Annotated in this window: 56 protein-coding genes and 3 pseudogenes; 22 read left to right on the top strand and 37 right to left on the bottom strand. The window is 67.2% G+C overall.

From position 1 onward, the window contains the following. A pseudogene (locus A5624_RS22575) lies at positions 1 to 235 on the bottom strand (molecular chaperone HtpG); the annotation flags it as partial. Here A5624_RS22575 and htpG point away from each other — a divergent pair. The 3 genes and pseudogenes from htpG to A5624_RS22590 all read left to right on the top strand — a co-directional run. Then, positions 228 to 1385 (top strand): annotated as a pseudogene (gene htpG, locus A5624_RS22580) (molecular chaperone HtpG); the annotation flags it as partial. The pseudogenes A5624_RS22575 and htpG sit on opposite strands and share 8 nt — an antisense overlap. A gap of 84 nt (positions 1386 to 1469) precedes the next feature. Continuing rightward, positions 1470 to 1685, top strand: a complete 216-nt coding sequence (locus A5624_RS22585; protein WP_066871339.1) for a hypothetical protein — start codon at positions 1470 to 1472, stop codon at positions 1683 to 1685. A 64-nt stretch (positions 1686 to 1749) separates the two neighbouring features. Continuing rightward, positions 1750 to 2787 carry a TIGR03617 family F420-dependent LLM class oxidoreductase gene (locus A5624_RS22590; protein ID WP_066871342.1) on the top strand — a complete coding sequence of 346 codons (1038 nt, stop codon included), beginning with the start codon at positions 1750 to 1752 and terminating at the stop codon, positions 2785 to 2787. Here the strand turns inward: A5624_RS22590 and A5624_RS22595 are convergent. The 3 genes from A5624_RS22595 to A5624_RS22605 form a co-directional block, all read right to left on the bottom strand. Then, positions 2762 to 4357, bottom strand: coding sequence for an NRAMP family divalent metal transporter (locus A5624_RS22595; RefSeq protein WP_156749146.1), 1596 nt, complete (start codon positions 4355 to 4357; stop codon positions 2762 to 2764). The genes A5624_RS22590 and A5624_RS22595 overlap by 26 nt on opposite strands. A gap of 80 nt (positions 4358 to 4437) precedes the next feature. After that, positions 4438 to 5772 (bottom strand): magnesium transporter MgtE N-terminal domain-containing protein, encoded by a 1335-nt coding sequence (locus tag A5624_RS22600; protein WP_066871348.1) that lies wholly within the window; start codon positions 5770 to 5772, stop codon positions 4438 to 4440. 219 nt (positions 5773 to 5991) lie between these two features. After that, positions 5992 to 6744, bottom strand: coding sequence for a sensor domain-containing protein (locus A5624_RS22605; RefSeq protein WP_066871535.1), 753 nt, complete (start codon positions 6742 to 6744; stop codon positions 5992 to 5994). 127 nt (positions 6745 to 6871) lie between these two features. Between A5624_RS22605 and A5624_RS22610 the strand changes: the two genes are divergently transcribed. Continuing rightward, on the top strand, positions 6872 to 7294 hold the full coding sequence (locus A5624_RS22610; RefSeq protein WP_066871351.1) for a VOC family protein: 423 nt from the start codon (positions 6872 to 6874) through the stop codon (positions 7292 to 7294). On the opposite strand, the gene A5624_RS22615 is transcribed toward A5624_RS22610, so the two are convergent. The 3 genes from A5624_RS22615 to A5624_RS22625 all read right to left on the bottom strand — a co-directional run bounded on the left by A5624_RS22615 (position 7243) and on the right by A5624_RS22625 (position 9785). Then, positions 7243 to 8139, bottom strand: coding sequence for a DMT family transporter (locus A5624_RS22615; RefSeq protein ID WP_066871354.1), 897 nt, complete (start codon positions 8137 to 8139; stop codon positions 7243 to 7245). The two genes, A5624_RS22610 and A5624_RS22615, sit on opposite strands and share 52 nt — an antisense overlap. Positions 8140 to 8220: 81 nt before the next feature. Further along, positions 8221 to 8613, bottom strand: coding sequence for a hypothetical protein (locus A5624_RS22620; protein WP_066871357.1), 393 nt, complete (start codon positions 8611 to 8613; stop codon positions 8221 to 8223). A 29-nt stretch (positions 8614 to 8642) separates the two neighbouring features. Further along, positions 8643 to 9785 (bottom strand): NDMA-dependent alcohol dehydrogenase, encoded by a 1143-nt coding sequence (locus tag A5624_RS22625; RefSeq protein ID WP_066871360.1) that lies wholly within the window; start codon positions 9783 to 9785, stop codon positions 8643 to 8645. A gap of 147 nt (positions 9786 to 9932) precedes the next feature. Here A5624_RS22625 and A5624_RS22630 point away from each other — a divergent pair, with 147 nt between their 5' ends. Further along, entirely contained in the window at positions 9933 to 11108 is a 1176-nt protein-coding gene (locus A5624_RS22630) for a thiolase family protein (protein ID WP_066871363.1), read from the top strand. 57 nt (positions 11109 to 11165) lie between these two features. Here the strand turns inward: A5624_RS22630 and A5624_RS22635 are convergent, their stop codons facing one another. Then, positions 11166 to 11795 (bottom strand): hypothetical protein, encoded by a 630-nt coding sequence (locus A5624_RS22635; RefSeq protein ID WP_369827512.1) that lies wholly within the window; start codon positions 11793 to 11795, stop codon positions 11166 to 11168. Between the two features lie 106 nt (positions 11796 to 11901). On the opposite strand from A5624_RS22635, the gene A5624_RS22640 reads away from it, so the two are divergent. Then, positions 11902 to 12630, top strand: a complete 729-nt coding sequence (locus A5624_RS22640) for a 3'(2'),5'-bisphosphate nucleotidase CysQ (protein WP_066871366.1) — start codon at positions 11902 to 11904, stop codon at positions 12628 to 12630. A 31-nt stretch (positions 12631 to 12661) separates the two neighbouring features. Here the strand turns inward: A5624_RS22640 and A5624_RS22645 are convergent, their stop codons facing one another. Further along, on the bottom strand, positions 12662 to 13621 hold the full coding sequence (locus A5624_RS22645) for a GlxA family transcriptional regulator (RefSeq protein WP_369827513.1): 960 nt from the start codon (positions 13619 to 13621) through the stop codon (positions 12662 to 12664). A gap of 107 nt (positions 13622 to 13728) precedes the next feature. On the opposite strand from A5624_RS22645, the gene A5624_RS22650 reads away from it, so the two are divergent. Then, positions 13729 to 14679, top strand: coding sequence for an NAD-dependent epimerase/dehydratase family protein (locus A5624_RS22650; RefSeq protein ID WP_066871369.1), 951 nt, complete (start codon positions 13729 to 13731; stop codon positions 14677 to 14679). Then, positions 14676 to 15101: an SRPBCC family protein gene (locus tag A5624_RS22655; protein WP_066871372.1), complete on the top strand. Its 426-nt coding sequence runs from the start codon at positions 14676 to 14678 to the stop codon at positions 15099 to 15101. Before A5624_RS22650 ends, A5624_RS22655 begins: the two co-directional genes overlap by 4 nt. 48 nt (positions 15102 to 15149) lie before the next feature. Here A5624_RS22655 and A5624_RS29190 read toward each other — a convergent pair. The 4 genes and pseudogenes from A5624_RS29190 to A5624_RS22670 form a co-directional block, all read right to left on the bottom strand. After that, positions 15150 to 15275 (bottom strand): annotated as a pseudogene (locus tag A5624_RS29190) (multicopper oxidase domain-containing protein); the annotation flags it as partial. 120 nt (positions 15276 to 15395) lie between these two features. After that, complete coding sequence (locus tag A5624_RS22660; RefSeq protein ID WP_066871375.1) at positions 15396 to 16301, bottom strand: haloalkane dehalogenase; 906 nt, start codon at positions 16299 to 16301, stop codon at positions 15396 to 15398. Positions 16302 to 16409: 108 nt separating this feature from the next. Next, the gene (locus A5624_RS22665) at positions 16410 to 17615 is read right to left on the bottom strand and encodes a MalY/PatB family protein (protein ID WP_066871379.1); all 1206 of its coding nucleotides are present in this window, start codon (positions 17613 to 17615) and stop codon (positions 16410 to 16412) included. A gap of 23 nt (positions 17616 to 17638) precedes the next feature. Then, a complete protein-coding gene (locus A5624_RS22670; protein ID WP_066871382.1) occupies positions 17639 to 18736 on the bottom strand; it encodes a dihydrodipicolinate reductase in 1098 nt (365 codons plus the stop codon). 241 nt (positions 18737 to 18977) lie between these two features. Here A5624_RS22670 and A5624_RS22675 point away from each other — a divergent pair, with 241 nt between their 5' ends. Genes A5624_RS22675 through A5624_RS22685 form a run of 3 tightly spaced genes read left to right on the top strand, consistent with a single transcriptional unit; the run spans position 18978 to position 22049 of the window. Beyond that, the gene (locus A5624_RS22675; protein WP_066871544.1) at positions 18978 to 19955 is read left to right on the top strand and encodes an LLM class flavin-dependent oxidoreductase; all 978 of its coding nucleotides are present in this window, start codon (positions 18978 to 18980) and stop codon (positions 19953 to 19955) included. 12 nt (positions 19956 to 19967) lie between these two features. Next, positions 19968 to 21029: a dihydrodipicolinate reductase gene (locus A5624_RS22680; protein WP_066871385.1), complete on the top strand. Its 1062-nt coding sequence runs from the start codon at positions 19968 to 19970 to the stop codon at positions 21027 to 21029. 45 nt (positions 21030 to 21074) lie between these two features. Beyond that, positions 21075 to 22049, top strand: a complete 975-nt coding sequence (locus tag A5624_RS22685; protein ID WP_066871388.1) for an LLM class flavin-dependent oxidoreductase — start codon at positions 21075 to 21077, stop codon at positions 22047 to 22049. 3 nt (positions 22050 to 22052) lie between these two features. Here the strand turns inward: A5624_RS22685 and A5624_RS22690 are convergent, their stop codons facing one another. Together A5624_RS22690 and A5624_RS22695 are read right to left on the bottom strand one after the other, a co-directional pair. Then, positions 22053 to 23165, bottom strand: a complete 1113-nt coding sequence (locus A5624_RS22690; protein ID WP_066871391.1) for an ABC transporter substrate-binding protein — start codon at positions 23163 to 23165, stop codon at positions 22053 to 22055. Positions 23166 to 23177: 12 nt separating this feature from the next. Further along, entirely contained in the window at positions 23178 to 23963 is a 786-nt protein-coding gene (locus A5624_RS22695) for a spirocyclase AveC family protein (RefSeq protein WP_066871394.1), read from the bottom strand. A 210-nt stretch (positions 23964 to 24173) separates the two neighbouring features. On the opposite strand from A5624_RS22695, the gene A5624_RS22700 reads away from it, so the two are divergent. Continuing rightward, positions 24174 to 24824, top strand: a complete 651-nt coding sequence (locus A5624_RS22700; RefSeq protein WP_066871397.1) for a TetR/AcrR family transcriptional regulator — start codon at positions 24174 to 24176, stop codon at positions 24822 to 24824. 15 nt (positions 24825 to 24839) lie between these two features. Next, the gene (locus A5624_RS22705; RefSeq protein WP_066871400.1) at positions 24840 to 26042 is read left to right on the top strand and encodes a cytochrome P450; all 1203 of its coding nucleotides are present in this window, start codon (positions 24840 to 24842) and stop codon (positions 26040 to 26042) included. 80 nt (positions 26043 to 26122) lie between these two features. Here A5624_RS22705 and A5624_RS22710 read toward each other — a convergent pair whose 3' ends face one another. From A5624_RS22710 to A5624_RS22770, 13 genes are all read right to left on the bottom strand, one after another. Continuing rightward, the gene (locus A5624_RS22710) at positions 26123 to 27112 is read right to left on the bottom strand and encodes an alpha/beta fold hydrolase (RefSeq protein ID WP_066871403.1); all 990 of its coding nucleotides are present in this window, start codon (positions 27110 to 27112) and stop codon (positions 26123 to 26125) included. Positions 27113 to 27155: 43 nt separating this feature from the next. Next, positions 27156 to 27674 (bottom strand): lipoprotein LpqH, encoded by a 519-nt coding sequence (locus A5624_RS22715; RefSeq protein ID WP_066871405.1) that lies wholly within the window; start codon positions 27672 to 27674, stop codon positions 27156 to 27158. Between the two features lie 45 nt (positions 27675 to 27719). Beyond that, on the bottom strand, positions 27720 to 28445 hold the full coding sequence (locus tag A5624_RS22720; protein WP_066871408.1) for a hypothetical protein: 726 nt from the start codon (positions 28443 to 28445) through the stop codon (positions 27720 to 27722). Between the two features lie 55 nt (positions 28446 to 28500). Continuing rightward, entirely contained in the window at positions 28501 to 29283 is a 783-nt protein-coding gene (locus A5624_RS22725; protein WP_066871411.1) for an SDR family NAD(P)-dependent oxidoreductase, read from the bottom strand. A gap of 55 nt (positions 29284 to 29338) precedes the next feature. After that, positions 29339 to 30067 (bottom strand): sulfite exporter TauE/SafE family protein, encoded by a 729-nt coding sequence (locus tag A5624_RS22730; protein WP_066871414.1) that lies wholly within the window; start codon positions 30065 to 30067, stop codon positions 29339 to 29341. 302 nt (positions 30068 to 30369) lie between these two features. After that, positions 30370 to 31224: a sulfurtransferase gene (locus A5624_RS22735; protein WP_066871417.1), complete on the bottom strand. Its 855-nt coding sequence runs from the start codon at positions 31222 to 31224 to the stop codon at positions 30370 to 30372. 85 nt (positions 31225 to 31309) lie between these two features. Beyond that, positions 31310 to 32455 carry a glycosyltransferase gene (locus A5624_RS22740; RefSeq protein WP_066871420.1) on the bottom strand — a complete coding sequence of 382 codons (1146 nt, stop codon included), beginning with the start codon at positions 32453 to 32455 and terminating at the stop codon, positions 31310 to 31312. Positions 32456 to 32585: 130 nt separating this feature from the next. Further along, on the bottom strand, positions 32586 to 33374 hold the full coding sequence (budA, locus tag A5624_RS22745) for an acetolactate decarboxylase (protein WP_066871423.1): 789 nt from the start codon (positions 33372 to 33374) through the stop codon (positions 32586 to 32588). Positions 33375 to 33379: 5 nt separating this feature from the next. Then, positions 33380 to 35062 (bottom strand): acetolactate synthase AlsS, encoded by a 1683-nt coding sequence (gene alsS, locus A5624_RS22750; protein ID WP_066871426.1) that lies wholly within the window; start codon positions 35060 to 35062, stop codon positions 33380 to 33382. A 26-nt stretch (positions 35063 to 35088) separates the two neighbouring features. After that, on the bottom strand, positions 35089 to 36612 hold the full coding sequence (locus A5624_RS22755) for an FAD-dependent monooxygenase (RefSeq protein ID WP_066871429.1): 1524 nt from the start codon (positions 36610 to 36612) through the stop codon (positions 35089 to 35091). Beyond that, on the bottom strand, positions 36605 to 37237 hold the full coding sequence (locus tag A5624_RS22760; RefSeq protein WP_066871432.1) for a TetR/AcrR family transcriptional regulator: 633 nt from the start codon (positions 37235 to 37237) through the stop codon (positions 36605 to 36607). Before A5624_RS22760 ends, A5624_RS22755 begins: the two co-directional genes overlap by 8 nt. A gap of 60 nt (positions 37238 to 37297) precedes the next feature. Continuing rightward, positions 37298 to 38479, bottom strand: coding sequence for an AAA family ATPase (locus A5624_RS22765; RefSeq protein ID WP_066871435.1), 1182 nt, complete (start codon positions 38477 to 38479; stop codon positions 37298 to 37300). A gap of 33 nt (positions 38480 to 38512) precedes the next feature. Next, positions 38513 to 40120 (bottom strand): Na+/H+ antiporter, encoded by a 1608-nt coding sequence (locus tag A5624_RS22770; RefSeq protein WP_066871547.1) that lies wholly within the window; start codon positions 40118 to 40120, stop codon positions 38513 to 38515. Positions 40121 to 40219: 99 nt separating this feature from the next. On the opposite strand from A5624_RS22770, the gene A5624_RS22775 reads away from it, so the two are divergent. Next, positions 40220 to 40654 carry a protease inhibitor I42 family protein gene (locus A5624_RS22775; protein WP_066871438.1) on the top strand — a complete coding sequence of 145 codons (435 nt, stop codon included), beginning with the start codon at positions 40220 to 40222 and terminating at the stop codon, positions 40652 to 40654. A 38-nt stretch (positions 40655 to 40692) separates the two neighbouring features. Then, positions 40693 to 41172, top strand: a complete 480-nt coding sequence (locus tag A5624_RS22780; RefSeq protein ID WP_066871441.1) for a hypothetical protein — start codon at positions 40693 to 40695, stop codon at positions 41170 to 41172. A 3-nt stretch (positions 41173 to 41175) separates the two neighbouring features. On the opposite strand, the gene A5624_RS22785 is transcribed toward A5624_RS22780, so the two are convergent. Next, complete coding sequence (locus tag A5624_RS22785) at positions 41176 to 42468, bottom strand: alpha/beta hydrolase (protein ID WP_066871444.1); 1293 nt, start codon at positions 42466 to 42468, stop codon at positions 41176 to 41178. A 189-nt stretch (positions 42469 to 42657) separates the two neighbouring features. Between A5624_RS22785 and A5624_RS22790 the strand changes: the two genes are divergently transcribed. Continuing rightward, complete coding sequence (locus A5624_RS22790) at positions 42658 to 43014, top strand: type II toxin-antitoxin system HicB family antitoxin (protein WP_066871448.1); 357 nt, start codon at positions 42658 to 42660, stop codon at positions 43012 to 43014. A gap of 13 nt (positions 43015 to 43027) precedes the next feature. Here the strand turns inward: A5624_RS22790 and fdxA are convergent, their stop codons facing one another. Further along, entirely contained in the window at positions 43028 to 43354 is a 327-nt protein-coding gene (fdxA, locus tag A5624_RS22795) for a ferredoxin (RefSeq protein ID WP_066871453.1), read from the bottom strand. Between the two features lie 164 nt (positions 43355 to 43518). On the opposite strand from fdxA, the gene A5624_RS22800 reads away from it, so the two are divergent. Continuing rightward, on the top strand, positions 43519 to 44469 hold the full coding sequence (locus A5624_RS22800) for a LysR family transcriptional regulator (RefSeq protein WP_066871455.1): 951 nt from the start codon (positions 43519 to 43521) through the stop codon (positions 44467 to 44469). On the opposite strand, the gene A5624_RS22805 is transcribed toward A5624_RS22800, so the two are convergent. Beyond that, entirely contained in the window at positions 44466 to 45182 is a 717-nt protein-coding gene (locus tag A5624_RS22805; protein ID WP_066871457.1) for a sirohydrochlorin chelatase, read from the bottom strand. The two genes, A5624_RS22800 and A5624_RS22805, sit on opposite strands and share 4 nt — an antisense overlap. Before the next feature lie 7 nt (positions 45183 to 45189). Continuing rightward, complete coding sequence (locus A5624_RS22810) at positions 45190 to 46857, bottom strand: nitrite/sulfite reductase (protein WP_066871460.1); 1668 nt, start codon at positions 46855 to 46857, stop codon at positions 45190 to 45192. A 285-nt stretch (positions 46858 to 47142) separates the two neighbouring features. On the opposite strand from A5624_RS22810, the gene trxB reads away from it, so the two are divergent. Beyond that, positions 47143 to 48135, top strand: a complete 993-nt coding sequence (gene trxB, locus A5624_RS22815) for a thioredoxin-disulfide reductase (RefSeq protein ID WP_066871464.1) — start codon at positions 47143 to 47145, stop codon at positions 48133 to 48135. Between the two features lie 20 nt (positions 48136 to 48155). On the opposite strand, the gene A5624_RS22820 is transcribed toward trxB, so the two are convergent. Further along, on the bottom strand, positions 48156 to 48740 hold the full coding sequence (locus tag A5624_RS22820) for a TetR/AcrR family transcriptional regulator (protein WP_066871467.1): 585 nt from the start codon (positions 48738 to 48740) through the stop codon (positions 48156 to 48158). Between the two features lie 85 nt (positions 48741 to 48825). Between A5624_RS22820 and A5624_RS22825 the strand changes: the two genes are divergently transcribed. Beyond that, positions 48826 to 49227 carry a nitroreductase family deazaflavin-dependent oxidoreductase gene (locus A5624_RS22825; protein ID WP_066871470.1) on the top strand — a complete coding sequence of 134 codons (402 nt, stop codon included), beginning with the start codon at positions 48826 to 48828 and terminating at the stop codon, positions 49225 to 49227. Here the strand turns inward: A5624_RS22825 and A5624_RS22830 are convergent, their stop codons facing one another. Further along, positions 49228 to 50613, bottom strand: coding sequence for an FAD-binding oxidoreductase (locus A5624_RS22830; RefSeq protein WP_066871472.1), 1386 nt, complete (start codon positions 50611 to 50613; stop codon positions 49228 to 49230). Between the two features lie 248 nt (positions 50614 to 50861). Between A5624_RS22830 and A5624_RS22835 the strand changes: the two genes are divergently transcribed. After that, positions 50862 to 52346: a serine/threonine-protein kinase gene (locus tag A5624_RS22835; RefSeq protein WP_066871476.1), complete on the top strand. Its 1485-nt coding sequence runs from the start codon at positions 50862 to 50864 to the stop codon at positions 52344 to 52346. 132 nt (positions 52347 to 52478) lie between these two features. Here the strand turns inward: A5624_RS22835 and A5624_RS22840 are convergent, their stop codons facing one another. Both A5624_RS22840 and A5624_RS22845 read right to left on the bottom strand, forming a co-directional pair. Beyond that, complete coding sequence (locus tag A5624_RS22840) at positions 52479 to 53267, bottom strand: SDR family oxidoreductase (protein WP_066871479.1); 789 nt, start codon at positions 53265 to 53267, stop codon at positions 52479 to 52481. A gap of 28 nt (positions 53268 to 53295) precedes the next feature. Further along, on the bottom strand, positions 53296 to 53724 hold the full coding sequence (locus tag A5624_RS22845) for a DUF1707 domain-containing protein (RefSeq protein WP_066871482.1): 429 nt from the start codon (positions 53722 to 53724) through the stop codon (positions 53296 to 53298). Positions 53725 to 53793: 69 nt separating this feature from the next. Between A5624_RS22845 and A5624_RS22850 the strand changes: the two genes are divergently transcribed. Further along, on the top strand, positions 53794 to 54396 hold the full coding sequence (locus A5624_RS22850) for a TetR/AcrR family transcriptional regulator (protein WP_066871486.1): 603 nt from the start codon (positions 53794 to 53796) through the stop codon (positions 54394 to 54396). 4 nt (positions 54397 to 54400) lie between these two features. Here the strand turns inward: A5624_RS22850 and A5624_RS22855 are convergent, their stop codons facing one another. Then, the gene (locus tag A5624_RS22855) at positions 54401 to 55669 is read right to left on the bottom strand and encodes a cytochrome P450 (protein WP_066871489.1); all 1269 of its coding nucleotides are present in this window, start codon (positions 55667 to 55669) and stop codon (positions 54401 to 54403) included. Between the two features lie 151 nt (positions 55670 to 55820). On the opposite strand from A5624_RS22855, the gene A5624_RS22860 reads away from it, so the two are divergent. Beyond that, entirely contained in the window at positions 55821 to 56273 is a 453-nt protein-coding gene (locus A5624_RS22860; RefSeq protein WP_066871492.1) for a VOC family protein, read from the top strand. Positions 56274 to 56321: the final 48 nt, after the last annotated feature.

Consider the following 56321-nt stretch of genomic DNA (forward strand, 5'->3'; position numbering starts at 1 on the left):
CTTCGGCGCGCATCGCGATGACCTCGAGCGGGTCGTCCCAGGCGTGCGCGATGTGCTTGTAGAACTCCTTGTACTCCTCTTCGGAGACCTCTTCTTTGGGCCTGGCCCACAGGGCCTTCATCGAGTTGAGGGTTGTTTCGGTCTCGATGGTGACGGTCTCCTCGCCGCCCTCCTCGCCGGCCGGTTCTCGCCGCTCGACCTGCATGCGGATGGGCCAGGCGATGAAGTCGGAGTACAAGGAGTTCTACAAGCACATCGCGCACGCCTGGGACGACCCGCTCGAGGTCATCGCGATGCGCGCCGAAGGCACCTTCGAGTACCAGGCATTGCTGTTCATCCCGTCGCACGCCCCGTTCGACCTGTTCAACCGCGACGCCCAGACCGGGATCCAGCTCTACGTCAAGCGGGTGTTCATCATGGGCGACTGCGACGAGCTCATGCCCGAATACCTGCGCTTCGTCAAGGGTGTCGTTGACGCCCAGGACATGTCGCTGAACGTGTCCCGCGAAATCCTGCAACAGGATCGGCAGATCAAGGCCATCCGGCGCCGACTGACCAAGAAGGTCCTCGCCACGATCAAGGATCTGCAGTCCGAGCGCCCCGATGACTACCGCACCTTCTGGACCCAATTCGGCAGGGTCGTCAAGGAGGGCCTGCTGTCGGACTTCGACAACCAGGAGACGCTGCTGCAGGTCTCCTCATTCGCCTCGACGCACAGCGAGGAGGAAGCCACCACGCTCGCCCAGTACGTGGAGCGCATGAAGGACGGCCAGACGCAGATCTTCTACGCCACGGGGGAGTCGCGCCAGCAGATCCTGAAGTCGCCGCACCTCGAGGCGTTCAAGGCCAAGGGCTACGAGGTGCTCCTGCTCACCGACCCGGTCGACGAGGTCTGGGTGGGAACCGTGACCGAATTCGACGGCAAGCCGCTGCAGTCGATCGCCAAGGGCGAGGTGGACCTCAGCTCCGACGGCGAGCAGAGCGAGGCCGAGCGCGAAGAGCAGCAAAAGGAGTTCGCCGACCTGCTGACCTGGCTCAAGGACACGCTGTCCGACCACGTCAAGGAAGTTCGGCTGTCGAACCGACTGACGGACTCGCCGGCCTGCCTGATCACCGACGCCTTCGGGATCACACCGGCGCTCGCGCGCATCTACCGCGCGTCCGGACAGGACATTCCGGTGGGCAAGCGGATCCTCGAACTCAATGCCAACCACCCCCTCGTCACCGGCCTGCGCCAAGCGCACCAGGACCGCAGCGACGACCCCTCGGTGGCGGAGACCGCGGAATTGCTCTATGGCACAGCACTTCTCGCCGAGGGTGGTGCGCTCGACGATCCGGCGAGGTTTGCCGAGATCCTCGCCAACCGGCTGGCCCGCACGCTGTAGCCCCGCGCCGGCCGGCCCCAGCGTGCCGGGCCGAATAGGCGATTTCCGGGATTGAAAACCGCCTGGCAGGGATACTTAGATCCCATGCCCGAGTTTCGCGTCATCGACCCGCGTGGCCGGGTCGTCGCGACGAAGAACTTTGCCGACGCGGAGGCCGCGCACGCCTGGTTCGTCGGCTCCGTGGGCGGCGACACCGAGCTGGGTTGGCGCATGGAGGTCAACGACGACGGGCAATGGGCATTCTTCGACGACACCGAAGGGTTCACCGCCCCGGTGAGCCGGCGGCCGACGAAACGCTGACCCCGCGCGGCCGAGGCTGACGAGCCCGCGCGGCGCGGCCCGCGGCGCGACGTACGCTCCCACCATGCACGTCGACGCGATGACGATTCCCCAGCCGCTCGGCCAAATCGGTGAGCTCGCCCGGCGGACCCAAGCCGTCGGGTTCTCCGGTTTGTTGTTCACCGAGACGGGCCGCACCGCGTACCTGAACGCCGCCGTGGCGTCGCAGGCCGCGCCGGACCTGGAGTTGTCGACGGGCGTCGCGGTGGCCTTCCCGCGCAGTCCCTTCGTGACCGCCGCCGCGGCCTGGGAACTGCAGGAAGCCACCAAGGGACGGTTCCGGCTGGGCCTCGGAACGCAGGTGCGCACCCACGTGGTGCGGCGCTATGGCACCGCCTTCGAACGGCCCGGGCCCCGGCTGCGCGACTACCTGCTGGCCGTCAAGGCGTGTTTCAAGGCGTTTCGTTCCGGGACGCTCGACCACCACGGCGACTTCTACGATCTCGACTTCATCACCCCGCAGTGGAGCCCGGGGCCCATCGACGCTCCCGACCCCAAAGTCGATATCGCAGCGGTCAATCCGTGGATGCTGCGGATGGCGGGAGAAGTGGCCGACGGGGTGCACGTCCACCCGATCGGCGAACCGGGTTACCTGGCCCGCCACGTTCTGCCGACGGTCGGCGAAGGCGCGCAGAAAGCGGGCCGTTCACCGTCGGACATCGCGATCATCGTGCCCGTCATGACGATCGTCGGGGATACCGACGAGGAGCGGGACCGGCAGCGCGAAGTCGTGCGTGCCAGCATGGCCTTCTACGGGAGCACGCCCAACTACGCATTCATCTGGGACGAGGCGGGTTTCGATGGCACGACCGCCCGGATCCGGGAAAAGCAGAAGGCCGGCGACTTCGCCGGCATGGCGGCCCAGGTCAGCGATGATCACATCGCTGTCTTCGCCACCGAGTCGACCTGGGACGGGTTGGCCGACGCGTTGACGGCGAAGTACGCAGGAACCGCAACGCGATTGGTGATGTACAACTCCGTCGCTGACCAGGAGCGCTTCGAGCGCTACGGCGAGGTGGCCCGCCGGATCCAAGCGGTCAGCGACCGAGCTGGATCGCTTTGACCACCAGAAGCAACGCCCCGACGACCAGATAGGCCCGCAGGGCGATCATCGCAAGCCGGGTTCCGGGGGACCAGGTGACAGGTTCGAGCAGGGCCAGCGGCGGCATGCGCCAGGTGTTGCGATCGACGCCGCGGCCCGGAAGTTGTGGCCGGGGCCGTGCGGGCTGACGGCGGGCCAGCCAGCGCAGCACCGGTGCCGCGGCCGCCGCGAGGATGACCAGCCCAAGGGTCAGATAGCCCGCGACGGCGACGACATCGAGGCCGGGAAACAGCGTGGTGGCCATCAGGATTCCGGACAACAGCAGCAGAACGCCGACGATCAGCCCGGCGACCCAGTTCAGCCAAGCGCGATTGACCCACGGCCCCAACACTTCTCGGTCATTGCACAACAACAGCAGAAACACGCTGGCGCTGGGCAGCAGCAAGCCCGCGAGGGCCTGGACGGCGGTGGTGATCAACCCGAGCGGGGCACCCGGAATCAGCACGATGGCCGCGGCCAGGACCACCATCGCGGTATAGGACAGGTAGAACTGCTTGGCATCGGCGAAGCCGCGGTGCAGCGAGTGCTTCAGCCCGAACACGTCGCCGAAGGCATAGCTGGTGGCCAGGGTCACCGCGGCGGCCCCGATGATCGAGGCGTCCATCAGAACGATGGCAAAGATCGACCCGAGGACCGGGCGGTGCTCGCCCAGCAGATGCGCCGTCGCACCGGCGTCGGTGAAACCGCCAAAGGTGTTGGTAGAGCGGGCCGCCCACTCGCCGGTCATCATCAGAGCGGCGGCGCCGACCACCACCACGAAGGCGCCCAGCACGGTGTCCGCGCGTTCGTAGCCCATGAACCGGGGCGTGATGCGCTTGTCGACGACGTTGGACTGCTGAAAGAACAACTGCCACGGCGCCACAGTGGTGCCGACGATGGCGATGATCAGCAGCACGGCATCCGAGCTGATTCCGCCCGCAATGCCGGGCACGACAAACGACTTCGCCGCGTGTCCCCACTGCGGATGTGACATCAGCAGCATCGGGATCTGCAGCAGCGTGACCGCGATGAAAATGAACATGGCCCGCTCCCATCGACGGAAGCTGCCGCTGGCCATGATCGCCACCAACGCCACCGCCGAGATCGGGACCACAATGTATTTGGAGACGCCGATGTACTCGGCGGCCAGGCTGACGCCGATGAACTCCGTGACGATCGTCAGGAAGTTGAGCAAGAACAGGTCGCCGACGGAAAACCAGCCCCAGCCGCGGCCGAAGCGTTCGTTGATCAGCCGGGCGTGCCCGACCCCGGTGACCGCGCCGAGCCGGACCACCATTTCCTGGTTGACGATGAGCACGGGGATCAGCAGCAGCAATACCCACAGCAGTGAGTAGCCGTAGTCCTGGCCGGCCTGGGCGTAGGTGGCCACCCCGCCCGCGTCGTTGTCGCCGACCATCACGATGATTCCGGGCCCGACGATCGCGAGCAGGGTCAGCAGCCGCGTTTTCCAGGTGCGGGCGTGCTCGGTTTCCCCCACGCTGATGCGCCCGAACGCACCCTCGATGTCACCCAGATGCGCGCTGTCCAGCACCGCGGTGCGCCGGGCATGCGCGGGCTCGGGGCGTTGCGCTGCCTGCGCGTCGGCCCGGGTGGCGTCCTGTTCGCCGGAGCTCACTGCGCGCTTCCTCCCCTCGGCGGCGTGTCACGGTCGTCGGCGGTGGTCTCGCGGATCGGGCGCGGCGCGGGCTCGCGGCGGCGCCAGTCTTCGGGGATGGTCGCCTCCAGCACGTCGTCAACGGTCACCACCCCGAGCAGCCGATCCTGCTCGTCGACGACGGGGATGGAGTAGAGATTGAAATCCGCCATCAGCAGCGCGATGTCGGTCAGGTCGGCGTCGGCGTTGACCCGCACCGGATCGGAATCCATCAGGGCCGCAAGGGATTCGGCGGGATCGACCTGCAACAGGTTGATGACCGAGACGACACCGTCGAGTCGTTTGTCCTCATCGAGCACATGCACCTTGATGAGCGCTTCCGGTTGGATGCTGCGCGACGCGGCGATCAACGCCAACGCCTCGCCCGCGGTGGCGGTGGCCGAACAGGTCACCGAGTCGACATTCATCAGCCCGCCCGCGCTTTCGGGGTTGAACCCCATCAGCGTGATGACCTTGGTGCGCTGCGGGCCGGGCATCAACTCGAGCACACGCCGGCGCCGCGACTGGCGCAGGTCGGCGATCGCGTCGGCGGCATCGTCGGCGCGCATCCGGCCCAGCAGCGCGGCGACCTCGTTGTCCGGCATGCCGTCGAGCAGCCGACTGGCCTTTTCCGGATCCAGCTCCTCGAAGACGTCTGCCTCCAGCTCCGGGTCGCTGTGCACCCGATCGAGGATCTCGCCGCCCTCGGCCTTGTCCGCTTCCTCGAGAAGATCGGCGATCTCGGCGGCCTTGAGGTCGCCGAACCGGTCCGACAGTCGCCGCACGGCATCCGAGCGTGCGTGGCCGATCAGCGGCTCGAACGCCTTCCAATCGCGAGACGCGTGCCCGCCCGAGTGCTTGATCAGCCCGAACAACCGCGGCGGACGGCGGGTGTCCAGGCGGGTGACCATCCAGCCCTGGCCGGCCTGCTCCAGCTCGATGTCGTAGGCACGCACCAACTCGACGGTGGCCACGTCGATCAGCCGGTGGCCCAACACATCGGTGCGCAACAGCACCTCACCCTCGCGGCGTTCGAACCCGCGAAGGTCAACCTTGTTCTTGGTCAACAGAACTCGATCCGTGGAGTATGCGTCGATGGATTTGTCACCGATGAAGACGCGGCGCCCGCCGACCCCGGCCACGATCCCCGCCACCAGCGGATACTCCTCGGCTCCCCGCAGCCGCACGATCACGTCCTCGACCCGGCCCACCGTTTCCCCGGAGCGGGCCAGCACGGGGGCGCGCAACAGCTGAGAGAGGTGGATGACTGGCTGCCCGGCGCGTGGCTTGGACGCCTTTTCCGATGTGCCCACGTATCCCTCCTCAAGGCGGTACGACCTAACCCGCGGACAACCTACCTCGGGAACCACTCAGTGCGGTGCCATGTACGGCTTCAGATCGGATCACTGGCGCGCAAGCATTATCGGGTGACCGATTCGGCCGCCAGAGCGTACGCCCTCGTCATCGCGGGCTACTACCGCCAATAGGTAAACAGCAGAAGGCCATTCGGATTCGGCGACCCTTACTGGCGGCTATTGCTTGTCGACTTTTTCCGCGATTTGATTGGCGATGCTGACGCCCGCGTCCCCGACGTCCTTGCGGCACGCATCGACGTCGATGACGACGTTGTTGCGAACGGTCAGCGCCCGCTGGCAGGGCATGGTCACGCTGTTGCCGTTCGAGGAGATGGTGATGGTCACCGGAGCGCTCAACACTCCGTTGGCGTTGGACACCTGGCCCACCTTCCACTGAAGTTCCGGCTTACCGTCCGCGGCCGGAACGGTGTCCTGGCGGTTGGCGCAGGCGGGCCAGCGCTGAGTCGACGTCGTGAAGAACGCGCTCGCCTGCTCGGGCGACGCAAACAGCACCACAAATTGGTATACGTCAGGGCTTTCCAGCTGATCGGCCCCCGCGGGAGCCGGCGCCTGGTCGTGGTAGCCGTACACCGCGGTGCTTCCGCTGTCGGCGTAGACCGACGCCAACGCCGCGTGAGTGCTGTATCGGCATTCGGCGGGAAATGTGTAGTCCGAGCGCTGCACCGGGTCTTCCACCAACTTGGTGACCGGTGGGTCGCTCGTCGTCCCGGTGACGCCCAGCACGGTACCGATATCGTTCGGCGAGAGCATCAGGTCGGGCAGTCCGGCCTGCGCCAGGGGAGTCTTCGGCGCAGCCGTCGTGCTGGTGGTCGACGACGAAGCGGCGCCTCCGGCGTTGTCGCCACCGCACCCGGCGATCAGTATTGCGGCGGCGGCAATGGCAACTGCAGCGGTCAGCTGGCTCCTCATGCGCATGGAGCCTACGACAGCGGGGCGGCGTCGCATGTGGATTTGCCGCATATGCGCTCGCGTGCAGGCTCTTACGGCAGCGACGGCCGTTGCGCGCGAAGTCGGCGTCAGAGGCTATGTTCGCTGAATGTCCGCAGTCGAATTCACCTCGGTATCGCCAATCGTCCCCGTCCGAGACCTGGACGTCGCGCTCGACCGGTACCGCCGGCTCGGTTTCGACGCCCGCGCGTACAAGGGCCCGGACCGCTACGGATTCGCCGATCGCGGGTCGGTGTCGATCCACCTGACCGAGTGGGCCGAGCACGACCCCTTGCGCACCGCCGCCAGCGTGTACTTCTACGTCAGCGACGCCGATGCCCTCTACGCCCAGTGGGCAGCACTGGAGAACCTCGGCGGTCGCCTGATCGCCCCGCAGGACACACCGTACGGCCTGCGCGAATTCGCCTACGTCGATCCCGACGGCACCGCCCACCGGGTCGGTTCACCCCTGAGCCGACCTCAGGCTGATTCTGTTGCGCGAGAGGGCGTTTCGTCAGGCGACGGGGTGTAGCTGGCCTGGCTGCGGGCCAGCGCCACCGTCGCTGCCCCCATCAGCGCAACCGATAAACCCAAGGCCACCCAGCCGACGTCGTTGGTGCGCAGCGTCTCACCCAGCACGGTGACACCCAGCGCCGATCCGACGATCGGCTCGGCGACGGTGACCGCCGGCAGCGACGCGGTGAGCGGGCCGGCCCGAAACGCCGACTGCTCCCAAGCGGTGGCGGCGATCGCCAGCACCACCCACACGTACAACTCGGGCGTCCGCAACAGCGCCGGGATACCGCGGTCGAGCTGGTCGACCACGCCCTTGGTCAACACCGAAAACAGCCCCCACAGCGCGCCGGACATCAGGCCCAGCAACAGTGCGCCGACCGAACCCGGGAACACGCGCGCGCCGATCACGCACAGGGCCAGCGCCGGACCCATGACCAACGCCACGACGGTCCACGTGTGAACCGACCCGCGCGGGGTGCCCTGCTGAGGGTCGCCGACCGTCACCACCACCGCGACGGCGACGGCGAGCAGAACCGCCCAAATCCCTTGCCGCCGTGTGATTCGGCGATGTGCCACCCGTGCGCTGATGAGCAACGCGAACAACAGCGAGGTCACCAACAGCGCCTGCACCAGCACCACCGAACCCAGGCCCAGGGCGGCGGCCTGGAAGCCGAACCCGGCCGCGGCCACCAGGCTGCCCGTCCACCACTGCCGGTCGCGCAGCAGCCGGCGAAACAGGGCGACGGTGCCGACCGGTTTGTCGGTGACTTGCTGTGCGGAGCGCTGCTGGACGACATCCCCGGCGCCGACCATCAGGGCGGCCGCGACCGCGAGCAATGCCGCGATGCCCGTCTTGCTCACGCCGGCCTCCTAACCACTATGGCGGGCCATCCCACTTGTCGCACAATCAAATTCGCATGCAGGGCTGGCCTACGCGGTGCGTCAGCTGTCGCGCCGGATCTTGAGCGCGGTGGTGATCATCGGAATCTGCATCGGCAGCCGGGCCAGGGCGACCAGGCGCATCGGCCACGGCTTGCCCCACCACAGCCGGCACATGTTGACGTTGCCCGGAAAGACCCCGACGAACAACGCCACGGCGGCCAGCGCTGCGGACCGCCGGGTGCTCCGCGGCACCAGCAGCGCCCCGATCGCCAGCTCGGCCACGCCCGACGCGTAGGTATAGAGCCGCGGGCTACCCGGCAGCTCGACCGGAATGATGGAGTCGAAGGGTTTTGGCGCGACGAAGTGCAGGGTGCCGATGCCGAGCAGCATCGCCGCGACACGGTAGGCGAGTTGCTGGGTGGCGTCGCGACCGGCGTGGGGGAGGGTTGTCATGGAGCCATTGTGCCCATAGCGGCGGTGGCTTACCCGCGGTCGGCGTCGGTGAAGCGGATGACGCCACGGATGTTGCGGCCCTCGAGCATGTCGCGATAGCCGTCGTTGATCTGCTCGAGGGTGTATTCCCGCGTCACCATGTCGTCGAGATTGAGCTGCCCCAACTTGTACAGCTCGAGGATCGCGGGGATGTCGTACTGCGGGTTTCCGCCACCAAAGATGCTGCCCTGCAAGCTTTTCTGCAGCAGCGAGAGTCCGGCGAGGTTGAGCGTGACATCGTTGGCCAGCACGCTGGCCATGCCGGTGAGGCAGCACACCCCACCCTTGGCCGTCAGCCCCATCCACGACTCGACGTCTTTGCCCTCCACGTGGCCCACGGTGACGATCACCTTGTGGCACATCAGGCCTCGCGTGGCCTCGGCGATGCAGGCCGCGGCGCTACCCACGTCCGCGAACGCCGCGGTGGCCCCGAACTTGAGCGCCTGTTCGCGCTTCCACTCGTAAGGGTCGACGGCGAATATGCGCCGGGCCCCGGCGATGCGGGCGCCCTGCAGCGCGGCGACGCCGACGCCGCCGATGCCGATGACCGCGACGTCCTCGCCCGGCGAGACCGCCGCGCTGCGCACCGCCGAGCCGTAGCCGGTGGTCACCCCGCAGCCCACCAGGCAGGCCACGTCGAACGGGATCGTCGGATCGATCTTGACTACCGACGTCTGGTGCACCACCACATACGGCGCGAAGGTGCCCAGCAACGACATCGGGATGACTGGGACGACTTGGTGGCCTCTTGCCACTGTGACACGAAACGATCCGTCGGAGACCGACCGCCCCGACAGCAGGCCCATGCCGAGGTCACAGAGGTTGCGCAGTCCGGTCTGGCACGGCGTGCACTTCCCACACGACGGGATGAACGACATGACGACGTGGTCGCCCACGGCCAGGTGTTCGACGCCCTCGCCGATCCCGGTGATGATGCCGGCGCCCTCGTGGCCCCCGAGCACCGGATAGCTCGGGATCGGGAAGTCGCCCGTCATCAAATGGTGGTCGGAGTGGCACAGACCGGCCGTCTCCAACTGGACGGTCACCTCGCCGCGGCGGGGATCGCCGATTTCGATCTCTTCGACCGACCATGGCTCGTTCAGTTCCCAGACCAGCGCACCTTTGGTCTTCAACGGTTGGCCTCCGTTTTTACCCGAACCGCTTAATTGTTAGCGCCGTCACACGAGCCCGGCCCACTGAACTTAGACCATTACTATTGTCTATACAGTATTTGATACGATTCGCGGCGTCTGACCGCCCACAACAACGAGGTTGAGAACATGGGAACACCCGTCATTGTCGGAGCCGTCCGGACCGCTATCGGCCGATCGTTCAAGGGGACGCTGGTTAACACCCCGCCCGAGACACTGATCACCGCCGTGCTGCCCGAGGTGGTCCGCAGATCGGGCGTCGATCCCGCCGACATCGACGACATCATCTTCGCCGAATCCCATTACGGCGGTGGCGATCTCGCCCGTTACGCGGCGACCGCGACGGGCCTAGACCACGTTCCCGGGCAATCGGTCAACCGGCACTGCGCGGGCAGCCTTACCGCCATCGGCAACGCCGCGGCGCAGATCGGCTCGGGCATGGAACGGGCGCTCATCGCCGGCGGGGTGCAGTCGCTGTCGATGACGCCGCTGACCAACTGGCGGATCCCCGGCCCCGAGCTGAAGTTCGAGGAGCGCTGGATGCCTCCTACGCACGTGGAGACGCCCGACGCGCCCGCCAAGGACATGTCCATCACGGTCGGCTGGAACACCGCGCAGGCGGTCGGCATCACGCGCGAGGAGATGGACGCCTGGGCGGCCCGCTCGCATCAGCGCGCCGTTGCCGCCCAGGACGCCGGCAAGTTCGCCGACGAGATCCTGCCGCTGAAGATCACCCAGTTCGATGGCTCGGTCACCGAGTTCGCCGTCGACGAGCACCCGCGCCGCGACACCACCATCGAGAAGCTCGCCGGCCTGAAGGTGCTGCACCCCGAGATCGAGGGTTTCTCGATCACGGCGGGCAACAGCAGCGGCACCAACGACGCCGCGGCCGCGGTCGCGCTCGTCGACAGCGACTACGCCAAAGCCAACAAGCTCAACGTGATGGGCACCGTCAAGGCCTGGGCCGCCGCGGGCGTGGCACCCCGGGACTGCGGCCTGGGTGCGGTGAAGGTCATCGGGAAGGCGCTGCAGCGGGCCGGCCTGTCGCCGGGCGACGTCGCCCTGTGGGAGATCAACGAGGCGTTCGCTTCCGTCCCGATCGCGGCCTGCCGCGAATACGGCCTCGACGAGGAGAAGGTGAACTTCTCCGGTAGCGGCTGCAGCCTCGGCCACCCGATCGCGGCCTCAGGTGCGCGCATGGTGACCACGTTGGCCTACGAGCTGGCCCGCCGCGGCGGCGGCATCGGCGTCGCGGCGATGTGCGCCGGCGGCGGCCAGGGCGGCGCGGTCGTCATCGAGGTCTAGCGGCGATCGCGAGGTCAGCGAAGCTGGTCGCCACCCATCGATCTGAGCCGTCAGCGGCTAATTGCAGAACGTGTAGCCGATGAATTGGGTGCCGCGCGTGTCGCCGCTCGAGTAATTGGCGAAGTGCACGGCCGGCTCGCCGTTGTACTGGGTGTTCATCTTCTGCACGGTCGGTGGTGGAACGCCCTTGGGGAAAGCCAGGATCATGTCGGCGTAAATCTCCAAGCCGGACTGGCAGATCGCCTCGCGGCGCGGCGGCTGCGGATTCCAGGCGTGCACGACGACCGGTTCGGTCAGCTGAGACCCCGTTGCGCAATTCGGGTCGCAGAGCTTGAACACCGCCGTGCCGGTCCCGTCGGCGCCCTGCGGTCCCCAGGACGTCCACGACATGTCCTGCAGCGCAACGGCCACACTGGCGCAGCCCAGAACGTTGAGCTTCTTCGGGCGCGCGACCGGGGGGACGGACGGGTTATAGCAGCCCGGGATGGCGAAGCTCTCCGGCGCTGGCGGCGGCTGGGTGCTGGGCGCCGTCGCGCTCTGATGGCCCTGGCTCAGCTGCACGCCCACCACGGCGAGGACCCCGACCAGCACTGCGGCCGCGACAATCCCGGCCCCGATCAGTCGCCCCCGCGAGGTGTGCCGCAACCGCCTCGATAATGGGACGTTGGCGTTGCCGCTCACGCTCATTAGATTACGGGTGAAACTTTGCCGGTGGGCTGCTGCCCGTTTTCGCGTCTGACAGGGTAAAGTTGGTCATCGCTACCAAGATATTGAGGATTCCGCGGGGTTGCCGATGAATGACCATGATCTGGCCGCACGGTTGGCCACCGAGGCCGGTCGGTTGTTGCTCGGCGTTCGAGACGAATTCGCGCACGCGGAAGCCGCTGAACGGAAAGCCGCGGGGGACAAGCGATCCCACGATTTTCTGATGGAAGCGCTCACCGCGGAGCGGCCCGGTGACGCCGTGCTCTCCGAAGAGGGCGCCGATGACCCGGTGCGATTGCGCTCGGACCGGGTCTGGATCGTCGATCCGCTGGACGGCACCCGGGAATTCTCCGAGCTGGGACGCGACGACTGGGCCGTGCACGTCGCGCTCTGGGAGGCCGGTGAGTTGGTCGCCGGCGCCGTGGCGCTGCCGGCGCAAGGCATCACGCTGGCGACTCCCGACGTCGCCTCGCCTCCCGCCGTACCGGGCAAGCCGCGCATCGTGGTGTCGCGCACCCGCCCTCCCGCCATCGCCCTGAACGTGAAGGATGCGCTGGACGGGGTGCTGGTGGAAATGGGCTCCGCGGGAGCCAAAGTCGCTTCGATAGTGCAAGGGCTCTCCGATGTGTACGTGCACGCCGGCGGCCAGTTCGAATGGGACTCCGCCGCGCCGGTGGCGGTGGCACGGGCCGCCGGATTGCACACCTCTCGCATCGACGGCTCCGCCCTGGCCTACAACCAACCCGATCCGAAGTTGCCGGATCTGGTGGTCTGCCGGCCCGAACTCGCGGAAGCGGTGCTCGCGGTTACCCGTTGAGCGTCGACGTTGGGAAATGCGCTTTAGTCGGTCACTTTGGCGACGTGACGTTACCTGTTTGCTTGGGGGAGTGGGTGAAAGCAGCACGATAGGCGCTTGGGGTCAGACCGGTCTTGCGAATGAAATGGTCGCGTAGCGAATCAATGGAACCGAGCCCGCTGCGGTGGGCGATGACCCCGACCGGCAGATCGGTAGTCTCCAAGAGTTCACGTGCGCGGTCGATCCGCAGCTGCAGCAGCCATTGCAGTGGGCTGAGTCCAGTTTCATCCCGGAAGCGTCGATTAAGCGTGCGAATACTGACCTTTGCGTGATCAGCCAAATCGGCGAGTGTGAGCTTGTCCTGAATCTTTGTCAGGGCCCAAGCCCGGGTCTGACTCAAGCTGGCAGGGGCCGCCGTAGGGACCGCCGCGGCGACGAACTGCGCTTGCCCGCCGGGGCGCACAGGTGCAACAACGGCCAGGCGTGCGATCGTATTTGCAACTGCCGCACCGTGATCGGTGCGAATGAGGTGCAGGCATAGGTCGATTCCGGCGGCCAATCCGGCCGACGTTACGACGGGCCCGTCTTCGACGAACAGCACTTCGGGTCGGACTTGCACGTGTGGATAGCGTTGCGCCAACTCCGCGGCGTAACGCCAGTGCGTCGTCGCGCACCGCCCGTCCAGCAAGCCCGCAGCAGCCAGGACGAACGCGCCGGTGCAGATCGACGCGATCCGCGCACCGCGACTTGCGGCCTCCTGCAACACCGAAACCAGTTCGGGTGCGACCTCGTCGCGGGCGCCGGTACCGGTAACGAGAACGGTATCGGCGCCGCCGATCACCTCCAGTGAGCCGGTGACGATTACGTCGAACCCACCTCGCGTGGCCAACGGTCCGGGCACCGGTGTGCAGGCGCGGACTGCGTAAGCTTCGCGGCCATCGATCTGCACGCCGCCGAACAGCAGGTCGGGGATCGATAGCTCGAACGCACCGACCGGCGGGACGGCGACCACCGCAATGTGATGAATGGCCAGAACCTCCCTAAGCGTGGCATTTATGCCACTAGCGCAGTGTAGCCGGCCGCACGAATAGTGGGACTTCAATGCCCTGAAGGAGAAACATGTCCGTGAAAGTTGTTGTCGGAGCCGGTGGTGCGGGTGTAGCGACCGCTGAGCTGCTCGCCGACTCTGGCCATGAGGTACGGCTGATCACGCGGCGCGGCAGCGGTCCGAGCCATCCGCAGATCCGGCGGATCGCGGTTGATGCGTCGAAAACCGACGAGTTGGTGGGTGCGCTCAAGGGGGTCACTACCCTCTACAACTGCGCCGCCCCGCCGTATCACCTGTGGCGCACGCGCCTTCCCGCCCTCGCTTCCGGCATGCTCAACGCCGCGATCGCGGCTGGGGCGGATTACGTGATGTTGGGCAATCTGTACGGCTACGGCCCCGTGACCGGCTCGATCACCGAACACTCGCCGCTGAAACCGAACTCGATAAAAGGCGAACTGCGCGCAGAAGTCTGGATGCAGGCAAAGGCCGCGCATGACGCCGGCCGGGTCCGCGCAACCGAGGTCCGCGCCAGCGATTTCATCGGCCGTGGCGCCATCTCGGTGTTCACGATCATGGTCGCGCCCAAGGTGCTTGCCGGCAAAACAGCACTATTCCCGGCCGATCTCGATGCGCCACACAGCTGGACCGGAACCGTCGATGCCGCGCGCGCTCTGGTCGCTGCGGGCGCCGACGAGCGTAGTTGGGGACGACCGTGGCACGTTCCGACCAACCCCGCGGTGTCGCCGCGCCAGTTGGCGACGGTATTGGCCGACTGCGCTCGAGTCGGCGCACCCAAGCTCCGCCGCATGCCGGGCTGGTTGCTGGCTGCGGCGGCGTTGGGCTCCAAAGTGGTCCGCGAGTTGCCCGAGATGCAGTATCAGCTCCAAAAGCCGTTCGTGATGGATTCCTCGGAGACTGTGCACACGTTCGGCCTGACCCCGACTGCGCTTGACGAGATCCTGCATGACGGCCTTTCCCACGGGCGCGGCCCTATCGCGACAGCTCGCGGAACGCGATCATGACGCAAGTCCACGAATGCTGCGAACTGGGTGCGTCGGTGCACCAGGTGTGGAGGCTAGTCGCCGATTTCGGCGGATTCGTCGAGATGCTGGTCGCCTCGCGTGACGGCACGGTCAGGACCCGCGGGGCCGGTATCGGGATGCTTCGCACCGTCACGGTCGATGGCGAGTGCATGGTCGAACGGCTCGACGAGATCGACGAGGAGCAATGGCGAACCCGTTACTCCATGATTATGACCGGACCGTTTCCCGTGGCCGATTACCGGGCAACCATCACCTTGCATCCGCTCGGCGAGAACAGGTGCGCGCTGAGTTGGGTGGGCTCCTTCATCCCCGTCGGTGCCAACGAATCCGATGCCGCAGCGGCGGTGCGCTCGGTCTACAGCGAGGGAATGGCATTGATGCGCGGCCGGTTTGGGAGCTGACACGGTCTGCCCGCACGGGACCCACTCAGACCGTGACGAAGTCGGCCATCATCGCCATGTCCTCGTGCTCGAGGTGTGGCAATGGACCAGATACGTTCCGCGATAGTCGGTGAACCGCACGATCACTTCCACCGCTTCAGCCGGTGCAACGTCGATGGTGTCCTTCCAACCATGATCGAAGCGCCGGGGGGTCTGTTGTTGCGCGAAGACTTGAAAGTGGTTGAGATGGACATGATCGGATCACGTCGAGCGCCATCCGACCCGTGGGTTGTCGAAGGTCATGGTCTGGCGGCTTCAGCGCCAGGCCTGCTGCCAAGACTGGATGCGTTCGGCCAGTTCGGGCCCGCGGTCCTCCTGGATGAAGTGGCTGGCGTTGATGCGGGCGTGTGGCTGGCCCGCGGCCCCGGGAATGTGCTTGATCAGTGCGCTGTCCGCCCGCCCGAGGATCGGATCGCGGGCCCCGAAGATGGCGAGGAACGGCTTTTCCCAGCGGCCGAGGGCGTCCCAGGCCTTCCTGTTGGCCGGGATCGCCGGATCGGTGGGCGAGGTGGGGACCAGCCGAGGGAACGCCCGCGCCCCGGCCTGATACGACTTGTCGGGGAAGGGCGCGTCGTACCCGGCGCGGACCTTCGACGGCACCCGGCGAACGGTCCCGGCGCTGACGATGCGGCCCGCGGGCAGCACGGGGGAGTAGCGGGCGAAGGCGCGCCAGGCATAGAAGGCGGGCGGGGTGCGCCGTTGCGCCGTGGGCAGGAAACCGTTGGCCACCACCAGCCGCCCGATGCGGTCGGACTGCTCGGCGGCGATGCGCAGCCCGATCAACGATCCCCAGTCCTGCACGAACAACGTGACGTCCCTGAGGTTGAGGTGCTCGAACCAGGAGGTCACCCATTCGACGTGCCGCTGGTAGGTGTAGTCCTCGACCCGGCTGGGCTTGTCCGAACGGCCGAAACCGATCAGATCGGGTGCCAGCACACGGTTCCCGGCGTCGGTCAGGGGAGGGATCATCGTGCGGTAGAGGTAGCTCCACGTGGGCTCGCCGTGCAAAAGCACGATCGGCGGCCCTTCGATCGTCCCCTCGTCGAGGTAGTGCATGCGCAGCGGGCGAGTGTCACTTGCGGTTACGTCCAGGTAGTGCCCAACGAACGGGTAGTCCTCCAGGTTTTCGAATCGGGAGTCCGGGGTTCGCAGCACATGCATATTCAGCTCCTCCGGTGAACCGGCACCTCTGCTAGCCTCTCTCGCCGGCGCGAGTTCGTCTAGTAGCAGATTCATTGAGGTGAGCCCAAAGGGCTACAACGCCATTGCCTAGCGCGCGTCGGCCAAGGCCCGGCCCATGCGCGACAGGGCCTCGCGCAGAATGACTTGCGAGGTGGCGAAGTTCAATCGCACGTGTCCGTTTCCGCCGGTTCCGAACACGTGGCCGGAACTGAGCGCTACCCGCGCGTGATCGAGGAACCAGCGGGCGGGCCCGGACAGGTCGGCGACCACCGCAAGGCCGTCGGCGGCCTCCTCGACGAAACCGAGTTCCCGGCAATCCAGCCACGCGAGGTAGGTGCCTTGCGGCCATTGGTATTTCACTCCGGGAAGGTGTTCGGCGACCAGCTCGCCCAGCAATGTCCGGTTCTCGTCGAGGCCCCGCAAGGTCGCGTCGAGCCAGTCGGCGCCGCTGCGAAATGCCTCGGCGTGGGCGATGACGCCGAGATGGCTGGGCCCGTGGCTGACCTCCTCGGGCATCCTGTCCAGGTCGGCGGCCGCCTCCGGTCCGGCGATGGCCAGGGCCGCTTTCAAACCGGACAGATTCCAAGCCTTCGACGCCGAGGTCAAAGCGAAGGCGTTCTCGGCGCCGCGGACGGTGAGAAAGGGCGTGAAGCGCGATCCGGGCAGGATGACGGGCGCGTGGATCTCGTCGGACACCACCCGCACGCCGAACCGCCGGGCGAGCTCGGCGACCCCGCGCAGTTCGTCGGCGGTGTGTACCGATCCGGTCGGGTTGTGGGGATTGCACAACAGATAGGCGACCTTCGCGTCGCTGGGAGCCCCCGCACGGGCCCGAACAAAGGCATTCTCCAAGGCGCCCAAGTCAATTCGCCCATCGCGCAGCGGCGCCTCGATCACCTGACGGCCGTCGTGGGTGACGAAAGCGTAGAACGGCGCGTAGACCGGCGGGTTGACGACGACCGCGTCGCCGCGATCGGTCAGCAGGCGCAACACCTCGACGACACCGAGCATGACGTCGGGAACCAGCGCTGTGCGGCTCACGTCGAGATCGTTCCACTGCCAATGCCGCGCCGCGAATTCGCTGACCGCTTCGGCCAGCGCGGTGCCGCAGGGATATCCGGTGTCGCCGCCGTCGATGGCCTCGCGTAGCGCCTGCGCTACCGTCGGCGCCAATTTCACGTCCATCTCGGCGACCCACAGCGGCAGGACGTCGGCGGGATGCGCGCGCCATTTCATGCTGGTGCGCAGCCGCAGCTGGGCCAGGGTGAGTTCCTCGAGCGGATTAACCGTCACGCCCGCAGAGTAACCGGCGTGACCTACCCGCCGACAAACGCTTTTTGCGGGATCGTCAACGGCAGGTCCACCGAACTGAGCAATCCCGGTTGGGCGGCAACGACATACGGCACGGCGTTGACGACGCGCATCGCGGTGGCGACCATGGCGCCCGCCCCGGACGTCATCCCACCGATGCCCGCCTTCGCGGGATCTTTCAGCGTCGCCGCCAGCGTGCAGTCGATGTCCGGATCGCCGGAAATCATCACGCGATAGGACAGATCGCCAATCCCTTTGGGCCACTCGGGGGCGACGTCGTGCGCCAGCCGGGTCACGTGCTCGATGACGATGGCCTCCCGGCCGTCGACCACGCCGATCGCCTGCATCCGCAGCGCGCCGCAGGTCCCGGCCTCGACCGTGCCCATCGCCACCTCCAGCGTCCGGTCGGTGACCGCGCGATCGAAACCCTCGCGGACTTCCTGCACCTCGACCCCCAACGCGTCGGCGATCAGGCGGATCTGCCCCTGCCATTCGCCCGCGATGGCGCCGGGGTAGCCGATCCAGGGCTGGTAGTCGAGCGGGCGGCCGAAACCCAGCGCGTCGCTCATGATGTCGGGCACCCCGTAGTCGTCGTACAGGCCGATCTCGAAGGAGTGGATCTTGTCGATCGTCGACGACTGCGTGGACAGCACCAGCGGCAGATAGTCAGCGGCGAAACCCGGCTCGATTCCCGACGCGTACAGCGACACCTGGCCCTGCTTGGCCGCGGCGACCAGCTGGTCGCGCCATTCGGCGGGCTCGTAGGCATGCGGGTTGACCAACCGCGTGGTACTCGTGGTCACGACGTTGATCCCGGCTTCGAGCAGCTTGACGTAATCGGGGATGGCCAACGCGTCGCGCTCCGGCCCGCTGGCCGCATAGATGACGCAGTCGGGTTTGGCCGCGATCAGCGCGTCGGCGTCGTTGGTGGCCCTCAGCCCGATCGGCTCACCGCCGGCCAGTTCACCGGCATCCTTGCCGACCTTGTCCGGCGAGTGCACCCACACGCCGACCAAGTCCAGATTGGGGCGCCGCGAAATGGCGCGGATGGCGATCGAGCCGATGCCTCCTGTTGCCCACACCACCACGCGATGAGCCGTCATCTTGTTCCTCCTCAGGTGCGTGCGCGCCGCGCGAACGCGAAAGCCGGGGCGGCCGTTGCCTTTACGCCGACGGCGGGTGGCCGGTGTCACCGAGCATTCGACTTGGAAACTACAACCGCGAATCGACGCGGTCAAGGGTTTAAGAAAGCGGGCACTATCTTAATGAACAAATTTTAGGTTAGTCTGCATCGGTGAGGCCCGACGAGCGTTTGGCATGTCGTCACATGGGCGACGCCTGCTGATGTTCACGCTTCGGTTCGACATGCGCGCCCCGCATTGGGGCGCACCGGCCGCCGATCTGTACGCCGCGGCCATCGACATGTGCGCATGGTCGGAGACGCGCGGCGCCGTGTTGGCGGTGCTCTCCGAGCACCACGGCACCGACGACGGTCATCTTCCCGTGCCGTTGCTGCTGGCGTCGGCGGTCGCGGCCCGAACACAAACCTTGGCCATCCTGCTGGCCGCGGTGCCGATACCGCTGTGGGATCCCGTCCGGCTCGCCGAGGAAATCGCCGTGTTGGACCTGATCAGCAAGGGGCGGGTGTCCTATGCGTTCGGGGTCGGGCACCGAATCCAGGAGTACGACCACTTCGGCATCGACATGGCCGGCCGCGGCCGGGCAGCGGATGAAATCCTTGCCGTGCTCGGCCCGCTGGTGCGCGGTGAACCCGTCGAATATCGCGGCCGCACGGTCCGCGTCACCCCGGCATGTGGATCGGCCAACGGACCGATGGTGCTCATCGCCGGCGGCAGCAAGGCCGCCGCACGACGCGCCGGTGCCCTCGGACTCGGCTTCATTTCCCAGACCGAGTCGCCCGGCTTGAAAGAGTTCTACGAAGAGCAATGCCGCGCCCACGGGCACGAACCGGGAATCATCCAGTTTCCCGTGCCGGGGCTTCCCACAACGGTTTTCGTTGCCGACGACGTCGATCAGGCCTGGGATGACTTGGGCCCGCACCTGTTGCACGACGCGCTCATGGCGGCGTCCTATCGCCCCGACGACGATTCGGTCGTCAGCATCACCCGCGCCGACAGCGTCGACGCGCTGCGCGAAGACGGCGGCCCGTACCGCATTTTCACCCCCGAGGAGGCGATCGATTACATGCGCGGCGGGCGACTGTTGCCGTTGCATCCGCTGTGTGGCGGCGTCGCACCGGAGGTGGCCTGGCCCTATCTCGAGCGCGCCGCAGCCGCGTCCGCGCGGGCGCACGACCAGTGAGGAGAGCTGCTGATGCGGGTTGTCGTGTGGTCGACGGGGGGAGTCGGGTCGAACGCGATCGATGCCATCCGGCGCCGCCCCGACCTGAAACTGGTTGGCGTGTGGGTACATTCGCCCGACAAGGTCGGTAAGGACGCCGGCGAGCTGGCCGGCGGGGCGCCGCTGGGAGTGTTCGCCACCGACGACGCCGACGCGCTGATCGCGTGCCGGCCCCACTGTGTGGTGTATGCGGCCAGCGGTCCCGAACGCGACGGCGCGGCGGTGCCCGACTATGTGCGCCTGCTGTCGGCCGGCATCAACGTGGTGTCGACGTCGTCGACCAGCCTGGTATACCCGCCGTCCTACTTCGCGCCCAACTGGCGCCGTGAATTGGACGGCGCGGCCAAAGCGGGTCGGGCGTCGTTCTACGCGTCGGGCATCTTTCCCGGCTTCGCCTCCGATCAGCTCGCGTTGCTGTTGACCACGCAGTCCAAGAGCATCCGCCGGATCACGGCCAGCGAGGTCGCGCTGAACGACCACTACCCGGTCGCCGACGTGATGATGGACGGGATGGGCTTTGGCCGGCCGCTCGAGTTCGAGCCGATGCTCAAGACCCCCGGCTTCATCGAATTAGCTTGGCAAGCACCGATTTACCTCATGGCGGCGGGACTCGGTGTCGAGGTGGAGGAGATACGCGGTTCGCTCGACCGTGAGCTGACGGACCGGGACATCGAGGTCGCCTTCGGCACGATAAGAGCGGGCACCTGCGGCGCGGTGCGCACGCGCGCCGCGGGGGTGGTCAACGGCCGCGAGGCCATCGTGATCGAGCACGTCATCCGGATGGCCCGCGACGTCGCCCCCGCCTGGCCGGCGTCGGCCTGCGACGCCACCTATCGGGTCGACATCGAGGGAGATCCCGACATCCACTGCGAGCTGACGCTGGGCGATACCGAAGGACACGGGGCCGGGCGGGCCGCCATGGCGGCCACGGCCATGCGCGTGGTCAACGCGATCCCGTATGTCGTCGAGGCGCCGCCGGGGCTGCTGAGCTCGCTGGACATTCCCATGGCGCTGCCGCTTTACGCCTTCGAGTGAAGGTGTAACGTGCATCACCAAGATTAGGCCACCTAGGAGTTTGCCGTGTACACACTGCGCTTCGACATGCGCGATCCCGAATGGGCTGCGCCCCCAACCGATCTGTACGCCGCGGCTCCCGAGATGTCCGCGTGGGCCGAGGAGCACGGTGGTCTGGCGGCCGTCCTGTGTGAGCATCACGGGTCCGACGACGGCTACCTGCCGTCACCGTTCCTGCTGGCCTCGGCGGTGGCGGCGCGAACCCAGCGCCTGGCGCTGAGCCTCATCCTGATCCTTCCGTTCTACGAAACGGTCCGCCTCGCCGAGGACATGGCGGTGCTCGACATCATCAGCAACGGGCGGGCGTCGTACATCCTGGCCCTGGGCTACCGGCCCGAGGAGTTCGAGCACTTCGGCGTGCCGATCAAGAAGCGCGGCCGCCTCTGCGACGAGAAACTCGCGCTGCTGCGGCGACTGCTCGCCGGTGAAACCGTCGTCGAGGACGGGCGGTCGATCACCGTGACGCCCCGGCCGCTGACGCCCGGCGGGCCGGGAATGATGTGGGGTGGCGGAACGGTCGCGGCGGCCCGCCGGGCCGGCAGATACGGACTGGGCATGCTGGGCAACGCCAACGCGCCGGGCATGCGCGAGGCCTACGAGGAGGCCTGCCGCGAGCACGGTCATCAGCCCGGACCGACGATGTTTCCCGACCGCAACACGCCTTCGGTGGTGTTCGTCGCCGACGACGTCGATCAGGCATGGAAAGAGATCGGCGAGCATCTGCTGCACGACGTGCGAACGTATGCCGCGTGGAATCCCGGAGACGAGACGACGGCCGGCTTTTCGCACGTCAACACCATCGACGAGTTGCGTGAGACACCGACGTCGCACGTGATCATCTCTGTGCCCGAAGCGATTTCGCGCGTCAAGGCCGGTCAGGTGCTCAACCTGTCGCCATTGTGCGGCGGGCTGCCGCCGGACATCGCGTGGCCGTATCTGAAGCGGGTGGGCGAAGTCGTGCTGCCCGAGGCCCTCGGCTGACCCCTACTCCTCGCCGAACCGGTCGACGAGGTGTGAGTTGACTCCGTCTGGGTCGAGCCGCCGCGCCACCAGGTAACCCGCGCCCACCCAGGCGCGGCGCGACCAGTTACCGAACGACACCCGCGTTCCCGGGGCGCCGGATGCGGCCGGCATCATCTTGACCCGTTCGAGCGCCTCCTTCACGCCGCGCGGGCTCAACGGGTGGGCGTCGGCCAGCGCCCGTAACAACGTGTGCGCGACGTCCCGATTGACCACGGGCACACACCATTCCGGTCGCCGGCCGTAGGCCTCGTGGTACTCGTCGAGGAAGTTCTGCCCGACCGTGTTGCCCTCGTCGTACTGGTCGACGCCGGTCCAGCCCATGAACGCATTCCACATGATGGGGTTGAGCCAGGCGTTCTGGAAGGCGGTACCGCAAAACCGGGGCGGATCCCAGCCCAGCGCCTCGAGCGCCGGGTTGACGAACACGATCCCGAAGCCGAATCCGCAGTGCACGATCGCCTGCGCCTTCGCGTCGTGCAGCGCCTGGACCGCGGCCGTCACGTCCCCGGCGGTCTGGGCGATCGACGCCTCGGCCACGATGCGAATGTTCTTGCGCTTGCACGCATCCCGGAAGTTCTTCAGATACGCCTCGCCGACCAGGGACTGCTCCACGAGCACGCCGACCTCGGTGTGACCGCCCTTGGCGAGCAGGTCGGACCAGAAGATCGGCTCGTCGGTGTGCGAGCCCATCGGGTAGGCGAAGAACCACTCGCCGAGCGCGGCGTCGGACCCGGTCACGCTGATGCAGGGGACCTTGAAGCGCTCCTCGATGGCCTCTCGGGTCGGGATCGCGTTGTCCCCGATATTGGGCCCGAAGATCGCCAGGCAACCCGCGTCGCACAACTCGCCGTAGGCGTCGATGACCGCTTTGACCGATCCCTTGGGTAGACCCTCCACCTCGCGGTAGATGATCTCGATCGGTCGATCGATCAGCCCTTGCTCGACGCCCTTCTTGAAGACCAGATCGAACGGTTGCGTCAGGTCCTCGAAATAGGTCTTCGGAAAGCCCTCGGGCAAGCGGAAGTCCATCAAATAGCCGATTTTGATCGGCTCCGCGGTGCTCTCGTAACCCATGTGATCGCTGCCTTATTTGGGTTGGTTGGGGACGCCCGGATACAGCTGCTCGGTCGGCCCAGCGGTGACGTAGCCGCCCAGCTTCGTAATGAGGTGCGGCGCGAACACCGCGCCGTAGACCAGGTGTCCGACGACGATGACGGCCAGGATCGAGAGCACCGCGGACTGGCCGCGGCTCTTCGCCCTCTTATCCGCCCACATGTCGATGACGTTGCGTCCTTGCGCATCGGTGCGCCCGAGCAGATACGTGAACAGCATCATCTGGATGCCCATGGCCAGCGAGTCGTAAAGCGGGTACTGGTGCTTGGTCCCCTCGAAGATCGCGAGGCCGGGAATCACGTACCCGTAGTAGAAGTTGCCGAGGTGCGCGCCGGTGAAGGCGTTGAAAAACAATGCCCAGCAGATACCGACGACCAGGCCGACCACGAGCAAGGTAATCGGCCTGCGCCAGTTGAACTTTGCGCTCAGCCACCGTCCGAGGGCGGCCCCGGTCACCGCAGGGATGATGAAGTAGGAGACGTAACCGATCGGCACCGCTAACGGCAACCCGCCCCACGTCACGTTCAACGGCCACCAGGACGGCATGCGCGGCAGCGCGGGCGGAAACTGTGCATACATCGCCCAGTCGTAGGGTGACTCGATCCAGGAGAACGAGATCGCCGAAATGCCGAGAAGCAACAGCGGGTGGATGCGCCGGCGCCGGTAGCTCAGGTAGATCCCCGTGATCAGGAACGCGATGCTCGCGACGTAGGAAAAGTACTGGGCCCCGGCCATCGCGGGCGTCATCTGGGTGTTCACCGGCGACCCTCGTCGCTCGGCGCGCGCCGCGCCTCGGGGTCGAAGCGCAGCACCAGGCCGAATATCAAAACGATCAGTCCGAACAGCGTGCCGAGCATGATGACAGCGCCCATGGTGTCACCCTTCCGATGGTTTCGCTTTAAGGTAGTGGATACTATCCTATCGAGATAGTGGATACTATCCCGAAGGCCCTTCGAGGAGTGGACATCGGTGCCCCAGCGAGCAATTAAGCACCCGTCGCCGGCCACGGTGGCGCGTCGCCCCCGTGGCGAGCCGCGCCGGCTACTGCTCGACGCCGCTCGGGAGCTCTTCGCCGGCCAGGACTATCGCAGCACCACGACACGTGAGATCGCCCAGGCCGCCGGCGTCACCGAACACCTGCTGTTCCGCAACTTCGGTTCGAAGGCCGCGTTGTTCCGCGAGGCGCTCGTCGTCCCCTTCGTGAGCTTCGTCGACGAATTCGGCCAGACCTGGCAATCGGTGGTTCCCGAGGAGACCGACGAGCAGGAGCTGACCCGGCTGTTCGTCTCGAAGCTCTACGACGTGTTCGTCGAACATCAGGGTTTGCTGTTGACGCTGATGGCCGCCGACAGTCTCAGCGACGACGAGAAGGTCGACGCCGGCATCGCCGAGATCCGCCGGGCGGTCACGGTGCTGGGCCAAATCAGCGTAGAGGGCATGCAATTACGGGGATTGCGGTCCGATCACCCCGACCTGCCGGCGCACTCGACCGTGTCGATGATCGCCGGCATGGCTGCTTTGCGTTCGACCTACTTCGGAAACAATCCACCGCCGCGGGAGGTGATCGTTGAGGAACTCGTCCAAGCACTCCTACACGGCTTCTTGCACCGCAACGACTGAGATAGGGATCCGACAATGACAAGCCCCAGCGCCGTCGAGTTGTACTACGACCCGTTCGATGTCGAGATCGACGACAACCCGTACCCGGTGTGGAAGCGGATGCGCGAAGAAGCCCCGCTGTACTACAACGAGAAGTACAACTTCTATGCGCTGAGCCGGTACGACGACGTGGTGCGTGAACTGCCGAACTGGGAGACCTACCGGTCCGGCCGCGGCACCACCGCCGACATCCTGTTCGCGAATATCGAAGTGCCGCCGGGCATTCTGCTGTTCGAAGATCCTCCGCTGCACGATCTGCACCGCAAACTGCTGTCTCGCGTCTTCACGCCCCGGCGCATGCTGGCCGTAGAGGATCTGGTGCGCGGCTTCTGTGTCCGCGAACTGGACCCGCTGGTCGGACAGGGCGGTTTCGATTTCATCGCCGATCTCGGTGCGATGATGCCGATGCGGACCATCGGATATCTCTTGGGCATTCCCGAGGCCGATCAGGAAAAGATCCGCGACCGCAGCGTCGCCAACATCGAACTGTCCAGGGATAGCGACCCGGCCGCGGTCGATGCCAATGTGTTCGCGAATTCCATTGCCTTGTTTGCCGAATACATCGAGTGGCGGGCCGATCATCCCTCCGACGACCTGATGACGGAGTTGCTGCGGGCCGAGATCGACGAGCCGGACGGGACGCGGCGCCCGCTGTCGCGGACGGAGGTGCTGTCCTACACCGCGATGATCGCCGGTGCCGGCAACGAAACCACCGCCCGCCTCATCGGTTTCATGGGCCAACTGTTGTCGGATCACCCGGATCAACGCCGCGAACTCGTTGCGGACCCGTCGCTGATCCCCGGGGCGATCGAGGAGACGCTGCGGTACGAGCCGCCGTCACCGGTGCAGGCCCGTTACGTGGCGCGGGATGCCGAGCACTATGGGCGCGTGGTTCCCGAGGGGTCGTTCATGCTGCTGCTGAACGCGTCGGCCAACCGCGACGAAAGTCACTTCCCGGATGCGGATCGCTACGACATCCACCGCCGCGGAAGCCATCTCAGCTTCGGGCAGGGCCTGCACTTCTGCCTGGGTTCGGCGCTGGCGCGTCTTGAGGCGCGGGTGGCCTTCGAGGAAGTGCTGAAGCGTTGGCCGGACTGGGAAGTCGACTACGCGAACGCCCAGCGGGCGCACACCGCGAGCGTGCGTGGCTGGGCGCGCCTGCCCGTCGTCACGCCATAGGTTTGGGGCTTTTCGTCGCCGAGTGTGAAGTTAGTTTCACCCTCGGCGACGAGAGTGAAGTTAGTTTCACGTTCGGCGAGCTAGGAGCCGCTCTGGTCCACCAAGACCGCGCCGTCGGGCTGGTTTCCCAAGGTCTGCAACGAAATATCGTCGCCTTGGGCGGTGAGGCGCACGATCTCGGCCAGTTGCCCCGGTGCGTCGCACTGCAGATAGTGGTCGGCGCCCGGAATCACCCAGTAGCGGTTGCGGCCCGGCTTGTTCCTTAGATACGTCTGCCAGACGTGGTTGGGGACCCGCAACGGTGCCACGTTGTCGTGGACGCCCCAAATCACCGTCGTGTTGACGTCGCTCGTGGAAAGCGCTTCCAGCCAACCCGTTTCGTCGGCGGCGCGCTCGTGCAGATACTGGATGGTGTCGGGCAGCACCCGGATTCCGTCATTGTGCGCAAAGCTTTTCGCCAGGGCGGCGATCTCCGGGTCTTCCAGCGTGCGTCGCGGCATGAACGTGCTCGCGCCCATGCCGGCCGCCAGCATCTCGGGCGTCGTCGCCGCCGCTGTGGCGCGCGCGGTCGCGGGGTCGAGCAGCGCGGTCTGAAATGCGGTGAGGTTGGCCAGCGGAAGGTAGATGTTGGCGTTGGTCAAGATCAGGTCGACGGGTGCGGCCGACGGGTCCAGGGCGGCCAGCATGCTCACCGCGATCATGCCGACGCTGGTACCGCGGTCATGGGTCAGCATGCGGTATTCGGTGAGTCTCCACACTTGCGTGATCGCATGTACGAGCAGGCGCGCGTCGTCGTAGAGCGAGTACGTGTAGGGCTCGGGTGGTTTGTCGGAAAGTCCGTAGCCGGGAAAGTCCAGCAGGTAGATGTCGAACTCCGCGCTCAGTTCACCCGCCAGTGCGAAATAGTCGATGCTGCTGGTCGGAAAGCCGTGCACCAACACCAATGCGGGCGCGCCGACGGTGCCGCACCGGCGCGTGAACACCGCGACCTCTGCGCCGTCGTTGGCCGCGGTCGTCGAGCGCCATCGCAGCTCGGTGCCGCCGTCTTGCCACTGCGCAAAGATGTCCAAGCTGTCAGCATCGCAGAGGCCGTCGCGGCAGACAACTATCTGCCTACGGGCACGTCACGTGAATGCCGAAGGTGACGTCCCGCAAACCACTTTGGCCGGGTGTGGTCGCCTGGCCGGTCCCGGTCACCGTATAACTCTTGCCGTCCTTGGTCGCTTGCACCTGAGTCGGCGATTTCGTTCCCTGGTAAGGCAATTGGTACTGGCCGTTGTCCAACTTGAGCGAAATGGCGAAGCCGTCGACGGTGGGTGGTTGCTCGTCGGACACGGCCAGCGACACCGATGCGGCATCGTCGTGCACGCTGATCCGGGTGGTCAGGTCGCCCGATTCCGGGGGAGACGCACTCGGTTGGGCCGCCGACCGGGTGCAGTCCACGGCGGCGATCATCGTGTGCTTGTTCCCGTCGATCATGACGGTGGTGCTCGCCAACGCCGGGCCCGAACTCGGGGCGGCGGCCGGGTGATCCCCCTTGGATAAGCACGCCGGCAGGCCGACCGCCAACGCCACCAGGCCGAGGGCGACAGCCGTGTGCGCGACGCACCGCCGATTGTTCCGATTCGTCATCCGTGTCCTCCGCTAGACGCTCAAGAGGACTATAAAGCCTGTTCGTTACGGCCAGGCGTCCCAGCTGATCATGCTGCGCAGCGGCCCGGCGAACACCGGCCGCACCGCCGTTGAACGCCAACGCTCTTCGATGATCGGGGCCAACGCCCCGGTCGTGGTCAGCGGATCCTGGTCGAGGTAGATCACGGTGATGTACTGGTGGTCGGTTCGCCAGCCCCGGGGCAGGTGGCTCCAGCCGGTGCTGGAACTGAACGTCCACGCGCCGGCCGTGCCCGGCGTCGCCAGCAGCGCCGGATAGTGCTCGGCATGCAACCACTGCAGCCAGTCGTCCGCCCGGCCGTCGGTGGGTTCCTCAACGATCAGCACGACGCCGCGGTGCGGGCGGAACGGCACCAGCTCGGGCGAAACGAGCGCGTGTGGCGAGGATCGCCACTGCAGCAGCCGCAGCCCGGCCACTTGCAGGGATGGCCTGACGACGGGGAAGCGGCCGTTGTCGCGCAGGGTGCGTCCGAGGGTCACGAAGTCGTCGAAGGTCTTCTCGACGGGGTCGGTGACGAGATACTGCACGGCGTTGCCGATCTCGCCCAGGGGTCCCTCGGACGCGAGGCGGCGGTTGGGGTAGTCGCCGTCGGCGATCCAGCGCAACCCGTGCACGATGCCGGGCAGCTGGTATTGCTCGGGCATGTGGTCCAGCAGGTGCCAACGCAGATAACTGTCGTCGTCGGCCGGTGCGGCGGCGGTGAGGCTGAATATGCCTGCCCTGACCCGCATCACGTGGAGCCTCCGGCGGGCGGATGCAGTTCGACCGACAGCTTGGCGGGCCCGCTCATCCCTGCATGTACCCTCCGGCGTCGACGGGGATCGATTGGCCCGTGATGGTTCGGCTGTCGTCGCTGGCGAGGAACAACGCCAGGTTGGCGACGTCGTCGGGGGAGGAGATGTCCTGCAAGGCAACGCCTTTGAGTTGCTTCGCGCGAACCGTGTCGACGTCGACGCCTTGCTCGGTCGCGGTGCGTTGCAACCAGTTGCGCCACAGCTCGGTGTCGATGGCCCCGGGGACGATGCAGTTGCACCGGATGCCGTGCGGGCCGACCTCGAGCGCGACGGCCTTGGTGAACGCGCGCAGGGACGCCTTGGCGGTGACATAGTGCGTCTTGCGGACCATGCCGGAATAACTGACCGTGGACGAGAAGTTCAGGATCGCGCCGCTGCGGCGCTGCAGCATCGAGCGGTTGAGGACCTCGCGGGTGCACAGCATCGCGGCCGTGACGTCGATGGCGAAGGTGGCGTTCCAGTTGTCCAGCGTCTGCTCCCAGATCCAGCGGTCCTGGCCGGGCGCGGCGGCGTTGTTGCACAGGATGTCGACGTGGCCGAACTCGTCGACCGCCCGCGCCACCATGGCCGCGACGTCATTCTCATCGGTCACGTCGGCGCGCATGGCGATGGCACCGGGGCCGGCCGCACGGGCGGCGGCGTGGACCAGCTCTTCACGTCGGGCGGCCAGCAATACCTTGGCGCCCTCACGGACGAACCGCGAGCCCAGCACCGGGCCCAGGCCGGTGCTGGCACCAGTGACGATCGCGACCTTGCCGTCGAGCCGGCCGGTCATTGCGTGGACTTACCAAGCGGATTCATGCCGGGGCAGATTCTAGCGCCCACATGATTCAGCAGGTCGCCGTCGCGATGAACATGCCGACGGCGGCGACCACGAGCACCAGATCGATCAGCATCGCGTAATGACGGGGATGGGCTCGGCGCACGATGGAACGCGTGACGAAGGGTCCGATCATCAAGGCGGCGCCGATGACCAGTCCACGGGCTGCGACGGTGAGGTTGAGCGCACCCAACTGACCGAAGGTGCTGATCTTGCCGGCGTAGAGCACCAGGGCGCTGGCGGCCTCGGACCCGAGAAAGGCGCCGCCGGTGAGCCCGTAACCGGTGAAGATGGGAACGCTCAGCGGCCCCGTGGACAGGACCATACCGGTGAGGAAGCCGACGACGGCGCCGGCGATGGCCAGGTGGCGCAGCCGCACCCGCCATTGCCGAGCCGCCGCGACCCTGCGCACCGGAATCATCGCGAGGAAAAACACGCCGAGCAGGCCGTCGACCACCGCCTGCGGGATGCTCAGCAAGGTGTTGGCGCCGAGCACGGCGGCCGGAGTTCCCGGCAACGCATAGGCGAGCACTGGTCGCCATCGAATCTGCCGCCACCAGGCGGCAACTCGGGCGACATTGGCCATGACCGCCGCAATGCCCATGACGGGCACCGCGATTCGCGGGCCGTACATCATGACCAGCGCGGGCAGCAGCACCAGCGACGATCCGGTGCCTACCAGTCCACCGAGCGCACCGGCGCCCAGGGCGATGAGAAAGAGAACGCAAAGAGCCAGCATGAAAGGACCTTCTCGGCGGCGCGCGGCGCACCGGCCGGGGTCCTCCAGGCTTTTGTCCGTTCAGATGACCGCGTCCCGTCCGGGGGCGCGGTGGCGCCGCTCGGACCAGGCACTCGAAAGTCGGAACCCTAGGCGCTATCGACCACAGGCTACCAAAGATCAATGCCCGCAGCGTCCGTCGGAGGTGAGGCCGCTCGGGTGAACGAGTACTTCGACCATTAGGTCCTTCTCAAATCCGCTAGCGCCCGTGCTAGGGCGTTCCAGAACCGCCCTATGGTCGGTCGCCGCACGACCAGACGCGGCTATTCGTCGCCGCGTTCCACCGGCCTGTCAGGATCCGAGCTCCACTCCGACCACGACCCCGGATACAACGCAGCCTCCCGGCCTGCCGCGGCCAGCGCCGCGATGGTGACCGCCGCGGTGACGCCCGACCCGCAGTAGGCGGCCACCGCGTCGTGACGCTCGATTGCGCGATCGGACAACAGTTGTGCGAGTGCGTCGTCGTCGAGGAAAGTGCCATCGGCGGCGAGGACCGACGTGCTGGGCAGATTCTTCGCGCCGGGAATGTGGCCGGCGACCGGATCGAGGGGCTCCACGTCGCCGCGGTAGCGCTCCGGTGCGCGCGCATCAAGCAGCGTCACGGTGCCTTCGGCGACCCGCTCGGCCATCAGCGTGGGGCGGGCTCCGGCATACAGATCATCTTGGGGCACAGTTACATTCCCGGGCGCCGGATCGACCGGCCCGGTCTCGAGGCGTTGCCCGGCCGAGCGCCACGCGGCCAGGCCGCCGTCCAGAATGCGGACGTTGTCGATGCCGGCCGCGGTGAGCACCCACCAGGCCCGCGCGGAACCGGCGCGATTCCAGTCGTCGTAGACCACCACCAGGCCGCCCTGCCGAATCCCCCAGCGGCGCGCGGCGGCCTCCAGGGCACGACCAGACGGCAGTGGGTGACGGCCTCGGCCGAACACCGTGTGGTCGCTGAGCTCGTCGTCGAGCGACACGTACACCGCGCCCGGAATGTGCCCGTCCAGGTAGGCTGCCCGCCCGTCGGGAGCGTCGACCCGCCAGCGCACGTCCAGGATGGTCACCGGGTCGCCTGCCGAAATGATGTCCGCCAACTCGGCGGCGGTGATCAATACCTGAGTGCGTGCTCCCACCGGATCCTCCTCATCGGTCTCCAGCGAGCCTAGCCAGCACCCCGGGCATACCGGGGGACGTGGGCGGCGTCGGACTTCTGAAACGCTAGGCGGTCTGTTCGGAACGACCGGTCGGGTCGTCGAAGGCCGGCGCCCCGAGCGACGCCAGCATGCCGGCCGCGGCGCGGTGCCAGGTGAAGTCCTCGGCGCGGCGTCGCGCGGAGATGCGTCGCTCCCGCTCGGGCCGACTGGCGATGGCGCTGACCGCTTTTGCGATGGCGGCCGGGTCATTGTCGGCCGACGCCCCGCTGTCCGGCGTGATGATCTCCGTAAGCGCCGACGTTCGCGAAACCACGGCGGGCGTTCCGCACGCCAGCGACTCCAACGCGGCCAGCCCGAACGTCTCGTGCGGCCCCGGCGCCAGCGTCACATCGGCCGAGGCCAACAACTGCGCCACCGCGGTGCGATCGGAGACGAAACCGGTGAAGTCGATCGGCAGGCGCGCGGCCTGTCGCTCCAGCCTGGACCGCAACGGCCCCTCGCCGACGACCACCAGCCGCGCGTCGATACCGGCGTGGCGCAGCGCACCGAGTGCATCGATGCTGCGGTCGACCCGCTTTTCCACCGACAGCCGCCCGCAGTGCACCAGCAACAGCTGCGTCGGTGCGGCCCACCGTTCGCGCACCAGATAGGAGTGGCGGCGCGGATGAAACGTCTGCAGGTCCACACCGAGCGGGACGGTAACGGTGTTGTCGGCGCCGATCCGGTCGAATTCCTCGCGGGCGAAACCGGTGGTGCACACCACGGTGTCGTAGTTCGCCGCGGTGCGCGCGTTGGCGATGTCGGCGAACTTCTGCGCGGCTCTCCGCGGAAGAACCTGTCCGACAAGGCGATCCAAGCGCTCATGAGAGATCATCACCGTCGTGGCGCCGTGATCGCGTCCCCACCGGCCGAGCGACCGCAGGGTGAGGCGGTCCGAAACCTCCAATGCGTCGGGTCGCAGGGCTGCCAGTAGCGCCTTCACCCGTCCCGGCAGCACCGCCCGATAGCCGCCGGTGAAAGGAATCAGGCGGGCCGGCAACGTGATTCGCACCACGCCGGTGTACAGCTGGGCGCGCTCGGCGCATTGACCGGGAACGATCAAGAACACCTCGTGGCCGCTGGCGCAATATTCCGCGCCCAACCGGTCGATCGCGGTGCGGAGGCCGCCGGAGCGAGGGCCATAGAAATTGGCGACCTGTACAACGCGCATAACGTGAGGACACGCGGTGCGCGTGTGCACTCATCAATGCGGGACCGACGGGTGCCTTAACACTGCGTGAACTTCGCTTGCACGGTTGCCCGCGTCGTCCGCAATCGGCATGCTGACGGCCGCGTTCGGGTCAGTCGCCTTTAGGGCCTTCGGCTTTGCTGATCCGCTCGGCGAGGTCGGCGCCCGACAGCTGTGCGTCGAGGAACGCACCGGACCGGGGCAGGCTCAGATGCAGCTGTGATGCCCCGCTGCTCGCCACGGTGCCGCGATCGAGAGTGAAGTCGAGGATGTGGCCGCCGGCGCTGCGTTCGTTGTTGAGGAAGTGCAGGTGGTAGCCGGCCACGGAGATGCCCTGTTCGAAGTCGGGAGTGCGGAATCCGACCACGGTGCCCGACACGTCGGTGAAGACGGTCTCGGACTGCTCTTCGGTGGCCTGGGTCAACGGGGGATAGGGCGGCTGCTGCGCCATCACGGTGCGGGTGTGCAGTTCGCGGAACTGCCCGTCGACCCGGATGGCGTAGATCAGGTTGGGGCTTTCGATCTGGCGGTCGATCTCACTCGTCAAATCCATTCGGCGGGTGAGGGTTTGGATTGCGATCTCGAAGTCGGTGTGAAACCTGGTGACCGCCGCGAACGGTGTGCGGTCGGTCGCCGCCGCCCGGCTCGCGGATCCGTCCGCACGCAGCCGATAGCACACCCCGTCCAGCACCACCATCTCGCCGTCGAGATGGTTGAAGGTGCCCAGGCCGAAGTCACCGTGCCGCAGCAGATCGGCCACGGTGACGTCGCCGTCGTATACACCCTCGAGCAATGCGCTGATCGTGGAGAACTGATAGACCTCGTTGTCGGCGTCTTGATGCGCGAGAAGCCCTGTCGCCCAATTGCGGAATCGCTCGTACGCGCCGGAATGCTTGTCCATGATCCCTACTCGAACGGGTCGTCGTGTAATTGTTCGGCCAGGTCGACGTTGTGGCTGTAATCCACCGGAACGTCTATCAGCGAGGGTCCGTCCTCGGCCAACGCCTGGCGTAACGTGGCGCTGAACTCGTCCAGGCTGGTCACCCGATACCCATTGGCGCCGAAAGCCGCTGCGTAGGAGACGATGTCGTAGTCGCCGAGCTGGATCCCGGACTTGCGGCCGTATTTGAGGGCTTCCTGAAAGCCCACCATGTCGTAGGTGTTGTCGCGAAAGACGATGTGAGTGAACGACAAACCCAGCCGGGTTGCGGTCTCGAGCTCCTGGCTGGAGTACAGAAACCCACCGTCCCCGGAGACGGACACGACCGGCGTACCGGGCCGCGTCAGGCACGCGGCCATCGCCCAGGGCAGAGCAACCCCAAGGGTCTGCTGCCCATTGGAGAACAGCAGTCGGCGCGGCTCGTATACGCGGAAGTGGCGGGCCATGTAGATGTAGACCGAGCCGATGTCGCAGGCGATGGTGGCATCGTCGACCAGTTCCTCGCGCAGCCGCAGCACAACGGCGACCGGATTGAGGCCGGCGCCCTCCGGCTTTCGAGAGCCCGCGGTGATATCGATGTGCGACAAGCGTTTTCGCAGCACGTCGATCTCGTCTTGATATTCGTTCGCGAGGGTGAGGTCGGTGAGTGTGTCCGTCAAGGCGGCGAGAGTGGCAGCGATGTCGCCCAGCAACTCGTTCGTCGGCTGATAGTTGTTGTCGATCCCGGCCGGAATCGAGTCGATGTGCACCACGGTGCGGTCGACGTCGCTGTTCCACAGTCCCGGGTCATATTCGACGGCGTCGTAGCCGACAGTGACCAGGACGTCGGCTTGACCGACGATGACATCGCCGGGCTGGTTGCGGAACAGGCCGACCCGGCCCAAGAAGTTGTCTTCCAGCGATCGTGACACCACCCCGGCGGCCTGAAACGTCTCCACCACCGGCAGACCCGTGGTGGCGATCAGGGCGCGCAGCGCCAGGCAGCTGTCCGGATCGGCGCCGCGGCTACCGACGAGAAGCGCGGGGCGGCGCGCGGCCCGGATCACCTCGGTGGCCCTGCGGATAGCGGACGCCGGGGCCGCCGCCAACTCGGGGATCGGAAGGCGGCGGGTGATGCCCGCTGTCGTGGGTGCGGCCAACACGTCGGCGGGCAGCACGACGGCGGCCGCTCCGCGCGGCTCGGCGACCGCGGCGCGAAAGGCGGTGACGGTGGCCTCGGCGACATCGTTGGGGTCGTTGACCTCTCCGGTGAACTTGGTCACCGTCTTGAGCAATGCGGCGGCGTCCATCGACTGATGCGTCCGCTTGAGCCGGTCCTCCCGGCGCACCGCGCCGCATAGCGCGACCACCGAGTCCTGTTCGGTGTTGGCGGTCAGCAGACCGGTGGCCAGGTTCGCGGTGCCGGGCCCGGACGTCACCAGTACGACGCCAGGGATGCCGGTGAGCCGCCCGGTCGCTGCGGCCATGAACGCCGCGTTTTGTTCATGGCGGCACACGACGAGCTGCGGTCCACCGTCCACCAGGGCGTCGTACACGGCGTCGATCTTGGCGCCGGGCACACCGAATACGTACTGCACGCCCTGCGCCGATAAGACGTCGACGATCTTTTGGGCGCTGCGCACGGGCTCACCCTGTTCTGTGGACGCCATGTTGCCCAGTCTGGCCGCTGGCGCCGCTATGCGCTCGTCGGCGGCCCGAACCAACGCTGCAGCGCCGCGCGCAGGGCCGCCTCGTCGGCCGGCCCGAATTCGTCGGCGGCCCATGCGACATAGCCGTCCGGCCGGATCAGCAGCGCCGCGGCGGGCCGCTCGGCGATGCTCGCCGTGACGGTGTCGACACGATCGGTCCAGCCACTTGCCGTGTCCGCGACGGCGCCGTCGAGGTCGAGCAGCACCGGGCGGGCGTCGTGCAGCAGCTCGGCGACGCGCCGGCCGTCATCGAGCGTCAGGTCCGGCACCAGGCAGCCCGACAGTCTATGGTCGTCAGCTACGTCGTACCGAACATCGTTGCCGGCCAGCAGTTTCGCCATGTGCCGGGCGACGTCGGGAAGGGCGAACAGTTCGCCCATGAGCGTTCGTAGCGCAGCGACTTCGGGCCCCGGCGCCATGAGGGCGGTCTGCGACATCGAGTGCATCATGACGCGCTGACCCACGGGGTGGCGCTCGGACTGGTAGGTGTCGAGCAGTCCGGCCGGCGCCGTTCCCATGAGCTCGGCCGCCAGCTTCCAGCCCAGGTTCATCGCGTCCTGCAGGCCAAGGTTCAGGCCCGGCCCGCCCATGGCGCTGTGCACATGGGCGGCATCGCCGAGCAGCAGAACGCGCTTGTCGCGGTAGCGCTCCGCGTGGCGTGTGTTCTGCCCGTTGATCCGGCGCAGCGCGTGCGGCCCCGGGCCTTTCGGTTCCTCGAACGGCAGATCCACGCCGAGGACGCGACGCGCGCTCTCGCGCAGTTCGGCCAGGCTCATCGGTTTGTCCTCCACCGGCGGCCCGAACTCGATGGTGCCGAACAGCGAGCGGCCCGGTTCGAACTCGGCATAGATCAGCCCGCCGCAATCCAATCGCGTGTGACCGAACGCAATCCGGCCGAACCCGGGAACTTCGATGCCGCCGTCGGCGCGGCGGAGTCCGTCGGGGATGTGCACGTGGGCCAGCCGCCCGACGGTCTGCGATGTGTACCCGGGAAACCCGATGCCCACGGTCTTGCGGACCAGGCTGCGTCCGCCGTCGGCGCCCACCAGATAACCGGCGTCGATGCGATACTCGCGCTCCGGCGAGGACACGGTCACCGCAACGGAATCCGCTTCCTGCCGCAGGCCGGTCAGTTGGTGCGCCCAGCGGATGTCCACTCCGAGGTCCCGCGCCCGCTTCTCCAGTAGCCGTACCACCCGGGGCTGCTGGATGGGCAACGCGTACATCGGGTTCTCGGGCACTTGGGAGAAGTTCAGCGTCATGGCCGCGAAGATCCACCTGTAGACCGGTTGCGGGGGATTGGGGTCACCGGTGAACTCCCGGTACAGGCCGCGCAAGTCGAGCATCCGAACCACTTGGCCGACAAGGCCGTTCGCCTTCGGCTCGGAGCTGGGACCGGGCAGGGCGTCCAACACGACGGGCCTGATGCCGGCCAGCGCCAATTCGCAGGCCACCAGCAGTCCGTTGGGCCCGGCGCCGGCGATGACGACGTCGGCGTGTTCGTCAGCCATGACGTGCCTTCTTTCTGGTGGGTTCGGGTAGTCCGGCGCTGACGGCGGCGAAGCCCTCGCGGATCAGGGCGGTGATGGCCACCGGCGGATCGGCCCGCACGTAGGCGTCGGCGGCGGCGTCGCCGACCGCCCGTACCACGGCCATCACCAACCGGGGGTACAGGTCGTGATCGGGGTCGGTCCCCGTGCGTTCGGCGATGACGTTGAGTAACTCGTCGAAGAGGTTGTGCGGCACCGAATTCCGCACTTGCGGATGCATGACGAGCTTGCGGACCTCGACGAGCTCTTGGCGGCTGGGGACGCGGTTCTCGTCACCGTGCACATCGCCGAAGTCGGCCTCCAGGGGTTCCAGCACGGCATGGGTGAGCGCGGTCCAGAGCGGTTCGTCGGCGGGCCGCTGCCGCAGCGCATCGACGCTGCGACGCACGCGTTCGGCCTGCCGGTAGGCCAGCGCCTCGTATTTGCCGCTGAAGTAGTTGTTGAACGTGCGCAGTGAGACGCCGGCCAGGTTGGCGACGTCCTCGCGCGTCACGTTTTCCAGGCCGCGCTCGAAAGCCAGCCGCAACGCGGCGTCACTGAGCGCGCGCCGGGTGTCGGCCTTCTTGCGCTCCCGGAGCCCGCTCATAGCGCCCAACGTACGCCGAACTTGCCCGGTGGGCAAGATTGCCTAGTGGGCAATTTTCGCCTAGCGCGCGCCCCAGTCCCACCGGGGCGTGGTGATCAGAGTCTGGCCGCTGATGCGTGTTTCGCCCCAGTCCTTGTACAGCTCGATTTCGACGGCCTCGCCGTCGGAGCCCTCGCCCAGCGGACTTGTGCCCAGGAATTCCAGCAGCGTGCGGGAGTGGGTGACCACCACGACCTGGGTCTTGGCGGCGGTGGTGCGGATCAGCGAGGCCAGCGGTGCCACCAGGTCGGGGTGCAGCGAGGTCTCGGGTTCGTTCAGCACCATCAGCGACGGCGGTTGCGGGCTCAACAGCGCGGCGGCCCACAGCAGGAAACGCAGTGTGCCATCGGATAACTCGGCCGCGCGCAGCGCGCGCAGCATGCCGCGCTGACGCAGCTGGAGGTCGAACAACCCATCATGGATGGCCACCGAGACGGTGGCGCCGTCGAACGCTTCGGCGACCGCCCGGGTCAGGTCGTCGAACCCCGATTCGAGGATCGTCTGGATCGCGGCCGCGAGGTCGCTGCCGTCGTCGGAGAGCACCGGGGTGCGGGTGCCCACCTGCGGGTGGCGCGCGGGCGCCCCCGCGTCCACCCGAAAGCCGTCGTAGAACCGCCAGCCGCGCAATCGTTCTCGCACGGCCGCCAGCTCGGGTAGCGCGTGCGGGTGGGCGTACTCGGCGAGCACGCTGTGATACGACGGCAGGGTTCGGGACAACTCGTCGAAACCGCCGCCGGAATCCGCGCTGGCCTCGGCGAAGACGCGCGACCGTCGCACCAGCGTCGTGCTGGGCCGCAGCACCGGACCGGCGAACAGCACCTCGCGTTTGATCTCCGGATCGCGGGCGAACACCGACTCCCCGGCAGACTGCGGCAGGCCCAGATCCACCAGGTAGCCGAAATCGTCTGCGGCGAAACCCATTTCGAGTGACACGGGCCGGCTGCGCACGGTGCCCTCGGTTTTCCCGGAGCGTCGCGCGCCGGCCGGCTGCTCGGGGCCGGCCCACAGCACCGATTGCAGGCCGCCCTCGCGGGCCAGCGACCCGATCACCTCGCCGCGGCCGCAATCGGCCAGCAGCCGCAGCGCGCGATACAGCGACGACTTGCCGGCGCCGTTGGCGCCGGTGATCACCGACAGCCGGCCCAGCGGCAGGATCACCTCGCGCAGCGAGCGATACCCGCGGATCGCGACGGTGTGCAGCATGGGCCCGACTGTACGGTCGGGCACCGACGGGCCCTACTCCTCCTCGTCGCCGTCGTCGACCGCGGCGGCGAGAAGCTGCACTTCCTCGAGATCCATCTCGTTCTGCAACTCGCGCAACACGATGTCGTCGATCAGGTTCTGGTTGCGCAGCGCGGTGATCTCCCGGCGCTTGTGTTCGAGCACGCCCAGCCGCACCCGGCGGACCTTCTCACGACCCTTGAGGATGCGGGTGTCCGGCGAACCGTTTTCGGTCGCCAGGACCAACGCGGCCTTTTCCTCGTATTCCTTCTGCAGCCGCCGCCGCAGTTCGTCGCTGAGGCCGACCTCGTCGGCGACCGTGGGCAATGCGGCCAGGGCGGCCTGCGTGCCCCGACAACGAGCCAGTTGCAGCTCCTCGGCGTGGGTGGCGTCCTCGGGCATGTTCGCCCAGCGGACGACGGCGGGCAGCGTACTGCCCTGCACCAACACGGTCACCAGGATGACGACGGTGACGATGAAGATCAGCAGGCTGCGGTCGGGGAACGGCGCGCCGCTCAGCGTCGTTACCGGCACGGCCACCGCCGCGGCCAGCGAGACGGCGCCCCGGAATCCCGCCCAGACGGTGACGAAGCGTTGCCGCCAGGTGACCCGACGTTCGCGTTGCACCTCGCGGCGGTCGATGAGCCGGATCAGCAGCGTGGTGATTTCTCCCCAGAAGATGCGAGACACGATGACCACGCCGGTGATCACCAACGCCACGAACAAGGCGTGGCGAACTCCGCCGTCGACGCCCACGATGCCGCGCAGCGCACCTGGGATCTGGACACCGACGAAGACCCACAACGAGCCGTTGAGCAGGAATGTCGCGATGTCCCAGAAGGCGAAGGACTGCAGCCTGGAGCGGGCCCGGATCACCAGCGGGCTGGCGTAGGCGAGGACCAGGGCTGACACCATCACCGCGACCACGCCGCTGCAGTCCAACGACTGAGCCAGCAGGAAGGCCGCGAACGGCGTCACCAGGCTCAAAGCCCCTTCCTCCTGCGGTGCGTCGATTCGTTTGCGCAGCAGCGTCACCGCGCCACCGACCAGCAGGCCGGCGGCGATGCCGCCGAGGTAGGAAACGATGAACCGGACGGTCACCTCGGGCGGGGTGATCGAGGCCCCGCCGATCGCGACGTTGACGCTGACGGCGAACAGGACCAGGGCGGTGCCGTCGTTGATCAGACTCTCGGCCTTAAGCACCGTCAGCGATCGGCGCGGCAGCTTCTTGGCCAGACCGGCCACCGCGGCCGCGTCGGTGGGCGACAAGACCGCGCCCAAGACGCCGGCCGCGTGCGGGTTCATGCCCAGCGCCCGTGCCGTCCACGACACCGCGACCGCGGTGGCGATCACCAGGACGACGCTGAGGAAGACGATGATGCGCGCGTTGGCCCGGATCTCGCGGAAGCTGGTGTTGAGGCCCTCCCAGTACAGGATCGCGGGAAGAAACAGCAACAACACGATCTCGCCGTTGACATGGATGTGCGCGAAATGGGGGATCAGGCCCACCAGGACGCCCAGGAAGATGAGCAACACCGGGGGGCCGACGCGGTAGCGCCGTCCGATGACCGTCCCCACGATGACGGTGGACACCAGGGCAACGATCAGTTCGAGGCCAAACACCAGCCCATCCTGCCGGACGCCACGCATGGCGTCCTCGTCGCCTATCTTCGGTCTGGATCAGACCTATTAGGCTCCGGAGCGACACCGAAGGGGGATCTGGTGAAGGTCAGGCTGCTGGTGACAGTCGCCGCGCTCATGTTGTCGACGGTGGTGGGCTGCCACTTCGCCTCCAGGAACCCGCCGTCGACCAAAACGCTCCAGGTGCCCATGACCGACGTGCTGACGCAGAGCGAGATCACCCAGACCGTCACCCTCGCCGTCGGCAACACCCTGATCGTGCAGCTGGGTTCCAACTACACCACGCCCTACCGGTGGAACCCCGACACCAGGATCGGCGACTCGTCGGTCATCAAGCAGCTCAGTCACGAGTTCGAGCAGCCGGCCTCGGACGCCCTGGGGGCGCCGGGCACCGAGGTGTGGACGTTCAGCGCGCTGAAACCGGGGACCACCACGGTCAGCACGGCCTACACCAGCTTTGTGGGCAAGGACGCCAAGCCCGCGTGCACCTACACGCTGACCGTCACCGTGCAATAAGGCTGCGGGCTCATCGGTCGTCGGGCTACGGTCTGGTCGTGTTCGGATTTCTTCGCAACCTGACCCAAATCGGCCAGCTGCCCGCGCCGTTGCGCGAGGAACTCGAAGCCGAGGGGATCACCTTCAGCGCGGGACGGGTCGGGGTGGTCCGGCACTTCAGTGGCCATGTGCCCGGGGTGTATTCGGCCTCCGGGGTCTCCCGCTATACGGGCGGGTTCGCGTTCAGCGCCGCGCGGATCGTCGCCACCTTCCCGGCCCGCGGTGACGCCAACCTGCGCTCCATCGACTGCCCCTGGGATACCGACAAGGGTCCGGCGCGGGCCACCATCACCAACAAGGGCCTCGGGATCGACATCGATCTCCGCGGCGTCGACCCGGCCTTCAGCGGCTCGATGCGGCTCAACTACAAGAAGAAGATTCCCGACGAGGTGCTCGAAGCCCTGCCCCGGACGGCGCTGCGAGTGCCGGTGGACCCGGTGTTCGTGTACCGGGCGGCCGGCGTGCGTCCCAAGGCCTGACCCCTACGAAACCTCCGGCGCCGCAAGCACATCGGCGCGCAGGTGCGCCGCATAGACCTCGGCGAGGAACTGCTCGACGGCGACCGCGGTGTGCGCGGCGCGGACCGAGCCGAAGATGTCGAAAGCGTGTTGGGTGAATGGCAATTCGGCGTAGACCACCGGTTGGGCACTGGTTTTCCGCAGCTGTTCGACGAGCGTGCGGGCCTGCTCGACGTAGGCCAGCGAGTCGTTGCGCCCGTGCAGGACGAAAAACGGGGGAGCGTCGGGGTTGAAGTGGTTGACCGGTGACGCGGCTTCGAACGTCTGCAGGTGCGTGTCGGGCTTCTGCTTGATGATCGACTTGATCAGCAGCCCCGGCATCATCGGATGCAGCGTCTTGTCGAATCGGGTGAAGTCGTAGATGCCGTAGAACGGCACGGCCGCTTGCACCCGGGTGTCGGCGTCTTCGAAACCCGGTTGGAACTGCGGGTCATTGGGCGTCAGCGCGGCCAGCGCCGACAGGTGGCCGCCGGCCGAGCCGCCGGTGATGACGACGAAGTCGGGGTCACCGCCGTATTCGGCGATGTGCTCTTTGACCCAGGCGAGGGCGCGCTTGACGTCGACGATGTGGTCGGGCCAGGTGTTGCGCGGGCTGTGCCGGTAGTTGATCGCCACGCAGACCCAGCCCAGCTCGGCGAGGTGGCTCATCAACGGATGCGCTTGTCCCCGTTTGTTTCCCGTCGTCCAGGCGCCGCCCGGGATCTGGAAGAGCACCGGCGCCTTGCCGGCCGGGTCCAGGTCGGGACGGCGCCAGATGTCGAGGTGGTTGGCGCTGCCGTATTCGCCGTAGCTGATGTCGGAGTCGTGGGCGTAGTCGCGGTAGATTCGCAGCATCCTCAGGAGACCTGGCGTCTTGGCGGTGCCGGCGCCGGCGGGCCGGCGCCACAGACCCCTCGTCTCGGTGAGCCGATCGGGCCCCAGTCCGTCGTCCAACGCCTCGGTTAGCGGGACGTTGGCTCGATGGCCCGCGCGGCTGAGGTTCAACAGGCCGAGGGCCGAGAGGCCGGCGACGACCCACGCGATGATGCGCAGCGGCGGGTTGATGCGGCGGCCGGTCACCGCCAGTCCGGCGAGCTGGCTCAGCAGCGTCTGCAGCGGTAATTCGGTGACGACGAGGCCGAACATCCAGGAGTACAGCGACGGGAATCCGCCGCGCGCCAAGGGTCGGTAGGCGTTGACGGTGGACGCGGCGGTGACGGTGGTGACCGCGGCCGCCCCTATGTGCCGGATGACGTGGAGGATTCTCGCTGTCCGCATGGCCTCACCTTACGAGTAGCTGACTCTCGGATTCGCTAGCGCATCTGCTAGCGGATTTGAGAAGGGCTTTGTCGTCTCGGAGAGGTGCGGCACCCACCAGCCCGCCGCCTCGCCCCAACACCGTGCGCACCTCTCCGGGTGGGGATGAGTGACTCGCGAAACCGCTAGCACCCGTGCTACCAACCCGGCGTGAACCACTACACCTACCGCGTCGCGTGGTCGCCGTACCACGGCCAATATGTCGGCACCTGTCTCGAATTGCCGTTCATGCGGCGCGAAGCGCCGACCGCGCAAGAGGCCATCGGCGAAATCGAGACGGCCGTCGACCGCCACGTCGAAATCATGTTGTCGACCGGCGAAACGGTTCCGACCCCCATGGCGGACCGCCGCTACAGCGGCACGATCGTGATCAGGACCTCCCCGGAGCTGCACAGCCGCCTCGCGGTCGAAGCCGCCGAACAACAGGTCTCGATGAACCAGTGGGTGGTGCAGCAGCTTTCGGGCCGGCGGCCCAGCGACACGTTCGGGCTCTCCGGCTGGGATTAGCGGCCCGCGACGGCTAGGACGCTTCGGCTCTGCTCTCCAGCTCCTTGACCGGGGCGGGGTCGTTCTCGGTCAGCCCGACCTTCGCCGCGCCGCCGGGCGAGCCGAGCTCGGTAAAGAAATCGGCGTTGATCTGCAGGTATTGGCTGTGCTCGTCGGGCAGGTCGTCCTCGTAGAAGATGGACTCGACGGGGCACACCGGCTCGCAGGCACCGCAGTCGACGCACTCGTCGGGGTGGATGTAGAGCATCCGCGCGCCCTCGTAGATGCAGTCGACGGGGCATTCCTCGATGCACGCCTTGTCTTTGATGTCCACACAGGGTTCGGCGATCACGTAGGCCACGGGGGTTGTCCTTCCTTCTGGCTAGCGGGGTCAGCCGGGTGCGGCCGTCAAAACACGGTCAGGCTGGCTAATTTAGCGGCTCGTGCCGGGCGTGAGTAGAGGTGCGGCGTTGTGGTGTCACAAGCTATAGTTGTGTCACACGATTTGATTGTGAGCCGCCGCCCATGCCCCTCAGCCCCCGGCTGCCCGAACTCGCGTCGTTCGAGGCGTTTCTGGCGATCGCCGAGACCGGCAGCCTCGGGCGGGCCGCACGCCAACTCGGGCTGACCCAGCAGGCCATTTCCCGCCGGCTCGCCACCATGGAGGCCCAGATCGGCGTGACGCTGGCCGTGCGCACGACGCGCGGCTCGCAACTTACGCCCGCCGGGCTGATCGTCGCGGACTGGGCGACCCGTCTGCTCGAAGTCGCCAACGAGGTCGACGCGGGTCTCGGCTCGCTGCGCAAGGAGGGCCGCGAACGCATCCGCGTGGCGGCCAGCCAGACCATCTCCGAACAACTCATGCCGCACTGGCTGCTGTCCCTGCAGGCCGAGGCGGCGCGGCACGGCGACACCGCGCCTCAGGTGATCCTGACCGCCACCAACAGCGAGCACGCCATCGCCTCGGTCCGCGACGGCAGCGCGGATCTCGGATTCGTCGAAAACCCGGGCACGCCAAAGGGTTTGGGCAGCTGCGTGGTGGGGGAGGACGAGCTGGTGATCGTGGTTCCGCCCAATCACAAGTGGGCGCGACGGTCGCGGGTGGTGACCGCGCGCGAACTCGCGCAGACGCCGTTGGTGGCCCGGGAACCCCATTCGGGTATCCGCGATTCGCTGACGGCCGCGTTGCGCAAGGTGCTCGGCGAGGACATGCAGCAGGCCACACCCGTGCTGGAGCTGACCTCCGCGGCGGCCATGCGCGCCGCCGTGCTCGCCGGCGCGGGCCCGGCCACCATGAGCCGGCTGGCGGTCGCCGACGACCTGGCGGACGGGCGGCTATACGCGATCAACATCCCGGAGTTGGATCTGCGGCGCAAGTTTCGGGCGATCTGGATCGGCGGGCGCACGCCGCCACCGGGAGCGATCCGCGACCTGCTCAGCCACATCACCAGCCGCACCGCGGCCGCGAAAGCTTAGGCCGCGGCGTCGTCGGCCAGCGCCTCGTCGTAGCGGTCCAGCACCGTCTCGGCCACCAGCCGGTGCGACCCCAGCGGCGCCGCCATCGCAATGTCGTTGTCGCGGGCGAACTTTGACACGCCATCGGTGATGAAGCCGGGCGCCAAGAACCACGGCGCGATGACCAGCCGGCGCGCGCCGCGGCGGCGCAACTGGTCGGCGGCGTGGGCCACCGACGCCTCGGGCCGGGTGGCGAATGCGGTTGTGGCCGCGGCCCATCGGGTCCCGGCGGCCAGCCGGCCCGCCACCTTCGCGGTGCGCGCGTTGGCGGCGAGGTTCGACGAGCCGATCGCGACCACCATCACCCCGAGATCGTCGTCATGTGGCGACACCCCGACCTCGGCCAGGCGTTCGCGCAGCACCGAAACCAGCCGATCGTCCTCGCCGAGCACGTCGGACTGCCTGATGCCGTGCGCTCCGGCATCGGCGATCTGCTGGGGAATGTCCAACCGCGCGTGATAGGCGCTGGCCAGCAGGAAGGGGGCGACCACCGCGCGGCGGCTGTCCGGCAACCCGGCCAGCACGTCGACGAAGTTCGGGGCGTTGAGTTCCAGGAACGCCAGCCGCACGTCGAGGTCCGGCCGCATCCGCGAGAGACGGTCGGCCACGGCTTCGGCGTTGGCGCCCGACCGGGGGTCGCGGCTGCCGTGCGCGGTGAGTACGAGCGTGTTCATCGAATCCTCAGCGCAGCTCGTCCTCGTCGGCGCGCAGCGCCCAGGAGGCGAACGTCTCGCCGTCCTCGCGGCCGTCCAGGTACTTGCGGGTGACCCGGTCGATGTAGTCGCCCAGTTCGGCGCTGGTGACCTTGTGCTGGCGCAGTTTTCGGCCGAAGCCGCTCTGCTCGCCCAGGCCGCCGCCGAGGTGCACCTGGAAGCCCTCGACCGAATTGCCGTCGCCGTCATCGATCCACTGCCCCTTGAACCCGATGTCGGCCACCTGAATTCGGGCGCACGAGTTGGGGCATCCGTTGAGGTGCACGCTGATCGGCAGGTTGAGCCTGGAATCGACGTCGGCCAGGCGCTGTTCCAGCTCGGGCACCAAAGTCTGTGCGCGCACCCGGGTTTCGGCGAACGACAGCTTGCAGTACTCGATTCCGGTGCACGCCATGGTGTTCTTGCGCCACGACGACGGCCGTGACGGCAGGCCCAGCGCGTCCAGGCCGGCGACCAGTTCGTCGACCTTGTCGTCGGGAACGTCGAGGATGACCAGCTTCTGGAAAGGGGTCCACCGGGCCCGGTCGGAGCCGGCCTTCTCCATCAGGTCGGCCACCGCCGACAGGGTGCTACCCGTCACCCGCCCGACGATCGGCGCGACGCCAACGGCGTTGAGCCCGTTCTTGATCCGCTGCACCCCGACGTGGTCGATGGTGTGCTTGACCGGCGCGGGCGCCGGCCCGTCGATCAACCGGCGGTTGAGGTATTCGGTTTCCAGCACTTCGCGGAACTTCTCCACGCCCCAGTCCTTGACCAGGAACTTCAGCCGGGCCTTGGCGCGCAGCCGCCGGTACCCGTAGTCACGGAACAGCTGGGTGACGCCCTCCCAGACGTCGGCGACCTCGTCCAGCGGCACCCACGCGCCGAGGCGCTGGGCCAGCATCGGATTGGTCGACAGGCCGCCGCCCACCCACAGGTCCAGGCCGGGCCCGTGTTCGGGGTGGTTGACGCCAACGAACGCGATGTCGTGGGTCTCGTGGGAGACGTCCTGCAAACCGGACACCGCGGTCTTGTACTTGCGCGGCAGGTTGGCGTACTCGGGGTTGCTCAGCGAGCGGCGGACGATCTCGTCGATCGCGGGCGAGGGGTCGAGGATCTCGTCGAGCGAGTCGCCGGCCAGCGGCGACCCGTGGATGCCACGCGGGCAGTCGCCGCAGGCCTCGGTGGTCTGCAGCCCCACGGATTCGAGCCGGCGCCAGATCTCGGGGACGTCCTCGATGCGGACCCAGTGCAGCTGCAGGTTTTCCCGGTCGCTGATGTCCGCGGTGTCGCGGGCGAATTCGGTGGAGATCTGGCCCAGGGTGCGCATCGTGTGCGCGGTCATCGCCTTGCCGTCGGAGCGGACCCGCATCATGAAGTACTTGGCTTCGATCTTGTCGGTGTTCTCGTCACCGGTCCAGCTGCCGTCGTAGCCCTGCGCGCGCTGGGTGTAAAGGCCCATCCAGCGGAACCGCCCGCGCAGGTCGTCCTTGGCGATGCTGTCGAAGCCCTCTTTGGCGTAGACGTTGATGATGCGGTCGCGCACGTTCAGCGGCGCGTCGTCGGACTTGAACTGCTCGGCGTGGTTGAGCGGTTCGCGATCGCCGAGGGCCCACTGACCGTCGTTGCGTGTCTTGACGGGACGTGCGGTGGTCATATGGCGTTCTCATTCCTCGCGGCGACGCATTGTCTGCGGTTATGCGGCCACAGGATGGGCTGTCGGGCCGCGGCATCGCGATGATGTTGGGTCTTTTGGCACCCGCAAGTTCGTCGTTGGACCCACGGGTCGCGATTTCCATGGTGCACCAGTTACGACGGCGTCAGTAGAGGTCATGTGTTGTGAAGGCACAACCGCGCGTTGTGTGCGCTGCTTCACGTCTTTGCCTTGGCGGCCAGCGGGATTGGGCCGGCGTTTGCCGGACTCGCAGTAGGGTGGCCGCTTATGAGCACCTCCGACGTCCACGACGTGATCGTTATTGGTTCGGGTCCTGCTGGGTATACCGCGGCGTTGTATGCGGCGCGGGCGCAGTTGGCGCCGGTGGTGTTTGAGGGGACGTCGTTTGGTGGGGCGTTGATGACGACCACCGAGGTGGAGAATTTCCCGGGTTTTCGGGACGGGATCACGGGTCCGGAGTTGATGGATCAGATGCGTGAGCAGGCGCTGCGCTTTGGGGCCGATCTGCGGATGGAAGACGTCGACTCGGTCTCGTTGCAGGGTCGAATCAAGTCGGTGACCACGGCCGAGGGTGAGACGGTGCGCGCGCGGGCGGTGATCTTGGCCATGGGGGCGGCGGCCCGGTATTTGGGGGTGGCTGGTGAGCAGGAGTTGTTGGGCCGCGGGGTGTCCTCGTGTGCGACTTGTGATGGGTTCTTTTTCAAGGACCAGGACATCGCGGTGATCGGGGGTGGGGATTCGGCGATGGAGGAGGCCACCTTTTTGACCCGCTTTGCCCGCAGTGTGACGTTGGTGCATCGGCGTGCGGAGTTTCGGGCGTCGCGGATCATGCTCGAACGGGCCAAGGCCAACGACAAGATCACCATCCTGACGAACAAGGCGGTCGAGGCCGTCGAGGGTGAGTCCACGGTGACGGGTTTGCGGGTGCGCGACACGCTCACCGGGGAGGTGTCGAGGTTGCCGGTGACCGGGGTGTTCGTGGCCATCGGTCATGACCCGCGTTCGGAGTTGGTGCGTGAGGTGGTCCAGACCGACCCCGACGGTTATGTGCTGGTCCAAGGCCGCACCACGAGTACATCGATTGAGGGGGTGTTCGCCGCCGGGGACCTGGTGGATCGCACCTACCGCCAAGCCATCACCGCCGCGGGCAGCGGCTGCTCGGCCGCCATCGACGCCGAACGCTGGCTCGCCGACCACGAAGAAACCGACGTGGATGCGTCCGTCACGCCGGCGATCGGTCGAGAGCCGTTGCGTAGCTGAGGTTTTCAGGCCGAGGTTGTCTAACGCCGCGACGTGAGATGGGCGGTGACGACCGGCGTCACCCGCGCGATCAGTTCGTCCACCGGGGCGGACGCGATCGGCTCGACCTGTAGGACATGGCGCAGGTAGGCGATGCCCAGGAGTTGGGCCATGGCCAGATCGATGCGCAGTTCGGTGTCCGACCCGGACAGCAGCATGGCCATCTCCGGGTACAGCTGACCCTGAATGAACTGGCGCACCAGCGTGGCCGACTCTTCGTGGGTGGCCGCACCCCGCAGGATCGCCAGTAGCGAAGCGCGGGAGTCCGGCTGCTCCCATGCCGCGAAGAACACCCGCGTCAGGCGCTCACCGATTTGCTTGCGATCGCCGCCAGCGATGCGTTCGCTGATTTCGGCCGGATCGAACGGCCAGCCCATGGTGGACCGGAACAGCTCGGCCTTGCTGCCGAAATAGTGCCGGATCAGCGCCGGATCGACGCCGGCGCCGGCGGCGATGTCGCGGACCGAGGTCTTGTCGTATCCCGAATCGGCGAACAGCCGTCGGGCGGTCGCCACGATGTCGTTGCGGGTGTCCGGGTTGCCCGGGCGTCGTCCGATGGGGGGCACAGTCTAGAAATTCTACAGTCGTTGACTTCCGAGCGCCCGAGTTTTAGCCTTGGTGTAGAAATTCTCCACGTGAGGAGTTACGGAGATGCCAGCACCACGATGGGTCGCCCGGTTCAACAAGGTCGGCCTCAACCGATTCACCAAGTACATCGCTCCGTGGGCGCCGGGATGGGGAGTCGTCGTCCATCGCGGGCGCAAATCGGGACGCACCTTTCGGACCCCGCTGTGGGTCTTTCGCCGCCACAACGGATTTGTGATCGCGCTGACCTACGGTCCCGAAACGGATTGGGTGCGCAACGTGCTCGCCGCGGGGGGCTGTGAACTGGAGACCAGGCGGCGGCGCTACCAGCTGGGCGCGCCGGTCGTGTTCCGCGACGCCCACGCGACCGACATGCCGGCGTTCATCCGCTTCATGCTGCGCAGGGTGATCAAGGCGCCGGAGTTCCTCCGGCTCGACATCGTGAGCCAATTGGCAACGGCGCGTTGACTACTCGCCACCCGATGCGAACGCGACATCGGGGTTGAGGATGCCGGCCGGGTCGAAGCTCGCCTTGATGCGGCGCATCAGGTCGACCTTGACCGGGTCCTCGAGCTCGACGAAGTAGGGCGCCTTGGCGCGGCCCAGGCCGTGTTCACCGGAGATCGCGCCGCCCAATTCCATTGCCAGCGCGAAGATGTCGGTCAGCAGCTGCTTTCGGATCGCCGGGTCCGGGCAGAAGATGGCCAAGTGCACGTTGCCGTCACCGGCGTGCCCGCAGCCCGCCGCGGCAGCACCGGCCGCCGCCGCCAGACCGCGCGCGCCGGACAGGAACTTCGGCATGGCTCCGCGCGGCACGACGGTATCGATCAGGTCGTCGGCGTTGAGCGCCTTGAGCGTCCAGAACGCCTTCTCGCGCGCCTCGATGAGCTTGCGCGCCGAGCCGCCCTCGAGCACGTAGGCGTCCACCGCGCCCAGCTCGGCGAGCAGCTCACCCGTCGTCTCGACGTCCTCGTCCAGCCGCTCGGCGGTCCGATTCTCAAGCGCCACAACCAGATACGCTTGACAGCTGTCCCGGACGGCGTCGGGCACGCCCAGTTCGAGATTCTGGGTATGTACCAGCGCGGCCATCGTCACGCTGTCGATGTACTCGAGGATGTAGGGCGCCAGGCCGCTGGCGAGGATCTTGGGCACCGCCTCCATCACCTGATCGAAGTCGGCGAACGGCGCGAGCACGGTGGCGGCGTGGTCGAGGCGCGGATGCAGCTTGACGGTCACCTCGGTGGCCAGGGCCAGGGTGCCCTCGGAGCCGACGATGAGCTGGGTCAGGTCGTAGCCGGTGGAGATTTTGGCGATCTTGCCGCCGGTGCGGATCAGCTCGCCGGTCGGCAGCGCCGCCTGCAGCCCGAGCACGTTGTGGCGGGCGATGCCGTACTTGACCGCGCGCATGCCGCCGGCGTTGGTGCCGACGTTGCCGCCGACGCTGGAGGACAGCTCGCCCGGGTGCACCATGTACCGCAGCCCGGTGCCGGCCGTCGCGTCGTCCAGCTCGGTCAGCGTCACGCCGGGCTGCACGACCGCGACCTGGTTGGTGACGTCGACCTCCAGCACGGCGTTCATGCGCTCGAAGGAGATCAGCAACCCGTCCGTCCGGGGGATCGCCGCGCCCGACAGGCCCGTGCCCGAACCGCGGGCGGTCACCGGCACGCGGTTTTCCGACGCGGCCTTGAGTAATTGCGCGACCTCGTCGGCGGCCGCCGGCTTGGCCAGGTATGCGGGCTTCTGCGGCGGCTTGGTCAGCACCTCGTCGTGCGCGTAGCCGTCGGAAATCGCATCGCCCGTAAGCAGGTTGTGCTCGCCGACGATCCTCGCGAATTGCGCCGTCATGTCGGTCATCGAAGGCCTCACCTTCTTACGTGCCGGACAATTACTCACTGTATCGGTGGGATGCATGCGAGCAGAGACGCCGTTAGGGTGGGGCGGGCGCAGTTTTCGCGAAGGCTCGTGTGGGTCTGGCCGGGTGACAATAGCGGCCGTCAGCGGTGTCTCGGAGTAGCGACACGCGTGAGGCTGCGCACGTTATGTCGACGCCCGATTCGGGAATCCGCGGCGTTGGACTGTCTTGAAGGAGAAAGGATCGTTTGTTGACCTCCTCGTCCCGCGGTTCGCGGCTCGGTACCCGGTTTGGGCCGTACGAGCTGCGATCACTGATCGGCACCGGGGCCATGGGCGAGGTCTACCGCGCGTACGACACGGTTAAGGACCGGATGGTCGCGCTCAAGCTGTTACGCGGTGAGACGGCCGCGGACCCCGGCTTCCAGCAACGTCTTTGGCGGGAGTGCCGGAAGGTGACGCGGCTGCAGGAGCCCCACGTCATGCCGCTGCACGACTTCGGCGAGATCGACGGCGTGCCCTTCATCGACATGCACCTGGTCGACGACGGGGGCAGCCTCAAAGACCTGCTGCGTGAGCAGGGCGGGTTGGAGCCGTCGCGGGCGGCGTCGATCACCGCGCAGGTGGCCCGGGCCCTGGACGCCGCGCACGCCGCCGGGCTGCTGCACCTCGACGTCAAGCCCGAGAACATCCTGCTGACCCACGACCATTTCACCTACCTCGCCGACTTCGGCATCGCCCAGGCCGCCGGCGACGAGACGATCTCACGGACCTACATGGCGCCCGAGCGCTTCACCACCGGGCGGGTCGGGCCGCAGACCGACGTCTATTCGTTGACGTGCGTGCTCTACGAATGCCTCACCGGTCAACCGCCGTTCGAGAGCGAGGACGCGGGGGAGCTGAAGCGCGCGCACATGCTGGCGCCGGCGCCGCGACCCAGCATCATGCGCCGCGGTGTCGGCCGCGATTACGACGACATCATCACCCGGGGCATGGCCAAACACGGCGCGGCGCGATTCGCATCTGCCGGTGAACTTGCCCGCGCCGCCAGTGACGCGGTATTCGCGGCCTACGAGCAGCCGGTGGGTGTGGCCGCCGGGCGAAGCGGACCGCCTCCCAAGACACGCCCGCTGCCGACCGTCCCCCTGCCAGAACTTGACCAGCCCGCTGACAGCGGTCCCGAGCGGCCTGTTGCGTCCGGCCCCTCGTGGCGTTGGCCGGCGATCGGTCGCACTCCGGTGGTGGTGGCCGCGGTGGCGGCGGTGCTGTTGATCGCCGGACTGGTCTTGTCGATGAATTTGGTTGGCGGTACTCATCACAACGGGTCGACGTCTCCGCCGCCTACGACTGCACAGGCGGCGTCGCCGTCACCTACGGCGCCGCCGCCGTTGACGCCCACGCTGTCTCGCCCGGTGAAGGGCGCCGACGGTCTAGGGTTCGTCGGCGAGACGGCCCGGTGCGACCCGGGCAATCCGCCGGCCTTGGTGGTGCGCACCGCTAAGTCGCTGGCGGTGGTGTGCCAAAACCTCAGCGGCACTTATTATTACCGCGGCGAGCGGATTCGCGACGGCGCCCACATCGAGCTGTCCAATGCCGAGCGGGTCGATGACGGCTTCGACGTCACCAACCCGGTCGACGGCGTCGTCTACGAGGTGCGGCCGAACCGGCTGCGGATCATCAGCTACGGGCATGTCGATTCCTCGGAACCGGTGCTGCAGTACGCGACAGCGTCGTAAACGCGTGCGCTGCGTTTCGGATGGTCCGAGGCCGCGGTGCCCCAAACGTCACATGCGTCACGGGTTTCCGGCCATGAAACGATTTCCAAACGCGCTAGCGGATGTGCTAACGCGAAGGCGGCGCAAGGGTGGTCACGCCGCCTTCGCCGGCGCCGCCGCGGGGCGCAGCATTCGACCGCTCATAAGCGCCGACAACCATCCGGGCGCGAGCCGTCCGCCCGTCGCCATCACCCGGTAGCGCCAGCCGGGCACGACCACCGCGCGGCCGCGGTCGAGACCGCGCAACCCGGCGGTCACCACCGGACCCGGTTCGGCGAGGTGGCGGTAGATCGCGGTGTGCGAGACGTCCGACCCGAGCGCGTCGACGAATCCCGTCTGGGTGGGTCCGGGGCACAGCGCGGTCACGGTGACACCGGAGCCGCGGGTCTCGGCCCACAACGCCTGGCTCAGCGACAGCACGAACGCCTTCGAGGCGCCATAGGTGGCCTGATAGGTGCCGGGCTGAAAGGCGATGGTGGAGGCGACATTCAAGATGCCGCCGCGGCCGCGGGCCAGCATCCCGGGCAGGACCGCGTGGGTTAGGCGGACCGGCGCGTCGACGTTGACCGCCACGAGTTCGCGTTCGCGGCCGGCGTCGATTTCGGCGAACGGGCCGTAGGTGCCGAAGCCCGCGTTGTTGACCAGCACGTCGATCGCCCGTCCGTCCAGACGGGCGATCAGCTCCTCGAGACCGTCATTGGCGGCAAGGTCGCCGACGACCAATTCGACGTCCGTGCCCGTCCCGATCCGTTGCTTGACGGCCTCGAGCCGGGTCCGGTCCCGCCCGGCCAACACCAACGAGAAACCCCGTTGCGCCAGCTGTTCGGCGAAGATCGCGCCCAGCCCTGAGCTGGCGCCGGTGACCACTGCCGTCTTCTTCATAGCTTCTCCTAGCGAATAGTGCTGGTGCTCAACGGCTTTGCTTGCCACGCGGTATCGATGCGGCGTGGCTGACGAATCCGATTCCCGCGCCGAGGATGGGCCAGATCGGCCAGAAGTAGGTGGCGTCGGTGGTCAGGGCGACCGCCGCCCAGACGGTGAGCACGATCACGCACATGGTGAGGTACGCGGCGAGGTGCGCGCGCACTCCACGGCGGGCCGCGGCGAGGCGGGCGGCGCGGCGGCGCGGGTCGTGGCGCCGGATGCGATCGAGCGGCAGGTCCGCGACGAGGTCGCGCAGGCCTTGGGCGGTGTGCGTCTGGAACACCGTCTGCAGCCGTTGGTCGTACTCGTCCACCTGCAGGTATCCCTGGGCGAACGCCTGACCGAGCAGATCGGCCGTCTTTTCCCGGTCGTGGGTGCCGGCGAGCGTCGATGTGGTTTCCAGCAGATTCGACATTTCGTCTCCTTGGTCGCCGATGTGAATAGCATTAACATAGACCTTAATGTTAATGTCGTCAACATGGCAGTGCAGCGGTCGGCCGTTCGGCGGCGTCAGAGCTATCACCACGGTGATCTCAAGCGGGCGCTGACGAGTGCCGCGCTATCGCTGGTGGCCGAGAAGGGGCCGAAGGGGTTCACCCTCACCGAGGCGGCGCGGCGCGCCGGGGTCAGCGCCGCGGCGCCGTACCGGCACTTCGCCGACAAGGCGGAGCTGCTGGCCGCCGTCGCCGAACAGGGATTTCAGCAGTTGCACGCCGACCTGGCCGCGGCCGCCGACCGCGCTTCCGATCCGAAGGAGCGGGTGGTCGAGCTCGGCCGCGCCTATGTGCGCTGGGCCATTGACCACCCCGATCACTATCAGGTGATGTTCGGGGCGGAGTCGCTGAAGGCCGAGCAGCCGAGCGTGGCGGTGGCCGGCGAGCAGGCGTTCGGCGACCTGCTCGACGCGATCACCAAGTGCCAGGAGGCCGGCATCGTCGGGGATCGGGATCCTCGGGAGGTGGCCGCGCCGTTGTGGTCGCTGGTGCACGGCATCGCCTCGCTGGCCATCGGCGGCCAACTGGGTGCGGTCGGGATCGTTCAGGCCCCCGACGACATCATCGCGGGCGTTGTGGCGCAAGTGCTTTGAGCGATTACCAGGGCCGTTCTGTTTGTTGGCTTTTTCCCGGCGCGAACGTGACCGGGAGCGTGCCCAGGCCGGTCATGCTCGGGTTGCCCAGGTATTGGTGCACGTTTTCGACGTCGACTGCGTAGTCGGGGATACGGTCGAGGACGGCCTTGACCATCACGCTCGACATCAGCCGGGCCAGGTGCGACCCGATGCAGCGATGCGGACCCAGCCCGAAGGCGACGTGGCGGTTGGGGGCGCGGTCGAGAATGATCTCGTCGGGCCGGTCGAACTCGCTTTCGTCGTGGTTGGCCGACAGCCAGCTGATGACGACTTTGTCGTTCTTGCGCAGGCGTTGACCGGCGAGCACGACGTCGTGAGTGACTGTGCGGCTGAGGGTTTGGTTGACGGAGAAGTAGCGCAGGAATTCGTCGGTGGCGGTGCGGTGCAGCTCCGGGTGCTCGATGAGCTGCTGGCGGAGGTCGGGGTGGGTGCCCAGGTGCAGCAGGGTCAGCGCGGTTTGGGAGGTGGTGGTGTCTACGCCGCCGCCGATGAGGTTCCACAGAATGTTGAGCAGCTGTTCATCGGTGAGGCGCTGGCCGTCGAACTCGAACTGAATGAGGAAGCTGGTCAGGTCTTCTCGGGCGTCGGCTCGTCTTGCGGCGGCGAACTCGAGGACCTCTTCCATCATGGCGGGCACCTTGGCGATCGCTTTCGCGTACTCGTCGCTGTCCTGGGAGACGGCCATGACCGAGTGAAAGAGGTTGGCGTACAAGTGCCAATTGTCGTAGGGCAGGCCCATCAACTTCATGGTCAGGATGGCCGGGACCGGGCTGGCATAGTCGAGCACCAGGTCCATGTGCCCGTCGGTGATGTGTTGGTCGAGGAACCAGTGCGCCGATTGCTCCATGAACGGCTTGAGTTTCTCGACGGCGCCGGGGGAGAAAAACGGCGCCAGCGCGTGCCTTAGCGCTTGGTGGTAGGGGCCGTCGACCTCGCCGATGCCCAGGGCCGGCTGGCCATCGGGGCGGGGGACGCCCATCTCGCCTTGATAGTCGATACCGTCTGCGGCGTTGGGCTCGTATTTGTGGGCGAAAGTGCCGCCATTGCGGGCGGTTTGGCTTACGGCGTCATAGCTGCTGAGGAACCAGAACCCGCCGTAGTTCACGTTCCACGCCACGGGACATCGCTGCCGCAGGTCGGCGTTGACGGCCAGCTCGTTGAGGTTGAAAGCGTCGGAATGATGGTCGAAGTCAACGATCGCGTCGGCGCTGACGTTCGGACGTGTGGCCATCGAAAAGCCCTCCAACGGAAGGTGATCTGCTATTCGGCGGTGCGCTTAATGGTTATGTTTGCATTATTACGCGTTTGGGCTGGGCGGCGACAGCGGTTCTCAGGTCCGTCTGGGTGGAGGCTTGGGCCCGGTTTGCTGCGGAAAGGTTGTCATGACGAGCCACCGGACGGTTTTCAATCACGTTGGGTTATGCGTGACCGACCGCGAGCGGTCGCGCCGCTTCTACGAGGGCCTGCTGGGGTTCCAGTTCTGGTGGGAACTCGAACCGCCCGACGGCCCGACCTCGCAGCTGGTGGGGCTGCCGGAGCCGCTCGGGGTGCACGCGACCTATCTGGTGCGCGATGGCTTGGTGCTCGAGCTGATGGACTACTCGAAGCGTCAGGTGCACGCCGGCTCGGAGCGGACGATGGATCAGATCGGGCTGACGCACATCTCGTTCGCGGTGTCCGATCTGCCTGGCGTGTTGGCTCGGGTGGCCGAGTTCGGGGGAGCGGTGGTCGACGGGACCGTGGGTGAGGCGATGGCGATGATCCGGGATCCGGATGGGCAGTTGTTGGAGTTGCTTTCGGAGGGGTGGTTGGCGGCCTTGCCGGCGCGGCCGTAGCAGACGTCGGTTTGATAAAACGGGGTTGTGTGCATCGGGCAAAGCGCA

Source organism: Mycobacterium sp. 1482292.6 (assembly GCF_001672995.1).
GTDB classification, from domain to species: Bacteria; Actinomycetota; Actinomycetes; order Mycobacteriales; family Mycobacteriaceae; genus Mycobacterium; species Mycobacterium europaeum_A.

Coding starts and splice junctions, on each gene's coding strand:
- A5624_RS22585 (WP_066871339.1), top strand. CDS start 1,470: ATGCCCGAGTTTCGCGTCATCGACCCGCGTGGCCGGGTCGTCGCGACG.
- A5624_RS22590 (WP_066871342.1), top strand. CDS start 1,750: ATGCACGTCGACGCGATGACGATTCCCCAGCCGCTCGGCCAAATCGGT.
- A5624_RS22605 (WP_066871535.1), bottom strand. CDS start 6,744: ATGAGGAGCCAGCTGACCGCTGCAGTTGCCATTGCCGCCGCCGCAATA.
- A5624_RS22610 (WP_066871351.1), top strand. CDS start 6,872: ATGTCCGCAGTCGAATTCACCTCGGTATCGCCAATCGTCCCCGTCCGA.
- A5624_RS22620 (WP_066871357.1), bottom strand. CDS start 8,613: ATGACAACCCTCCCCCACGCCGGTCGCGACGCCACCCAGCAACTCGCC.
- A5624_RS22630 (WP_066871363.1), top strand. CDS start 9,933: ATGGGAACACCCGTCATTGTCGGAGCCGTCCGGACCGCTATCGGCCGA.
- A5624_RS22635 (WP_369827512.1), bottom strand. CDS start 11,795: ATGAGCGTGAGCGGCAACGCCAACGTCCCATTATCGAGGCGGTTGCGG.
- A5624_RS22640 (WP_066871366.1), top strand. CDS start 11,902: ATGAATGACCATGATCTGGCCGCACGGTTGGCCACCGAGGCCGGTCGG.
- A5624_RS22650 (WP_066871369.1), top strand. CDS start 13,729: ATGTCCGTGAAAGTTGTTGTCGGAGCCGGTGGTGCGGGTGTAGCGACC.
- A5624_RS22655 (WP_066871372.1), top strand. CDS start 14,676: ATGACGCAAGTCCACGAATGCTGCGAACTGGGTGCGTCGGTGCACCAG.
- A5624_RS22660 (WP_066871375.1), bottom strand. CDS start 16,301: ATGCATGTGCTGCGAACCCCGGACTCCCGATTCGAAAACCTGGAGGAC.
- A5624_RS22670 (WP_066871382.1), bottom strand. CDS start 18,736: ATGACGGCTCATCGCGTGGTGGTGTGGGCAACAGGAGGCATCGGCTCG.
- A5624_RS22675 (WP_066871544.1), top strand. CDS start 18,978: ATGTTCACGCTTCGGTTCGACATGCGCGCCCCGCATTGGGGCGCACCG.
- A5624_RS22680 (WP_066871385.1), top strand. CDS start 19,968: ATGCGGGTTGTCGTGTGGTCGACGGGGGGAGTCGGGTCGAACGCGATC.
- A5624_RS22690 (WP_066871391.1), bottom strand. CDS start 23,165: ATGGGTTACGAGAGCACCGCGGAGCCGATCAAAATCGGCTATTTGATG.
- A5624_RS22705 (WP_066871400.1), top strand. CDS start 24,840: ATGACAAGCCCCAGCGCCGTCGAGTTGTACTACGACCCGTTCGATGTC.
- A5624_RS22715 (WP_066871405.1), bottom strand. CDS start 27,674: ATGACGAATCGGAACAATCGGCGGTGCGTCGCGCACACGGCTGTCGCC.
- A5624_RS22720 (WP_066871408.1), bottom strand. CDS start 28,445: ATGCGGGTCAGGGCAGGCATATTCAGCCTCACCGCCGCCGCACCGGCC.
- A5624_RS22725 (WP_066871411.1), bottom strand. CDS start 29,283: ATGACCGGCCGGCTCGACGGCAAGGTCGCGATCGTCACTGGTGCCAGC.
- A5624_RS22730 (WP_066871414.1), bottom strand. CDS start 30,067: ATGCTGGCTCTTTGCGTTCTCTTTCTCATCGCCCTGGGCGCCGGTGCG.
- A5624_RS22740 (WP_066871420.1), bottom strand. CDS start 32,455: ATGCGCGTTGTACAGGTCGCCAATTTCTATGGCCCTCGCTCCGGCGGC.
- budA (WP_066871423.1), bottom strand. CDS start 33,374: ATGGACAAGCATTCCGGCGCGTACGAGCGATTCCGCAATTGGGCGACA.
- alsS (WP_066871426.1), bottom strand. CDS start 35,062: ATGGCGTCCACAGAACAGGGTGAGCCCGTGCGCAGCGCCCAAAAGATC.
- A5624_RS22755 (WP_066871429.1), bottom strand. CDS start 36,612: ATGGCTGACGAACACGCCGACGTCGTCATCGCCGGCGCCGGGCCCAAC.
- A5624_RS22760 (WP_066871432.1), bottom strand. CDS start 37,237: ATGAGCGGGCTCCGGGAGCGCAAGAAGGCCGACACCCGGCGCGCGCTC.
- A5624_RS22765 (WP_066871435.1), bottom strand. CDS start 38,479: ATGCTGCACACCGTCGCGATCCGCGGGTATCGCTCGCTGCGCGAGGTG.
- A5624_RS22785 (WP_066871444.1), bottom strand. CDS start 42,468: ATGCGGACAGCGAGAATCCTCCACGTCATCCGGCACATAGGGGCGGCC.
- A5624_RS22800 (WP_066871455.1), top strand. CDS start 43,519: ATGCCCCTCAGCCCCCGGCTGCCCGAACTCGCGTCGTTCGAGGCGTTT.
- A5624_RS22805 (WP_066871457.1), bottom strand. CDS start 45,182: ATGAACACGCTCGTACTCACCGCGCACGGCAGCCGCGACCCCCGGTCG.
- A5624_RS22810 (WP_066871460.1), bottom strand. CDS start 46,857: ATGACCACCGCACGTCCCGTCAAGACACGCAACGACGGTCAGTGGGCC.
- trxB (WP_066871464.1), top strand. CDS start 47,143: ATGAGCACCTCCGACGTCCACGACGTGATCGTTATTGGTTCGGGTCCT.
- A5624_RS22825 (WP_066871470.1), top strand. CDS start 48,826: ATGCCAGCACCACGATGGGTCGCCCGGTTCAACAAGGTCGGCCTCAAC.
- A5624_RS22830 (WP_066871472.1), bottom strand. CDS start 50,613: ATGACCGACATGACGGCGCAATTCGCGAGGATCGTCGGCGAGCACAAC.
- A5624_RS22840 (WP_066871479.1), bottom strand. CDS start 53,267: ATGAAGAAGACGGCAGTGGTCACCGGCGCCAGCTCAGGGCTGGGCGCG.
- A5624_RS22845 (WP_066871482.1), bottom strand. CDS start 53,724: ATGTCGAATCTGCTGGAAACCACATCGACGCTCGCCGGCACCCACGAC.
- A5624_RS22855 (WP_066871489.1), bottom strand. CDS start 55,669: ATGGCCACACGTCCGAACGTCAGCGCCGACGCGATCGTTGACTTCGAC.
- A5624_RS22860 (WP_066871492.1), top strand. CDS start 55,821: ATGACGAGCCACCGGACGGTTTTCAATCACGTTGGGTTATGCGTGACC.